This is a genomic window from Fischerella sp., assembly GCF_013388695.1.
Classification (GTDB): Bacteria; Cyanobacteriota; Cyanobacteriia; order Cyanobacteriales; family Nostocaceae; genus PCC9605.
The window spans coordinates 1-41,146 of the sequence record NZ_JACAEU010000149.1; the positions used below are offsets into that span (position 1 = coordinate 1).

A 41,146-nucleotide genomic window follows, 5' to 3' on the forward strand; every position below is an offset into this window, starting at 1 on the left:
AATTTCAAGTGAATCAGGTACAGTTAGCAAATCCCTCACCCTCTTTCCCTCTCCCAATATTGGGAGAGGGATGTCCGTCAAAAGTGAGGGTGTACTTCATTTTCATGCAAAGTGCTGTAATTAATAAAGTTAAAATATTAATCAATAAAACCAAAACTTTATTTGGCAGAAGTTTTCCACTTGTACCTTCTGCTCTGTGCCTTCTATTTAGAGGTGAAGTTCGCGTTGAATTATGCTTGGAGTTTCAATTCAAACTAAAACGCAAGGAATAGCGTTAAATTGCCGACTAAAATATACACTAGATGATCTAAAGCTACCATTGCGGACGTTGAAAAAGTTACTGCTTTCCACTTCGGCAATTTCAAGGTTTATTGACACTTTTCGTACCCGTAAGTATAAAAACTTAACAAAGCTGCCAGTGCAGACTATTTTCCACGTTTCCATCGGTATCCGCCCTTTGGTAGACTGTAAAACTGAAATCACCAGATGAAAAGTAGCAAAATCAAGCTATCGAGAGGGCAGACTCTGTGGAAAATACTCTTGGGTTAGAGATTATTGAGGTAGTTGAGCAAGCCGCGATCGCTTCTGCTCGTTGGATGGGCAAGGGCGAAAAAAACACCGCTGACCAAGTGGCTGTAGAAGCCATGCGGGAGCGGATGAATAAAATTTATATGCGCGGTCGCATTGTGATTGGGGAAGGCGAACGTGATGATGCTCCTATGCTCTACATTGGGGAAGAAGTTGGTATTTGCAGCCGTCCAGATGCTAAGGATTTCTGCAACCCCGATGAACTAATTGAAATTGACATCGCCGTTGACCCCTGCGAAGGTACTAATCTGGTGGCATATGGTCAACCTGGCTCGATGGCTGTATTGGCAATTTCCGAAAAAGGCGGTTTGTTTGCTGCTCCCGATTTCTACATGAAGAAACTGGCAGCTCCTCCAGCTGCCAAGGGCAAAGTGGACATCAACAAGTCTGCCACTGAAAACCTAAAGATTCTAGCCGAATGTCTAGAACGGTCAATTGAAGAACTCGTTGTAGTGGTGATGAAGCGCGAGCGCCACAACGACCTCATCAAAGAAATCCGGGAAGCAGGAGCTAGAGTCCAACTGATTTCTGATGGTGACGTAGGTGCAGCCCTATCCTGTGGTTTCGCTGGAACCAACATTCACTGTCTGATGGGAATCGGTGCTGCTCCAGAAGGCGTGATCTCCGCTGCGGCAATGCGTGCCTTGGGTGGTCACTTCCAAGGTCAACTAATTTACGATCCTGCAATCGTCAAGACTGGTCTAATTGGCGAAAGCAAGGAAGCCAACATCGATCGCCTGAAATCTATGGGTATTAATGACCCTGATAAGGTCTATGATGCTCATGAACTAGCATCTGGTCAAACAGTCTTGTTCGCTGCTTGCGGCATCACCTCTGGTAACTTAATGCAAGGCGTCCGCTTTTTCAGCGGAGGCGCACGGACTCAAAGCTTGGTAATCTCCAACCAGTCGAAAACTGCTCGATTTGTTGATACCATTCACATGTTTGAGGAACCCAAGGTTCTGCAACTGCACTAATTTTGAGGGATAGGGGATCGGCGAGCAGGAACTGGAAAGACAAGGAGGACAAGGGAGAAGTTGTTTCCTTATACCCAATCCCCTATTCCCAATCCCCAATCCCCAATCCCCAATCCCCCATTAGTAAATACGATTTAGCAAAATGAATATAGCAGTAGTGGGGTTAAGCCATAAAACAGCCCCAGTAGAAGTCCGGGAAAAGCTGAGCATTCCAGAACCACAGACCGAAAGTGCGATCGCACATCTGCTTAGCTATCCTCATCTTGAAGAAGTAGCCATCCTCAGCACTTGTAACCGCTTAGAAATTTACATTGTTACTGAAGAAACCGAACAAGGTGTCCGAGAAGTAACTCAGTTTCTCTCAGAACACAGCAAAATACCCGTACCTTCTCTACGCCAACACCTATTTGTGTTGCTGCATCAAGATGCAGTCATGCATTTGATGCGGGTGGCTGCTGGTTTAGATAGCTTGGTACTCGGTGAAGGTCAAATCTTAGCCCAGGTGAAAAATACTCACAAACTGGGACAGCAATACAACGGTATAAAAACAATTTTGAATCGATTATTTAAACAAGCAATTACGGCCGGTAAGCGAGTACGTACTGAAACTAGCATCGGTACTGGCGCAGTCTCCATCAGTTCTGCTGCTGTGGAATTGGCACAGATGAAGATGGCAAATTTAGCTGCTTGCCGAGTAGCAATACTCGGTGCCGGCAAAATGTCGCGGTTGTTAGTGCAACATCTGCTTTCTAAAGGTGCCGTCAAAATTTGTGTTTTAAATCGCTCAGTCGGACGGGCACAGGAATTAGCTAAGCAGTTCCCGGAACACAATATCCAAACTCATCCACTCTCGGAAATGACGACTGTAATTTCCGAATGTGACTTGGTGTTTACAAGTACATCTTCTACAGAGCCGATTCTTGACCGTGCCAAATTAGAAATTGTTTTGGAACCTACCCGCGCGCTGATGTTAATTGATATTTCTGTGCCGCGCAACGTCCATGCAGATGTTAACGAACTAGCAATGGTGCAGGCATTTAACGTGGATGATTTGAAGGCAGTAGTAGCGCAAAACCATGAAAGCCGCCGCAAGATGGCGCAGGAAGCTGAAGGACTGCTAGAAGAAGAAGTAGAAGCTTTTGATATTTGGTGGCGATCGCTAGAAACCGTCACCACGATCAGTTGTCTGCGAAACAAAATCGAAACTATTCGGGAACAAGAATTAGAAAAAGCTTTATCTCGATTGGGTTCGGAATTCGGCGATAAACATCAAGAGGTAATCGAAGCTTTAACGCGGGGTATTGTTAACAAAATTTTACATGACCCGATGGTGCAGCTACGAGCGCAGCAAGACGTAGAGGCGAGACGTCGTTGTATGCAAGCCTTGCAAATGTTGTTTAACTTAGATGCAGGTGAACAGTTTAGCTGAATTAGGCTCTAGAGGCTAGGGAATAAAAATTATGAATTATGAATTATGAATTATGAAATTTTCAGCATTCATCATTCATTATCCTCACCTATTCCCCATTCCCTAATCGCTAGTCCCCAGTCCCTATATATATGAACCGAATTTTTCGATTAATTGCGCTGCTGTTCGGTTTGTGGCTGTTGTTTGAATTAGCCTCACGCCTAGCAGCAGAAATTTTTTGGTTTGATGAAGTTGGATATTTACAAGAATTCTTGCTGCGCTTGGGAACGCAAGTGGGGTTGTGGGCGATCGCTTTTTTCACCTCCATCAGTTTTTTGTTAGGCAATTTCGTTATAGCTAATCGGCTAAAGCACCCCTCCTTGGGCAAGAGGATGGGGGGATGGGGAGATAGGGGGATAGGGAGAACAAAGAATTACGTAGTCCCTCACTCCCCCACTCCCCCACTCCCCCACTCCCCCACTCCTCCCACTCCCTCTCCCCTAAGACTGCACTTACTCATCCCAACGGTAATAGGATTGAGTGCCTTGGCTGGGATAATTTTGATTTATTACGGTCAGCAAGCCTTAAACCTTTGGTTTGCAAATATTAAACTTCCCACTTCGTCTTGGCAACTACCGCCCCAGTTACAAATTCTTTCCCAACTGTTGCAGTCTCAGGAAATAAGCATTCCCATCGTGCAGTTGGTTTTGCTGATAGTTTTGACGATCGCTGTTTTAATTAATTATCAGTTTTTGTTAAGAGCGATCGCCCTGTTAATTAGCTTGCTATTGGCTTTCTTGCTGTCAGCACGTTGGATAGTAGTTCTAGAGTATTTCCAAGCCACTAGTTTTAATAGCACGGATCCTCTTTTTCACCGGGATATTAGCTTTTATATATTCTCCCTGCCGATTTGGGAACTATTGAAATTTTGGTTATTGGGAATTTCGATATACAGTCTTGCTTCCGTAGTATTAATTTATTTACGTTCGCCTCAAAGTTTAAGTGAGGGATGGTTTCCGGGCTTTTCTATACCGCAACGACTTCATTTAAACACCTTGACAAGCCTACTCATGCTAGCTGTAGCTTTGCATTATTGGCTGCTGCGCTACAAACTTTTGTATTCCACTTATGGGGTAAATTACGGCGCTAGCTACACAGAGGTGAAGGTGCAATTACCAATTTATACTGGACTAAGTCTTTTGGCAGTGGCGATCGCAATTTATTTATTATGGCGAGTATTTATCATATCTAGACTGAAAACAACCAAATTAAGACCAATTCCTTTCCCACGCCAATTGGTTTACTTGCTGGTACTGTACATTGCAATGGCGGGGACTTCTGGCGAAATCTTACCGACAATTGTGCAAAGCTTAGTTGTCCAACCAAATGAACTAACCAGAGAAAGACCCTATATTGCCCGCACCATAGCCCTTACCCGCGAGGCATTTAATTTAAATGCTATTGACGCAGAAACTTTCGATCCGCGAGGTCAACTGACAGCAGCTGATTTAAAGGAAAATCAGCAAACAATTCGCAATATCCGCCTGTGGGATACCCGCCCCCTGTTACAAACCAACCGCCAACTGCAACAAATTCGACCTTATTACAAGTTTCCCGATGCTGATATTGACCGCTATACCCTGTTACGGGATGTTAAAACTCAAACTACAGAATATCAACAAACTATCATTGCAGCACGAGAACTAGACTATGGTGATGTTCCCCAGCAAGCACAAACCTGGGTAAATAAACGTCTTATTTATACTCATGGTTACGGATTTACACTTAGCCCAGTGAACCTTGTCGGCCCTGGTGGATTACCTTATTACTACGTCAAAGATATCGGTGTTGAGGATACAGACAGCCAAGGTTCATTACAAATCACAACAGAGGAAATTCGTGCCAGTATTCCCGTTGGTCAACCGCGAATTTATTACGGAGAAATTAGCAACACTTATGTAATGACGGGGACAAGAACCCAAGAATTGGACTATCCCAGTGGTAACGAAAATATCTATAACGTTTACGATGGACAAGGTGGAATTCCCATCGGTGCGGTGTGGCGGCGCTTGCTGTTTGCCCAATATCTCAAAGATTGGCAAATGCTGCTGACGCGCAATTTCACTCCCCAAACTAAGCTGCTGTTTCGCCGCAATATTCGCGAACGGATACAAGCGATCGCTCCTTTTTTACGTTTCGATAGTGACCCATACTTAGTTGCTGCAAGGGGCGGAGGGACAACAATCACAGGCGAACCAACTTACCTTTACTGGATTATTGACGCCTACACCACAAGCGATCGCTATCCCTATTCTGACCCAGGTAAGAATACATTTAACTACATTCGTAATTCCGTCAAAGTTGTTGTCGATGCTTATAATGGCACGGTCAATTTCTACGTTGCCGATCCAACAGATCCAATTATCACCACTCTCGGAAAAATTTTCCCCCAGATGTTCAAACTATTGGAGGCGATGCCAGCAGCTCTGCGAAGTCATATCCGCTACCCAGTAGACTTTTTCAGAATTCAATCGGAACGCCTGCTGACTTATCACATGACCGATCCGCAGGTGTTTTATAACCGTGAAGATTTATGGGAGATACCCACAGAAATTTATGGCAGGGAACAACCTCTAGTAGAACCTTACTACTTGATCATGAAGTTGCCAAAAGCACAGACAGAAGAATTCATTCTACTCCTGCCCTTTAAGCCTGTACAACGTGCCAATTTAATTGCTTGGTTAGCAGCACGTTCGGATGGAGAGAACTACGGCAAGTTGTTACTATACGAATTTCCCAAACAACTGTTAGTTTACGGAACCCAACAAATTGAAGCATTAATAAACCAAGATCCGGTGATTTCTCAACAAATTTCCCTATGGAACCGCGAAGGTTCGCGAGCAATTCAAGGAAATCTTTTAGTGATTCCCATCGAACAATCTCTTCTCTACGTCGAACCCCTATATTTGGAAGCAGAACAGAATAGCCTGCCTACTTTTGTGAGAGTAATTGTTGCTTACGAAAACCGAATTGTTATGGCAGAAACCTTAGAACAAGCACTTGGGGCTATCTTCCAGCCAGAGCAACCGACTTCTCCAGCAATTATCCGCCCGTTGGAGGGAAATTAAAACCAAGTACAGCTTTGCGTAAAACTGTGGCGAATTGAAGGTTGAATTGAAACACACTCGGAAGCAGAGTGTTGCATTCAAAAAATAGAGTTCGTAAAAAATTCTTCTTATTCAGAATCCAGAAGTCAGAATTCAGAATTTCTACTCCTGAGTTCTGAGTTCTGAATTCTGCAATATCCTTCCTTTTTGCTTAACAAAATAGAAAAAGTTTCAGATGCAGGATATGTAACGAAAATAGTTACTTGCCTAGTATCTCCGCAAACGGAAGATGAGCAAAGGTTCTAGCAATTCCCTGGAAATAAAATTTAAGAATTTAAACCCGATTGTAAAGCAAGGTTTGACTGCATTAGTAAATATCCAGCAAGTATCTGTAATGCAAAGGGTGAAGGCTACTGAAAACGCGATAGTGTCTTTCTTTAGACTCCCGTAATCTAGCTTCTCGTAGATTCGGGTCAGATCCAGCTTGTAACTATGCGAGCGGGTTACAAAAGCGAACTCGTCGAGAGATTAAATCAGCTTATGGACAAAGTTCAACAGCAATTTACTATTTTCTGCCCAATCTGAGCCTTTAGTGGCGATCGCCAACTTTTAAGCATTCTCGGTGGAGTTGCGCAGGCGCATTAACTGGCGTCGCATTTGCGGTGAAGCTTTCAGTTCTGAAATTTCCTGCGTCTTCACAGAAGCTTGCAGAGTTTCCAGAAAGTCGTCAGAACCTTCAGTCAAAGCATCTAGCAGTACTTGCAACAGTTGGTCGCGATCGCCCAATAAACTTTTTTCCTCAATCAATCGAAATTTGAGATGTATTTCACATTCATAAACACCTACTTCGATATTACTTAATTGGCGCGGTAATGCTTTGGAGTTCATAGCTGTTAGGATTCCTTTACTTTTTGGTGATAGAGGTGAGGAGCTATATCTCTAGCAAAAATTCTCTATATTTTTTCCTTCAAAATCTTTTAACCCTCTTCCTTCCTAGAACGAAATTTGTATTCCATATTGCTTCTCCTGCTATTGTTTCTAGCTAGACTTCCAATGTCAAGGTTCAGGGTATGCAGCAATTGCTGTGGTCGAACCAAGCCATAACTATTATTCAGTTTTTAAGATTGTATACAATAAAGTTTTTGTAAGAACTTGTTCTGGCTTTTTAAAGGTTTTTACATCAACTTTATCTCCACGTCAATAACAGTTTGAGTTTTTACTTATAAACTAGTGGTTATACGTAAGTAAAAACGCTGAATTTGCTTTAAATAATGAAAGCTAGACGTTCTTGCGTCATATTTACGTAAAATCACTAGATGTACTCTTTTTTCATCAAACAACACAGGAAAGATTGATAAGCAAAGTCATCATTAGGTAAAAATTTTCTTTGTTGACACAATATAGACATAGTTGAAATTTTTCCAGCCAACTATGTCGCTTTAGTTCGTTTCTGACTGGACAAGTACGAAAAACTTGACAGTTATGCATTTAAAGGTGTTCCTGATTAATAAAGATTTTTTTTCATCAAAGGAAAATTCACAGTCTCTCCAAATCATTGCGGCATGTACAGGCCTAACCTTGGGTAATATAAAGTGTCAAGGTAATGGTCTTGTAGTCCCAAATTCCAGGATTAGTTCAACTGCATGATTGATATGAGTGGACTTTTTACCTACGCTGGCAAAGCAGACGTCGGTGAGGAAATCCTATCCTTTCTGCCCGACTCTACGAGAAGCGGGAGGTGCGGGTGCGGGCGTCTACCCTCCCGCAGTGCTGGACTCACCGCGCCATCTCACCTTCTGCATGCTTCCTTATTTTTTAAGACAGTCATCACGAGAAAATCTGACAACCAAGGATAAAATACCTGTTTCCTGTTAAGCGTTCCCCGTTCCCCTTTCTCCTTTCCCCTATTTTCAAGACAGACATAGTTCCTTCTGTTTAGGAGGTTTTGGCCGCCATCTTAGCTAAAGATTCAAAGGGATTCAAGCTTGGGAATAGAGTCTGTAATGATTTCAGTGTAATGATTTCGTTTTATGCACATCCCTAATAAAGATTAATATAGAACTATCCCTACCCCAAAAAGTCAGGCCTTGATCGTGTATTAGCGCCGATTGTGGCATCTTCCATAATTTGCTTGTATTCTATTCAAACGAGAAACTGCTGTAACCTTAATCAGACGACACCGTTATGGACGACAACCCAATGCTGCTCAAGTCCACAACCCGGCATATCCGTATTTTTGCGGCTGAAATTGACCGGGATGGCGAACTAGTTCCCAGCAATCAGGTCTTAACGTTGGATGTTGACCCAGACAACGAATTCAACTGGAATGAAGATGCTCTACAAAAGATTTATCGCAAATTTGATGAACTAGTAGAAGCATCTAGTGGCGCAGACCTGACAGATTACAACTTACGCCGCATCGGGTCAGACTTGGAACATTTTTTGCGATCGCTCCTGCAAAAAGGCGAAATCAGCTATAATCTCTCTGCTCGCGTTACCAACTACAGCATGGGACTTCCCCAGGTAGCATCTGACGATCAAGAGAGTTACGGATTAATGAAATCATGAGTGAAGAGTGATGAGTTAAGAGTTATGAATTATAAATTTTTCACTCCTAACTCCTGTACAGGCGAAGCATTAGGAGATATATCTTGGCATTAAACCGATAATATAGTTACCCAAATGCTTTGTCCCTACCTTCCAAAACAACTGGCTGCTTGGCTCTTGCCGCAGCCTGTTGTCATTTTATTGTTATTTCTCCATCCCCATTGCTTTGCTGCCGAACTAGTAGGACGTGCCGTTTTGAGTGCTGATACCTTTGCCCCTGGCCCAACTACAGGTCAATTCAAAAAAACAAATCGCACTGTTCCTTTTGTTAATGCCCAACCTGTTCAAGGCTTTTCTGCTGTGATTGCAGGGCCAAAAGCAGGTACTTACCTAGTCATTTCAGATAATGGTTTTGGCAGCAAAGCCAATTCACCTGACTACGTGCTGCGTATTTATGCAGTCGAGCCTGATTTTACAACAGGTAAAGTTTTTCCAGTTAATTTCCAAACTGGAGAAAGACTTGCAAGCTTTAGTCGGCAAAGCTTCTTAGAAATCAACGATCAAAATCGTAAAGTTAACTTCTCCATCGTCGCGGAACAGTCTTTTTATCCAGGTAGCACTATCCCAGTTAGCCCAGCAATCAAAAAAAATCGCTTGTTGACAGGGGGAGATTTTGATATTGAATCATTCCGACGCGCAACTGACGGTAGCTATTGGTTAGGAGATGAGTTTGGCCCGTTTTTGCTGCATATAGGAAAAAATGGCGAACTCCTGGATTCTCTTATTCCTTTGCCCAACTTTTTGGGTATCGGGAAGTTAAATTTTGTGAAGTCCCCCGACCATCCAGAATTTACCAATTTACCCAATCAACAAGCAAGAACTACAGCTGCAAATATTGGAAGTTCCAAAGGATTTGAAGGCTTGGCACTCAACACCAGTGGTACAAAACTTTATGCACTTTTAGAAGGATCTTTAAAGGATGACTCTCTCAAGCAACGCCTGTTAATTCATGAATTTGATTTAGCTACTAAACAATATACAGGTAAAGTTTTTTCTTACAAGCTCGAAAATCAGAACCATGCAATTGGTGAAATTACAGCTATTAATGATTATGAATACATTGTAATTGAGCGCGATCATCATCAGGGAGATCCAAATAATCCTGCCTTTAAATATCCCGCTAAATTTAAACGCCTATATAAAATTAATATTAAACAGATCGATGCAAATGGTTTTGTTGATAAACAATTATTAGTAGATTTGCTCAAAATTTCTGACATCAACAAAATTGGTGGTAATAGCGCAAGCAAAGGTATATTTACATTTCCCTTTGTGACTATAGAAAGTGTATTACCTGTAGATGCTAAAACGCTGCTTATAATTAACGACAATAATTATGCCGATTCTATGGGGCGTTCTCCCAAGCAGATTGATAATACTGAATTTATTCTTATCCGCTTGGAAAAACCTCTAAATCTTAGTCAAGAGTCATTAGTCATTGGTCATTAGTCTTTCACAAATGACCAATGACTAATGAGCAAGGACAATTAACTATTACCAAACCCGATTTCCGTCTTCGTCAACTCGCGCTTGTCGAATTACATCTGAAATTTCTTCTGCATCTTTAACATGATGTAAAGCTTTTTTTTCATCATCAGGCTCATCTACAACAAAGTATGTCGGAACTTGGATGTGGTCGCCGGTAATGTCGGGAGCATCTACGGCAAGTTGTTGGGATTTCTCTTCAACGGTTTGCGATTCTTCAGAAACTACATCACCAGGGTTAGCAGTGCGATGAATTTTTTTTTCTTTGTTATCTTCCATTACACTTTCACAGAGTAAATATGTTAAATTTGCAGTTAACCTAGCAGGCGGAGCAACAAACTTATATCTTGGCTATAGCAAATTGCTAATAGCATTTGAAGACTAGCTATTAGCTGTCTTCATTGTTGACTTAATGTTTATTAACGCCTTGCTACCTTATAAACTAAAAGAAAGACTAGTATGTTCTCCTCTTTCTTATGGGGTAATTAGTCTAAGCAAGCAGTGTAGTTGTAATGGCGTTATGGTTTGATGGCAAGCTGTGAGTTGAGTCGCTCTAGTAATGGAGCAGCCCACAGAGTTAGTGTGGGATGGACTAATAAAATTATTGTTTGGGCGCACCTTCGCACCTAGATTCATCTATAAGTTAAAATCATGATCCAAAAGTTGGATATATCAAGTTAAAAAAAACATGAGCGGTTCAAAGTACTGCTGCCAATGCTTTTAAAGAAATTGCCAATCGCTGATCGGTGGGAAAATTATGGAAAATGACGCGGCTACGCTTTATTGCCCAAATGAAATTTGTCAGGCTCCCAACCCCCTTACCCACAATTTCTGCCAGCGATGCTCTACACCTTTACCCAAACGCTTCCTCTGGGCGGTGGCAGATGGTCTGAACCTGGGTAATCCGGGACAGATATTAGCCACTCGCTATTTAGTTATAGATAAGTCTATTATTTTAGATACTAAACCAGGTTTTTTACCTCAAACGCCAGATCCAGAAAAATTACAGGCAATCAGACCTTATTTAAGGCTTATTCCCTATCGCTTGCATGTACCGCAGGTATATGGAGTGCTGTCTGTATCTAATGGAGGACAGGCACGAGAAATATTATTGTTAGAAAAACCTCCGATCAAGATCTTAGATGGAACAGCCTCATTGACTGTGCAGTTGTGTAGCGAATTCACCACCGCTTGGCGTGATGCTACATCAATGCGCCAACTTAATTGGCTGTGGCAAATAGCACAACTTTGGCAACCCCTGGCTAGTGAAGGTGTGGCCTCTAGCTTACTCGATCCCCATATATTAAGAGTAGAAGGGTCGTTAGTGCGGTTGTTGGAATTGCATTTTCAGGAAGATTCTCTACCAAGCTTGTCTCAATTAGGGGAGTTTTGGCAGCAGTTGCTGAGCGGAGCAAAACCAGCAATAGCAGGATTTCTGAGCGAAACTTGCCGTTGTTTGATTGAAGGAGAGATACAAGCAGCAGAGCAATTAGTGAGAGTTTTAGATAAAGGACTGACAGAATTAGGGCGATCGCAATCTCCCACCATAACAATAGCTACTAAAAGCGACACCGGGCCCAGTCGCCAGCGCAATGAAGATGCCTGCTATCCACCCAGCGGTAGCTTGGTGAGCAAACCACCCCACCCCTCAGCTTTGGCGATTGTTTGTGATGGCATCGGCGGACACGAAGGTGGTAATGTTGCATCCAACTTGGCAATTGAAACAATTCAGCAGCAGGTACAGGAACTGACTAAAGTTCCTTACGACCATATTGAACCCAATCTACTACTGGAAGACTTGCAACGAGCAGCAGCTGTTGCCAACGATAAAATCAGCCAGCGCAATGACAGCGAAAGCCGACAAGGACGCCAGCGCATGGGAACAACCTTGGTAATGGCTTTGCCCATAGGTCACGAAATGTACATTGCCCACGTTGGTGATAGTCGTGCTTACTGGATTACGCGTCACGGCTGCTACCAAGTTACCCTTGATGATGATGTTGCCTCTCGGGAGGTGCGGCTAGGTTATGCCATCTACCGGGATGCTGTGCAACAAGGTGCTTCTGGCTCTTTGGTGCAGGCGCTGGGTATGAGTCCGAGTATTTCGTTGCATCCTTCCGCCGAACGCTTCATCCTTGACGAAGATTGTATTTTCCTACTCTGTTCTGATGGTTTGAGTGACTTTGACCGCGTAGAACAGTATTGGGAAACCGAAATCTTACCAATCCTGAGCAGGAAAGCGGATGTTGTAAATATTACAAATAGGTTAGTTGAAATTGCGAATACGCAAAATGGACACGACAATGTCACTATTGCCTTAGTCCACTACCAATACAAATACTCTGAACCAGAAACAAAGCTAGAAGCAGTCTTACCCGATCTGTCTGATATTCCAACTGCAAATTATCCGCCCACAACCTTACAACCCCTGTCAGGAAGTAGCTACAGCCAAAAAACCCAAGTAATGCCGGATACAGCGCCTAGTAAGCGATCGCCAGTACCGCTACAGTTGGTTATCCTTTTGGCGTTAGTAGTGGGTGGTGGTTTCTTGGGATTTTTGTGGGGGCGTCAGGGAGGAATCTTAGGAAAAAGAGTTCCCCTTCCCGCTCCGATATCAAGTAACCCGATTAGTGCTACCCCATCTGTATCGCCAACAACGGGCGATCGCCCTCAGGTGATTCAGACCACAAGTCAACTATTTTTAAGCACAACCACGTCGCCTCCAAAACCAGCAATTGCACCTGCTGGTAGTGTTTTGCAAATTATTAATCCGAATCAAGAACCAAAGCCAGAACAAACAAATCCTAAGTCTTGGGTGTATCTGCGGGTATGCTCTGTTGCAGGGAGTGTGGCTTCATCCATAGATCCGCCCAACCCCACATCCACTCCCGTAGTTAGCAGGACTATTGTCAAACAGAGGGAAGTATATAGGATACGCTTGTCTGAATTTCAAAAATCATTGAAGAATATTTCCACACCCCCACCAGAGGTTTCCAATCAATGTCAGCTGAGTAATGCTGCTAGCACCCCCGTAGAGGAATCGGTAGAGTCTGTTCCTTCACCTGCGCCCTTGGATCGGTCGTCACCTCCACAAGGCACTAATTCCACTGATAGCACTGAATAGTCAAAAACTCGATAAACTAGTATAAACCTGAAATAATACTGGTAAAAGCCAGAACAAAAAATTCAAGAAAGGCAAAAACTTTTGCCTATTTATAACTGCTGTTATTTAATATTTTTGATTTGACGTTATTTATGTAATGACTCCATCCTTAAACTTGGCGATTACCCGTCTCGTCAAAGCTGGTCCTGATAATTTCGCTATTTGCGTTTTTGATGCTCCCTATCCCGGTGGTCGTGTTATTCATGATTGCGTCTGGTCTGTGGGGTTGACCCAAGCTTGGAGAGAATGGCAGCAAATGTTTGCTCCTGACACTCGCATAGATATTTCCCCAGCAACAACGTTTCAAACTCCAAACCCACTCCCGAATGAGTTGCTTCCACCGGCTTCCGGTCAGATGACCAATTACACTAGTCGCCTGATGCAATACCTGGGAATTAGTTTGTGGCGCTGGCTATTTGACGGCCCAATTCTAAATAGTCTTGAAGGCAGCCGTGCATTTGCTATGGCTCGGAATACACGTCTACGCTTTCGATTAGAAATTCGCGATCCGAATTTGATCGCCCTGCCTTGGGAAATTATGCAGCGCGAACCAGGTCAGTCGGCAATATCGCTGTCCCAAAACATTCTATTTAGTCGTACGACTAGTGACGTTGAACCCCTGCCATCTTTGCGAACCGATCAAGCTTTAAATATCTTGCTAGTTTTGGGAGCAAATGAGAATCTCCAGTTGGATCAAGAAAGAACTGCGATCTTGGAACAAACCCTTGCCGATGGCTCTATTATGGGCAGCAATGCTCAAGGATATGCCCCTTGCATCGTCAATACACTTTTACAGCCAACCCCGCAGAAGTTAATTCAAGAGCTAGAAACGCGAACTTACAACATCTTCTTTTATGCCGGTCACGGATTGCGAGGACCGGACGGAGGGTATTTACTCTTACAACCTGATATGCGTCTTAATGGCATGGAACTAGCACAAGTTTTAACCCGTGTAGGTGTAAAACTGGCAGTTTTCAATGCCTGTTGGGGAGCGCAGCCCGCTGCTGTGAACGGTCAAGCCATACCTTGCAGTAGTCTAGCAGAAGTGCTGATCCGGAATGGTGTGCCTGCGGTTTTAGGAATGCGGGATGAAATCGCTCATGAGGAAAGCCTTTCCTTTATTCATACCTTTGTTCAAGGTTTGCGAAAACGACTGCCCATCGATCACGCCGTGGCAGAAGCAAGACAACACCTGTTGACAGTATATAAATTCAATCAACCAGCTTGGACACTACCGGTTCTGTACCAACATCCACAATTTGAAGGCGAATTAATTAGGAGTTACGACGAGGGAATCACAGAACTACCAGAAACCTCTATACCTGGTATTGCTTCCCTGCTTCCTACTGCCTGCTTAAAGTCGGATGGTATCACTTATACACTAGAGACTGGTGTCACCCGCATTGGTCGGACGGCAGACAATCATATTGTCATTCAAGAACCAACAGTTTCTAAGCGCCATGCTGAAATCTTGTGTCGCAATACTTTCAGCGGTCCCACTCCTGTGCGAACGTACTATCTAAGAGAAAACTCTACTTACGGTACAACTTGGATTTTGCGTCCTCAGGGTTGGCAGCAAATCCATCGCCAGGAGGTACTCCTAGAACCAGGAATGCAGTTAAAGTTTGGTAGCATGAGAAGTCACTCTTGGGAGTTTATGATTGAAGATTCCTAGTACAGGTCGGCTGCTATAGCAGTCCGATCTGCAAAGTGAAAATAGACTTTGAGTAAACTAAGCGTACCAGGCGCAGAGAGATTTTCACAACTGATTTAGGATCGCTATATCCTAAAGGTAGGAGAGGCAGTCCAGCAAGAGGCAAAAGTAAAAAAGAACATTCTAGATCTAAACTTTTCTCTCTCTCCCCTAATCCCTACTCCCAAAGGGAGCGAGGGTGTCGAGTTTCCCCTCTTCTAAGAACGGTGATTTCTGTTGCAGTTATTAGCAAAAAACCTACAGATAAACTTAGCAAAATTATATTTTGCGTGCGGAAATTAGAAACTAGCTGCTGTAGCTGTAAATACAACAAATGAATTAATCGGGAGGCGACACATGGCTAAGCACATTCAAGGTTCAGACAATTTCCAAACTTTACCTTCTCAAATGGAACTCGAATTTTTAGAAGCACTGCTGCAACCAGAGGATGGTACTTATCCTTGGAACCCAGCTGATGAATACTCAGAAGAATATTTTATTCAACTCGAACAGCAGTTCTTACTTGCAGATGCGCTGGAAGATGATTTGACCACGCGATCGCAAGCTTTTTACAACGAAATAGAGACGCTATGGGTTTCTAATTCCAAGCACTACAATTGTAATACAAACTATAATCTCGTAGCTAGACTTCAAGAAAGTTTACAAACAAGTTTGGCTGCTCGTGTACCGCAAGATTGGTTGAAGGCGATCGCCACTAAAGCTGCTGATGTTTTTGCTGCCAAACACACCAAAGCTGCTGATGTTTTTGCTGACACACAATTAACGGCAAAATGGCTAGTGGAGTGCGTTCAAGCTTTACTACCCGGTTTGGGAGAAGATGTTTGGTTGGTCTTAGCTCGTCCCTACGCCTACGCAATGCGGGGTAGCGAACCACAAAATGGAGAAGAAACCGTACTCAATCAAGTTAGCGAACAAGAATGGGCGAATTTATCTGAAATCGAACAGGCAAGAGCTAGTTTGGCGATCGCTTACTACGCTTTGCGGAAACTGGATAGCTTTGAAGGTGAAGCCTAAACTCAAATTTTTATTTTCTGGTTTGATCCAATTCCAATTCTTCTGGTGGCAAGTAGCTTTAGGTGGCAAGTGACGCTTGGATTGCAAGTCTTTTGAAGATTTTAGCTTAGGGTATAAGCCTGCCACTGTAAACAATAGGTTAAGCGATCGCAAAACGAGCGTCATCTATCTAAAGACAGAAAAATTTGATTAATTCCTAAATCTTAATTTATTTTGCTTATTTAGGATCGAGAAAGCGGGTAGCGAAATTATGCTCTCGTGTAGGTGACAATGCGCGTGCCTTCAGAATTGCAGCCATTAAGAAAGCATAAGATAATACACCTACAACCACTAGTAATAAGCCGTTAAGAGTTCCTGTGGCATTCCATAAAGCGTGGAGTCCGGCAGAAGTAAGATATCCAATCAGCAGAATCTGCCAGCTTTTTCTGGGCTTGAGAACAGCCAACCCGATAAAATAGCCCAGGTAGCCACTGTAAGCCATGTGTCCAGCTACAGAACCTAAAATACGGGGAATTAACAGTTGCAATCCTGCTAGTTGACCAGCACCATCCCCTGACTGTATTGAGACATTTTGTGTAATTTGCGGTACATACTGCCCCAATGTTTCCAATAGAGTAAAGCCTACAGCAGAAGCAGTTCCCAGAAGAATGCCATCTAGAGGTTCCCAGACACCGATACGTTCTCGCCACGGTGAGCGCAGTCCCCTAGAAACCGTGTACGATAACAGTAATGGCAATGCTTTCAGTAATTCCTCCATCAAACCAGCACCAAAAAAGTACCGGATCAGTAGCTCTGTGAAGGTGATAGTTTCTTGATCTGAGGGTAAGCTACCAGGCAAGACGTTGCGAAAGAAGAAAATAAAAAAATCTAATAGGGGACTCAGCAGGATTAACATCGTTGTCAATCCTGAAGACATTAACACCCACCAAGGCTTACGCTTTCCACACAATTGATAAATAAAGTAGTAGGCAGCGGACGCTATGTAAGTCCCCACAATAACTTGATTAGCTTGCGGATCGCCTACTGTGGCAAACATCAGGACTACAAAAACGACCGTAAGTACACCCGGTATGAGATAAGCTTTGCGAGTTAAATCTTTACCAGTCGAAATAATCGGAAACAGTTGCGTGAAGCTAACCGAAGAATCTGGTACTGTTGGTTTTTGGTAGCCTCCCGCTGGTGGGAGTGATGTAGCTTCGGCGATGGATGCAATTACAGTAGATTGGTGGTTGAATTCGTACTCAAACAGTAATTCCGGACCATCATAACCGAGAGTAATGCGATCGCCCGGCATCAATTGCTGACAACCCTGCAAGCGTTGTCCATTTAAATAAGTACCATTAGCACTATTCAAATCGCAAATTACCCAGCTAGATTCGCTATCTGGAGAAGTAGGAAGAGGACGAACCACCGCATGACGACGAGATACCATGCGATACATCATGGCATCCAAGACTATTTGACAGCTAGGGTCGCGTCCAATTACTGCTTCTTTACTGGGGAACAGTGAGTAACGAAATTCCGACCCGTAAGCTGCTTCTTTACCAGACACTAGCCGCAGAAATGCATTTCGTCTTGCGTATTTGCCTGTCATCGAGTTGCAGGGTGTTGCTAAACTGTTTCAAGAAAATAATTGGCAGTAGGACTTAGCCTTAGCCACATCAATAGCAGAATTGCTAAATCCACTATAGCTTCACTCTCCGCTTAGGAATTAGAAATTAAAAAAATCAAAATAAATTGCTCTTTAATGCTTTCCTTGCTTCTCAATCTGTACAGTTGTGTAATATTAATCAGGTTAATCACTATTTTCTATTTGTATGTCTCAGTAAGTACAAATCAACAAACATAGTAAAAAAAGATAAGGAACATATTATATCCTTATCCTCCTATCCTCCACTCACCCTAAGGGTAGGTATGATATCGTGTCCGGTGAAAGACTTATCATTAAGGCCGCAGAGGGGCAGGGTGCAGGGGGAAAGAGGATTTTGCGATTTTTGCACAGATGGAGGAATTATAACTAATTAGGCGGACATGATATGACTTTCAATTACAGCATTTCTAGGGATAGAATACAACCCTCCCCAAGGGATAGGGGAAGGTATCCGACAGAACTAATTGAGTTTTGGATTCTACGCAGTTGAAAATTGTTGTAAGTTTGAGGTTGGTGTATATCGCCTAACTGACTGTAGCCATCTCGGGATGCTCAATCTTCGTGCCGAGTACTTTTAGGAATTCCGCCAGCCAACGAGGATGGGCAGGCCAAGCTGGTGCGGTTACTAAATTGCCATCAACTATTGCCTCATCCACTGGAATATCTACGTAAGTACCGCCTGCACGGCGCACGTCTGGCCCGCAGGCAGGGTAAGCAGTACAACTCTTTCCTGTGAGTACATCTGCGGCTGCCAACAATTGCAAACCATGACAAATAGCAGCGATGGGCTTGTTTGCTTGGGCAAAGTGACGAGTCATTTCTAGCACTTTCTGATTCAGACGTATATATTCTGGTGCGCGGCCTCCAGGGATGACTAGAGCATCGTAAGTATCAGGGTTTACTTCATCGAAGGTGGCATTTACCGTGAAATTGTGACCTGGTTTTTCACTATAAGTTTGGTCTCCTTCAAAATCGTGAACGGCAGTTCGCACCTTGTCGCCTGCTTTTTTGTCAGGGCAAACTGCATGAACAGTGTGTCCTACCATTTGCAGTGCTTGAAAGGGAACCATGACCTCATAATCTTCTACATAGTCCCCAACGAGCATAAGAATTTTCTTTGCAGCCATGTTTTAATATCCTCACTTTGATGGTAAAAAATGGGCGTTGCTGAATCATGCGGATGAATTTACAATTCACGGGTATGTAGAGACGTAGCAATGCTACGTCTCTTCTTATATTATCTATGTGTCTTAGTGTCTTAGTGTTCCTGATTTTATTGCAGATTAAATTCCTTCAAAGCCGGGATAAAGTTTTTATTTTCATGCCCAGGACGACTAAGTTTAATCAGGGCAAAACGCTGCAAGGGAGTGATATTTGACCAGTGTTCAGTAGTGATGGTAACGCCTACTTCTTGAGCTTTTTCATAAACACTACTTGGTACAGTACTAGCATCCATCCATGCAGGATGAGCCTTAACAGGTAATTCAGCGGCAGGTGTACCAGTGCGTTGTAAAATCAATTCTTGGATATACTTGCGGTAAGCCTGAATTTCAGATTCTGTAGTGCAAGGTAATTCAACTAAGTTTTGACGCTCTAATTGAGTCATGTGGTTCCAATCTGATAATTTCAGCTTAATGCCACAAGTATCGAGCTTGCAACGTACCTGCATGGGAATGCAACGCAGGGAATTAACAAAATCCGCCTCAAATTGAAAGAATTCTGACATAACCTTGAGTAAATATTGAACTCATAAAACCCAATAATCAACCAATAATTAACTATTAACAAACAACAAACAACCAATAAGTATTAACTAATGTTTGGCGTTGGTGGCACGAATAATCCAATAACTTATTGAAAGAGCAAGTAGAGCTATTCCCAAACCAATAATATCAATGCCTTGTACTTTCTCTAAATCTAGAATAATAATTTTACGCGCTACAGCAATTAAGGAAGTTACAATCACTAATTCTACTTGTAAAACATGTTTTTTGAGATAACCTGTGATATTCTCCAAGATCTCTAAAGCAATCAAAATATTTAAAAATAAGCCAAAAATTTTAAATAATGTTGTATGAAATTTAGCGTAGGTAGTACTCAATAATTCTTTATATAGAAAAATACCCAAATCAAGTATCGCTACAAAAATCACCACCAACATCAAAAGAGAAAGAATTTTCGAGACTACCACCTCTATGTTTTCAACTAGGTGCATAAATTTTTCATCTTTGCTGGCTTCCCGAATTCGCTGGAATAGTTTCCTCATCGGCTACACTTTATGCTAGACAAATGGTGATAGCAACTACATAACTTTGTTGTGATTATAAATCAAAAGGGGTGTACTAAAAAATGTAGGGCAAAGTGATTAGGTAACAATAAATTGAGATAACTGGACAATACACAAATTTTGTGCATTAGCTAGGTTATACCATTGCTTTACTAACCCGCACCGCTTTTTTCAGTCAGACTCAATGCTAGTACTTTGCTACACAAAGTATGCTGGGTTTGTAGTAAGGGCTAAAGCCCTCACTACGAACCTCACATCACCCAACAAAGTTGATGTGGTTGAGTACTAGCTTCCCACATCAAACGCATCTCTACCTACCAGATAACCTAGCAAGCTTGGATGCTGCTCCACAGCAAATCAATTCTTAAATTTAAAAATTAAAACTTGTTATGGATAAATTTTTATCCATGACAAATTTGTAGTTAATAAACTCAAAAATACGTTTATTTGACAGAGTTCTATTCAGAGAGTGTTTTAACTCCCCCTTAAAACAGTATGGGAAGCTGATAAATAATCCTTAACTGTTAACTCCACAGTAACTGGTACTAACTGCACTGCACAAGCTTTTAATTCTGGTTGCAGTGAGTCGGGGCAAAATTCTGGGTGGGTAAGGGCGTTGGCTTCTGCGTTATCTGCCCATAGTGCGCCCCAATGCATGGGGACAAACACCGTACCAGGTGCGATCGCCTTTGTAATTTTCGCTGGAAACTTAGCTTTGCCTCGGCGCGATCGCACTTCCACTAACTGGTTATCGGTAATTCCCAACCCAGCAGCATCACGGGGATGAATCTCAATAAAAGGTTCGGGGTGCATCTGGCGAGTTTTTTCAATGCGACCAGTGCGCGTCTGGGTGTGCCAATGTCCGTAAAGTCGCCCAGTTGTCAGCACAAAGGGATAATTAGGATCTGGTGGTTCTGCCAGTCCTCGCGAGTGGTAGGCTGCAAACCGGGCACGTCCATCAGGGGTATAAAAGCGCAAATCGGTGTATAGCCTTTTAGATGATGGGGTGGTGGGACTTTTGTGATGGGGTGAAGTCTTCTCCCCATCCCCCCATCTCCCCATCTCTTCGCCGGGGTGCGGCCATTGAGTAGGGCCTTGTGAACGCAATTGTTCATGACTTAACCCTGTCATATCGCAAGGGCGATCGCGAGTCAGTTCGACAAACTCTGCATAAACTTCGGCGGAGTTAGCAAAGGCAAACTCTCCTACAAAACCTAACCGACGCCCAACTTCGGCAAAGATTTCCCAATCTGGTTTAGCTTCTCCTGGTGGTCGGCAAAATGCTGGACACAGCGTCACCATTCGTTCAGAATTGGTCATGACGCCAGTTTTTTCACTCCACTGGGCTGCTGGTAGCAGGACGTGAGCATAAGCAGCTGTTTCTGTCGGGTAATAAGCGTCTTGGTAGATAGTAAAGGGCGATCGCATCAATGCTGCTTTTGTTCGTTCCAAGTCCGGCATACTCACCGCCGGATTAGTAGCGGCAATCCACAGCAAGCCCACAGTGCCATCTTCTAATCCAGTAATCATATCCCAAGCCGTCAGACCGGGATTGGGCGAAATTTGCCCACGCTTGAGACCCCAAACATCTTCTACTTCAGCGCGGTGTTGAGGATTTTTCACCAAGCGATAACCAGGTAATAAGTGCGCCAAACCTCCGGCTTCTCTTCCTCCCATTGCGTTTGGCTGACCTGTGAGCGAAAAAGGCCCCGCCCCTGGCTTGCCTATTTGTCCGGTCATCAGGTGCAGGTTAATAATAGTTCTGACCTTCGCTGTACCTTCTGAGGATTGATTCACACCCATTGACCACAAGGACAGCACCCGCTGCGATTGTCCCCAGTACCTAGCTGCTGTTTCTAAATCTTTAATATCGATCCCGCATTGATGAGCCACTACTTCTGGAGAATAGTGCCGAATCACTTCAGCGTACGCAGGGAAGTTACTCGTGCATTCGTCAATAAACCCAGTTTCAATGTAGCCCCAACGCATCAACAAGTGAGCAATGCCATTCAATAAGTCGATATCTGTACCGGGACGAATCGCTAAATGCAAGTCGGCTGCTTCTGCTGTGGGTGTTCGACGGGGATCGACCACAATCATTTTCATCTTGCGGTTCTTTCTGTGATGTTTCTCCAATCGGTTGAAAACGATGGGGTGACATTCCGCCGTATTGGTGCCAATTAAAAACGCACAATCAGTTAACTCTAAGTCTTCATAGCAGCAAGGAGGGCCATCTGAGCCAAAGCTTTGGATGTACCCAGCTACAGCACTAGACATGCATAAGCGAGAGTTAGCATCAAAGTTATTGCTGCCCAGACATCCTTTCAAAAGTTTTTGGGCTATGTAGTAATCTTCAGTTTGAAATTGACCGGAACCATACATGCATATAGCTTCCGGCCCCTGAGTGAAACGCACGGTTTGAATCCGTTTGACGATAACATCAAAAGCTTCATCCCAACTAACACGCCGGAACTCCCGATCCAAGGAGTCTCGCACCATCGGATAATGCAGTCTGTTTTTATCTAAAGACTCGGCGATCGTTGCACCTTTGACGCAAACCATACCTTGACTAGATGGGTGCGCTTTGTCGCCCCGCACCCGCCAAATCGGGTTGCCTTGGCTATCTCGATGAGTTGCTTTGCCTGGTTGCGCAGGAGGCGAGACTTCTAATCCACAGCCCACACCACAGTAAGGACAGAGAGTTTTGGTAAATTCAGTCATAGTAGTTACACCGTATTCACGGATTTTCTCTATGTTGAAATTCAAGGTTTGTAGAGGGAAAATGCCAGTAAATTGCACGATTTACAAACCTTTGTATTCAACGAATCGCATCAGAAATTATTTGAATTGAAGATTGATAAAAATTGATAATGCAAGCTACTAAAAATTGCCAAAATTACTTATTTAGTTTTGAGCAAAAGCACATAAAACCATTTTTAATCATTAGATATTAAATCAGATCAATAAAATGTTCATCACGATACATTTTGGATGGTTTTTATGTTATTTTTACTGATTTCATATATAGTTTTTAGCTATGCAATCTCTACAATTATTGATTCAGTTGTTTCAGCTATTATTGCATCGATATAAACAAGTATTTTATTTATCAAAATTTGCTGACTTTTTCATTATTTAGCTTACATATAATTTTTAAAATTGATACTATGATTCATTTCACATTTTTAATCAAAACTAACTACAGCTTTGCGTAAAGGCGTAGGGATTTAAAACGCAGAGAGTCGCAGAGGTTAACGCAGAGGGGAGGCAGCGCGCCCTTGGGGGTTTCCCCCATTGTAGCGACTGCCGTCGCGCGGAGTCTTGGTGCGACAAGTTCGCCATGAACAATCAGTAGTTTTTGAGATGAAAAATAAAAATATGGCAGAAAGCCCACTGGCTAAATGAGCGGGCTTTTGATTACTAAAAATTCATCATTTTGAATTGATAATTTAACTTTTAATCCTCATCTTATTCTTCTGCTAGGATGGTTTGAGTTGTTGGAGTTGTTGTCTCTTCTGGTGATTCACTTTCATAGGCAGATGCAAAGGAGCCTTTGGGTTCTTTGAGGAAGAAGGCACACATAAAAGCACAGACCATAGCCGCTATACCCATTGTGGAAAAGAGTGTAGGTGCATCGGTTAAGCTGAAAATTGTTAGATAAACAACGCCGCCAAAATTACCGTAAGCTCCGACATTGCCTGCAATTTGACCAGTAGCTTCCTTTTTAATTAGGGGTACAATACCGTAGGTTGCACCACAGCCAGCTTGGGCAAAGTAAGCAGCAAACATAGTGACTGCAATTGCTAAGGGAAGGGGCCAGCTACGGTTCATAAAATGTGCCATCAAATAGCCGACAGCGATGCCAGCGCTGATAATTGTCATAGTCCACTTACGGGAGCCGAACTTATCAGAAATTAAGCCGCCACTAGGACGAGAAATTAAGTTTAAAAATGGATAGGAGGCGGCAATCATCCCAGCTACGACATGCTCTAGACCAAAGGTTTTTTCAAAGAACGCAGGTAGCATGGAAACGGCAGCTAGTTCAGAACCAAAGTTAGTCACGTAAGTGAATTCGAGTAAGGCTACTTGGCTAAACTGATAGCGTTCAGAAGGTGCGTAAGTTTTCTTGCCAATTAAAAGTTCTTTGTTAACTTGATAAGCTTTGTAAGTTTGGTAAGCAAATAAGGCTGCTAATATCATCCACACCAGATACATTTGGCTCTGAGTTAGGAAGTGAATATTTTTTTGTTCTAAGCGCCAAGCTAATAAACCCAAGGCGAAAATCAACCCAAAATTTGAAATGATCATTGCCCAGAAGCTTTTAACACTGGTCACTTCCAAAGCACCATTTTTCTTGGGTCGTTTGTAGGCTTTGCCAGGAGGTGTATCTTGAACACTATTGTAATAAATTACACCGTAAATTGCCGCGATAATTCCTGTGAGGGCGATCGCAAATCGCCAATTGGAAGCACCACCAGTCATAAGGCTGGCAGCAACTGCAATCATAGGTAAGGTAAACTCCGCCCCAAAAGCACCAAAGTTACCCCAACCGCCATAAATGCCTTGGGCAATGCCAATTTCTTTGGGAGGGAACCATTCCGACACCATGCGGATGCCTACGACAAACCCTGCACCAACAATTCCCATTAGCAGGCGACTAATGACTAGATGACTAAAATTCTGTGATAGGGCCGTAGCTAAACAGGGAACAGCAGCAAACATTAGCAGCATTGAGTAGGTAATTCTGGGGCCAAAACGATCCAGAAGCATACCAATGACAATTCGTGCCGGAATCGTTAGGGCAAGGTTGCAGATACCCAAAGTTTTGATTTGCTCAGGCGCTAGATTTAGCTGCTTGCCAACGGTTGTCGCAAAGGGAGCAAAGTTAAACCAGCAGACAAAGGTGAGAAAAAAAGCAAACCAAGTCAAATGTAAGATGCGGTAGCGACCGTTGAATGAAAATAATCCTTTCAGCATTCTGTTGGTTGTTGGTTGTTGGTGGTTGGTTGTTGGTGGTTGGTTGTTGGTGGTTGGTTGTTAGTGGTTATTCCACCACTCTCCCACAGCCCCCAATCCCAGAGGGGGCCCCTAGCCCCCACTCCCCCATTCCCCTACTCCTCAGAGTGAGCGCAGCGGCGATACAGGAAGTCTAGGGCGTAGTTTCGCAGGTTATAGTATTTAGGATCTTCCATAATGCGGCGACGATTGCGGGGGCGAGCGAAAGGAATATTTAGCACTTCACCGATATTGGCAGCAGGGCCGTTAGTCATCATCACCAGCCTGTCTGCAAGGAAAAGTGCCTCATCAATGTCATGAGTAATCATCAATACCGTGACTCGATGTTCACGCCAGATTTGCAGCAGTTCTTCTTGCAGTTCTTCTCTGGTAATGGCATCCAATGCACCGAAGGGTTCATCCAAAATCAAAACTTGGGGACGGATGGAGAGGGCGCGAGCGATCGCTACTCGTTGCTTCATCCCACCAGAAATCTGACTGGGTTTCTTGTCAGCCGCTTCTGTCAGTCCCACCATCGCCAAATGTTCTTTGACGATCGCTCGTTTTTCTGCCTGGGTTTTACGGGGAAAAACGGAATCAACAGCCAAGTAAACATTATCAAATACACTCATCCAAGGCAGTAGGCAGTAGTTCTGGAATACCATCATCCGGTCTGGGCCTGGTTCGGTGATGGGGTTGTTTTGTAGGAGGACTACGCCATCGGTGGGCGTGTTGAAACCAGAAACCATGTTTAGCAGTGTTGATTTGCCGCAGCCAGAGTGACCGATAATGCAAACAAATTCACCTTCACGAACCTTGAGGTTAACTCCATCCAATACGGTATGAGGGCCATCAGGAGTTGGGTAGATTTTGTTTACACCTTCAATAACCAAAAAGTCTTCTGCTTTCTGGGTTTGCAGTTGATTGATATTGGTTTTGCTGCTAGTTCCGTTTAGTGTTCGCATGATGATTGTTGGTTGTTGGTGGTTAGTGGTTAGTTGTTAGTTGTTAGTGGTGAGCTAGCGCGCTCCAAAGGGGGTTTCCTCCATCAGCGATTGGCGCTCGCCCTTGCTGCGTGCCGGAGGCATCACCCAATCCCCGATCCCCGATCGCTAAATAAATACTTCTTCAACGCGGATCTGGCGTTTGATTTCCAGGCTTTGGAGATACTCTAGCGGTTTGGAAGGGTTAAAGACTTTACCATCAAATAAGTGAATGGGGTCATCCTGTCCGATATCAAGCAAGCCGAGATCGCGTGCAGCAGCACCGAATACGTCTGTGCGACAGACTCGTTCAATCACTTCCACCCAGTTTTTGGGGAAGGGTACTAAGCCCCAACGCGCCATTTGAGTAACCATCCACAGCAATTCAATGCGGTTTGGATAGTTGGTTTTATTGACATAGAACTGGTTATATGCTGTGAGTTGCTGAGGCTGAGTGCCATCGCCGCGATCGTAGGGGTCGATAAAACCGGGACGGGCGTATGCAGGATCGATATCAAGGTACTCGGGACGGCAAATTAATTCCAGAATTTCTTCGCGGTTGCGGAGATCGTCGCAGTATTTGCAAGCTTCTAAAAGCGCTTTGACCAAGGCAAGGTAAGTTTCTGGGTACTTCTGCGCCCACTCTTCCCGCACTCCCAGCACTTTTTTTGGCTGTCCTGACCAAATTTCTAGGGCAGTAGCAGCAACAAAGCCCACGTCTTCATGAACAGCAACGTAGTTCCAGGGTTCGCCAGCACAATAACCGTCAATATTTCCAGCTTTGAGTTGGGAAACCATTTGTGTTGGTGGTACTACCGTGAGGCTGATATCCCGATCGGGATCGATGCCACCAGCAGCTAGCCAGTAACGCAAAATTAAGTTCAGCATTGACGTCGGATGCACTATTCCCAAAGTGAGAACTTGGTCGGGAGAGGCATTAATCGCGGCTTTTAAGTCAGCTAGGTTTCTGACACCTTCGCTGTACAATCTTTTGCTTAAGGTAATGGCGTTAGCGTTACGGGAGAGATTCAGGGCATTGACTACGCAAATCGGTGTTTTGCCACCAGCGCCCAAGGTGAGAGCAAGGGGCATACCGGCGACCATCTGGGCGGCGTCTAGTCTGCCAGTAGCAACACCTTTGGCGATTTCTGTCCAATTGGGTTCGCGGTTGAGAGTAACTGCTTCTAACCCGTAATCAGCAAATAAGCCCTTTTCTTTAGCCACGATTAGAGGTGCAGCATCAGTCAGGGGCAGAAAGCCAATTTCCAAATTGACTTTTTCTAAACCGTTGCGGGATACAATTACTGGTGCCTCAACCTTAGCCTTGTGTTTCTTAAGGAGTTTTTGCTGGTTGAGGAAGTAAATCATTTCATTCCGCAGATTGTAGTAGCTGGGATGATTGACTACTTCTAAACGTTGGCGGGGACGGGGAATCGGCACTTCCAAAATTTGCCCGATATGAGCTTCCGGGCCGTTGGTGAGCATGACGATGCGATCGCTCAACAATAGCGCCTCATCCACATCGTGTGTCACCATCACACAGGTAACGTTGTGTTCATTACAGATTTTCATTAGTTGTTCTTGCAAGCTACCCCGCGTCAGGGCATCCAATGCCCCAAAGGGTTCGTCTAGCAGTAACAACTTGGGACGAATTGCGAGGGCGCGGCTGATCGCCACCCGTTGTTTCATTCCACCCGATAATTCGCTAGGACGTTTTTTGGCTGCATGACGCAGACCTACCATGTCAATGTGCTGTTCAACAATGGCATTGCGATCGCCCTTGGGCTTATTTTGATAAACTTCATCAACTGCTAGGGCGATGTTTTCCCGCACTGTTAACCAGGGTAGCAGCGAGTAATTTTGGAACACCACCATCCGGTCGGGCCCTGGATCTCTGACCTCGCGTCCTTCTAAAGTCACACCCCCAACACTTGCCCTATCTAAGCCTGCGATGATATTAAGCAAGGTAGATTTACCACAACCAGAGTGCCCAATCAGGGAAATAAATTCCCCTTGTTTGATTTTCAGTTCAATATTTTTCAGCGCGATATATTTACCGCCATTGGGGAGATTAAATACGCGATCGACGTGGTCAATTTCAACAAAAGTAGTCATTTGTTCTTTGTTAGTAGTTAGTAGTTATTAGTCATCAGTTCTTAACTCTTGACTCTTGACTACTTCTGTTCTTCAGGAACAACTTTACTAGCTACAAAACCAACCAATCTATCTAGCAACAAACCCACCAAACCAACATAAATCAGCGCTAGGATAATCTCGCTCAGATTGGTTTCTGTAGTAGTGTTGTAGGCATCCCAAATAAACGAACCAATTCCTACACCACCGACCAACATCTCAGCCGCGACAATTGCTAGCCAAGATAAACCAATGCCAATTCTTAACCCTGTGAATATATAAGGAACAGTAGCAGGGAACACAATTTTTAAGAAATACTTTGGCCCTTTTAGCTTTAAAACTCTAGCAACATTTATGTAATCTTGAGGAATTTGTTGCACACCTACAGTGGTGTTAATCAGAATTGGCCAAATAGAAGTAATGAAAATTACGAAAATTGCTGAAGGATTAGCCTGTTGAAATGCTGCCAGTGAAATCGGTAGCCATGCCAAGGGCGGCACAGTTCGCAACACTTGAAAGATGGGGTCTACAGCATTGTAGAGTAATTTATTAGCACCAATGAAAATTCCCAACGCAATTCCGACAATTGCTGCTAGAGAAAACCCTAGACCAACCCGTCCCAGGCTACTGAGTATCTGCCAGCCTAAGCCTTTATCACTTTCGCCATTATCAAAAAATGGATCGATGATAAAAGGGTCCCAAGTTTCCGAAAAGGTTTCGATTGGGCCAGGCAATTTAAAGTTAGGGTTTAAACAAAGTAGTTGCCATATCACCAAAAAAATAGCTATTGCTACTATTGGTGGCAGAACTTTTTTCAAAATTATTTTATTTATATTCTTGCGGGAATTTTTTCTGATAACACGACTCCCAATAGTAGCTGTCATTTTCTACGTTCTCCCATTGCGTTCCAGTTGACTGAATTTAACTTTTTAAAGGCATAAAAAAAGGGGCTCTAAAATTGTAAATATGCCAATTTTCTAGCCTCTGAACCCACAATTAGACTTTCTTGATTTTCAAACTCTGCAAATATTGTTCGGGTTTTTCTGGATCGAATTTGACACCATCAAAGAAAGTCTCAACTCCACGAGAAGTACTAGTAGGAATTTCGGAATCGGGAACACCAAGGGCTTTAGCAGCTTTCTTCCACAAATCTTCTTTGTTAACTTCATCTACAATTTCTTTAACTTTGGTATCTTTTGGTAAATAACCCCAGCGAATCTCTTCTGTTAAAAACCAAATATCGTGGCTCTTGTAAGGATATGAAGCATTATCTGCCCAGAACTTCATCCGGTATTGGAAGTCCTTGGCTGTACGTCCATCGCCGTAATCTATATTGCCTTTAGCCCGTTCTAATATATCTGCGGCAGCAACGTTAAAGTATTTGCGGCCAGAGACGATTTTGCACATCTCTTCTTTGTTTTCTGGGCGATCGCACCACTGCTGGGCTTCCATGATTGCCATCACCACCGCCTGTGCAGCATTGGGGTTTTGATCAACCCAATCTTTCCGCATAGCAAAGGCTTTTTCTGGATGGTTGTTCCACAACTCACCTGTAACTAGGGCTGTGTAGCCCAATTTTTGGCTCACCAATTGGGCGTTCCAAGGTTCTCCCACACAAAAGGCATCGACGGTGCCAACTTTCATATTCGCCACCATTTGTGGTGGTGGTACTGGTTCCAAAGTCACATCTTGATCTGGATTGATACCGCCTGCTGCTAGCCAGTAGCGCATCCACAAATCATGAGTACCACCAGGGAAAGTCATGGCAACTTTCATAGCTTGTTTGTTGGCTTTGGCTTGATCGGCAGCTTCTTTTAGCGCCTTGCTTTGCAAGCCGACTTTCAAATCTTTTAATTTATTAGCAACAGAGATACCCTGACCGTTGGTATTTAACCGTGCCAAGATATACATCGGCACTTTATCGTTGATGGTCATGAGATAGGGCATCGGGCTGAGAATGTGTGCGCCATCAATGCCATCGCCTGCTGAACCGATTTTCAAGTTATCGCGGGTGACAGGCCATGATTTTTGCTTAATCACCTCGACATCCGTCATGCCGTACTTAGCAAACAAGCCCTTTTCCTTGGCAACAATTAAGGGAGCAGAATCAGTTAGAGCGATAAATCCTAACTTGGCTTTGGTCGTTTCTACTTTCGGAGCATTATTTGCTGTATTGACGTTGGTAGCTGGGGTAGCGCTGCCTGGTGAGGGTGTATCACCGCTTGTTGTGGCTGTATTAGTACCGGAAGAACAAGCGTGAGTCAGGACGGAAACAGCTGCCGCAGCGCCAGTGGTGAAAATAAATTGTCTTCGAGAAAAATTGGTCATTTGTCCTGTTGTTAGTAGTTAGTAGTTAGTAGTTAGTAGTTAGTAGTTGGTAGTTGGTAGTTGGTAGTTGGTAGTTGGTAGTTGGTAGTTAACCACTATCCACTATCCACTAACCACTAACTAATGAATTACTAAAGCTTCTTGCCTGGGTTTTGCTCCAAAATGCTTAATCAACAGATCTTGCAACACTGGCTGCAAGTCTTCACAAGGAACGCCTTTTTGCACACAAGTTCCTAAATGTGCGTCTTTGCCTACTTTACCGCCCATGTAGATATCAACCCCTTCTACAGCTTTGCCATTTTTACGGGCTTTGGTTCCCATCAAGCCAATATCTGCAACTTGGGGCTGTCCGCAAGAGTTGGGGCAACCTGTCCAATGAATTCGTACTGGACGGGTGAGTTCTACTTGCTCTTCCAAGGTTTTAATCGTTGTCAGGGCGCGGTTTTTGGTTTCAATCAAGGCAAAGTTGCAAAATTGTGAGCCAGTGCAAGAAACGAGCGATCGCGCTAATGGTTTGGGGTCAACGCTAAACTTTTCTAGCAGTGACTCTGCTAAAAACAGTGCCAAGCGTGAATCAGGAACATTAGGTACGATCGCGTTCTGCTCAACTGTAAGACGGATTTCACCGCTGCCGTACACATCTGCCAGACGTGCTATTTCAAACATATCTTCAGCAGTTAACCGACCAACAGGAACGTGTAACCCTACATAGTTCAATCCTGGTTGTTTTTGTTTGTATACCCCAACATGGTCGCGTTTTTCCCAATCAATTTCGTCTTTTGGCGCAGCGCTGATTAATGGTTTACCCAAGCGCTGTTCGACTTCTGAACGAAACTTTTCTAAACCCCATTCGTCAATCAACCACATTAGGCGGGATTTCAGACGATTGGCACGCAAGCCGCGATCGCGAAAAACTTCCAAAACTGCTCTACATACGGCAACCACATCTTCTGGCGGTACCCAAGCATTTAAAGGAATAGCCGCTTCGCAACGTTTGGCAGAAAAGAATCCACCCACCAAGATGTTGAAACCAAAGACTTTACTGGTGGGGTGGTGGGGTGATGGGGTGGTGGGGAGAGAACTTACCCCAATCTCCCCATCTCCCCATCTCCCAATCTCCCCCTCCTCCCGGAAAGCAGGTACAAAAGCTAAATCATTAATCTCCGCGTGAACAGAATTGTCCCGTCCGCCTGTGATGGCAATATTAAACTTCCGTGGTAGATTGGTGAACTCTGGATTACCTTCGCCTTTGTTGGTGAGCATGTCTTGAATTTGTTGCACCAACTCGCGCGTGTCGAATAACTCATCCGCATCTAAACCTGCCACGGGGTCGCCTGTAATGTTGCGGACGTTATCCATCCCTGACTGCACGCTGGTTAAGCCAACCGTATGAAATTTCTGAAAAATTTCTGGTAAGTCTTCAATCCGGATGCCTCGCAATTGGATATTCTGCCTTGTAGTAATGTCAGCGCTGCCGTCATCGCCGTAACGTTGCACTACTTCCCCAAGCACTCGCATCTGATGACTCGTGAGAATACCGTTCGGCATCCGCATCCGCATCATAAATTTACCCGGAGTAACTGGGCGAAAAAACACACCCACCCACTTTAGGCGATGATCGCGGTCAGTTTCGTCCATTGCCTCCCATCCTTGAGAGGCAAATTTCTCTATCTCTGCCTTGACGGCGAGTCCATCTTTTTCGGCCTTAAATTTCTCGAATCGATTGAGGCTGGCTGTGATGGTAGTTGCTGCGTCTGTCATGATTACTCATAGGTCATAGGTCATTAGTCATCAGTCATCAGTCTTTGACAAATGACTAATGACAAGGGCATTTTGTCAACTATTCAATTCAATTTGGATACTGATTTTTTTTATTTACATCCACTTAGGTTAAAGTTGTGAAAACATAAAATTCGTATAGCTTGTTACGAAATGTATGCGAAAGTGTATAAAACGTATTATAAATATGCATTTTTTGCATGAATTTTAACCCAGAGTGGGCGTAATGCGCTTAATTAAAGGCGATCGCAGATATTTGTAGTTAGTGGATAGTAGATAGTGGTTAGTGGGCAGAACAACCAACTGAAAAAGGGGTGTAGGGGAGTGGGGGAGTGGGAGATGGGGAGAGGGGGAGAGTGGGAGAATAACAAGCACTAACCACTAACCACTAACTACTAACTACTAACTACTAACTACTAACCACCAACCATCAACCACCAACTATTAGTAGTGAATAACATCAACCAGCTTTTAATACAGGCGCAAGCAGCACATAATGCAGCCAACTGGCAACTTTTAATTCAATGCTTGCAACAGTTGACTCAACAAGAGAATTCAAAAAACCTAGAAAGTTTGGAAAACCAAGAAAAGCTGCTGGAATTAGCACTTTCTGTTTTAATAATGGGAGATTTTCAGCAACGTTGGGAGATCGCCAAAGTGTTTGTATGTCTGGGAGCGATCGCGATTTCCCCACTGATTGAAATATTGACAGACGAGGAGGCAGAGGAAGAATTACGCTGGTATGCGGCGCGACTGCTGGGAGAGTTTCAGCAGCCAGAGGCAATTGCTGCATTAGTAGAATTACTGAAAATAGAGGATGATGAAGAACTAAGGACAATGGCAGCAGCAGCACTGGGGCAAATGGGTACGTATGCTATTGCTGCCTTGACAGAACTCCTGGCAGATGAACAGACACGTCTTTTGGCAGTGCGATCGCTGTGTATCATCCGGCATAAAGAAACTATCGCACCGCTGTTGAGTGTAGTAGACGATCCCCAAATCAGCGTCCGTGCTGCTGCAATAGAAGCTCTTAGCAGCTTTCACGATGAACGCATACCACCAGTACTTTTGCGTGCGTTGGATGATATTGCTGCCTCAGTTAGACGGGAAGCAGTACTGGGTTTGAGTTTTCGTCCTGACTTGCGCGAACCATTAGATTTGGTAACAAGATTGCAATCTAAGCTTTATGACTTTAACCTTGAGGTTTGTTGTGCGGCAGCAGTTGCCCTGTCACGCATGGGTGGTGAAGACGCAGCCAAGCACTTATTTCAGGTGCTGATGTCGCCTCATACGCCAGTGAAACTGCAACTAGAAACTATCCGCGCTCTCTGTTGGATGGAGATGCCATCTAGTTTGGAATATCTCCGCACAGCGCTTAACCAACTAGAATCAGTGACGCTATGGCAGGAAATTGTGACAGTTCTGGGGAGAGTCAGCAATCCCCAATTAGCCTCGCTAGCAGCAGAAATATTATTGGCCATGCTGGAACAAAAACATCCAGCAGTTGAGATTGCCGCAATCAAAAGAGCGATCGCGCTGTCTTTAGGACAATTAGGCAGGATGGAAGCAATCGAACCATTGACTAAACTTTTGACAGATCCTGACGAATTAGTAAGACTACACGCGATCGCGGCGCTGAAGAATCTTGCTCCTCAAGGGGAGTAATCAAATTAAAAATTAAAAATGTAAAATTTAAAATTTAAAATTTTTAATTCCCCGAACGAGAGAATATATTTCCTCTACCTCTTGCATGTTTACCTAATCTTATTTAAAGATAAGAATCAAAAATTGTTCAGGTTACATTGGATTAAAAATTTCATTGAAAGACTGGTATCGGCGTAAATAGGCAATAACTAGCATAGAAACTCGAATTTCTAATAAAGAACTAGATGTAACAAACTCTACTAAATTGTTGTTAAAAATACGTTAAGTTAATGAAATCCATAATGTAATTCAGGCTACGACAACATGCGATTAGAGCAGTTGCAAGCCTTTCTAGCGATCGCGGAAACCGGTAGCTTTCAAGGGGCAGCAAGAAAATGTAGTGTTACCCAATCAACTATCAGTCGCCAAATCCAGGGGCTGGAAGCGGATTTGGGCTTGGAACTGTTTCATAGAACGGGTCAGGCGAAGCTGACGGTTGCAGGTGAACGCTTGTTACCCCGTGCGCGTAAAATTTGCCAAGAGTGGCAAACAGCCACGCAGGAAATAGCAGATTTAGTAGCAGGAAAACAGCCCGAATTGTGCATTGCAGTGATTCACTCGCTGTGTGCTTATTACTTACCGCCGGTTTTGCAACAGTTTTGTCACGATTATCCACAAGTACAATTGCGGGTGACATCCTTGGGTAGCGATCGCGCCTTAAAAGTCCTCAAAGATGGACTAGTAGATGTGGCCATTGTCATGAATAATCGCTTTTTAACTGCTGGAAAAGAAATAGTGGTAGAAGTTTTATATGATGAACCTATAGAAGTTCTGACAGCAGCCAATCACCCCCTAGCACAATATGAACGCATTCCTTGGTCAGAGTTAATTCGTTATCCGCAGGTAGTTTTCAAAGATGGTTATGGTATGCAACGCCTTGTCCAAGATCGGTTTGAGCGCCTGCAAGCTACACTCCAAGCAGTCTTGGAAGTCAACACCTTAGATGCCTTCCGGGGAGTAGTACGTCAAGGAGAATTGGTGGCTTTGCTACCTAATTCGGCATTAGTAGAAGCACGTAAAGACCCTACCTTAGCGGTTCGTCCCCTAGCCAGCAATTGTGCTTTAGCTGATAATTCAAGTTTTACTCGCCGAGTCGTAATGGTTACTACTCAAGACCGCCTGCAAATTCCTCCTATTCAGCATTTTTGGCAATTAGTGCGAGATAATGTACCGCCAAAAGTTACTCTAGAGCTTTCGGTTTGTTAGTAAAGAGTTAGTAGTTAGTGGTTAGTAGATAGTAGTGATAAAGTCAACTACTAACTACTAACCACTATCCACTATCCACTAACTATTGCGCTATGAGCAATGTATTTCGGGAATTACTGAAAAAGGTCGGCAGCGGTAATCATACGGGGGAAAATTTGACTCGTGAAGAAGCTGCTGCGGCCACAAAGATGATATTGCTGGGTGAAGCGACACCAGTTCAGATCGGGGCGTTTTTGATTGCTCACCGGATCAAACGTCCTACGGGGGAAGAGTTGGCTGGGATGTTGGATGCCTATGATGAACTAGGACCCAAACTAAAACCGATCGCTTCGCCACGATCTATCATGGTTTTAGGTATACCTTATGATGGCAGAACTCGCACCGCACCGATTAGCCCCATTACAGCATTATTATTAGCCACAGCTGGGCAACCAGTACTGATGCATGGGGGCGATCGCTTGCCGACAAAGTATGGTTTGCCCCTAGTGGAAGTTTGGCAGGGTTTAGGAGTTGATTGGACTGGTTTGCCGCTGGAAAAAACCCAGCAGGTATTTGAGCAAACTGGAATTGGCTTTGTTTATACCCCTCAGCATTTTCCCTTAACGCAAAGTATTTGGGAATACCGCGACCAACTGGGCAAGCGTCCACCTTTTGCCACAATGGAGCTAATTTGGTGTCCTTATGCTGGCGATGCTCATATTGTCGCGGGGTATGTCCATCCTCCTACAGAAGCTATGTTTCAGGAAGCCTTAGCGCGGCGAGGAGTAACAAATTTTACCACTATCAAAGGATTGGAAGGCAGTTGCGACCTACCGCGCGATCGCACTGCTATTATTGGTTTATTAAAACCTGCGACTACACATGAAATAGAACGATTGCATTTGGTTCCCCGCGAATATGGATTTACCACCAAAAACGTACCCCTGGATACTACTGAAGAACTTGTAGTCCAAATGCAAGGAGTATTACAAGCCATACCTTCGGAACTGATGCAAACAGCCTTGTGGAACGGTGGGTTTTACCTGTGGCGTTCTGGTATTTGTTCAGATATGCGATCGGGTATAGCTCAAGCAGAAGAATTATTAACAAGTGGTGCAGTTGCAGCTAAACTCCAGGAAATTTCTTCGCTAGTCCAGAGTCAAGCGTCAATGGTCAATAGATGTACAGATGTGCCGTGGCGCGTCTCTACTTTTTAACCAAAAACTCTTAATTTTTCCGCTCAATGGCATCTCTTGTAATTTTATACGCTTCCACAAAAGTTCGATAGGATTCTTGAGAGATATTTTCTGCGATCAAATCAGTTGCCACCCGTTCGAGAATTGCATCTAACTCTTGTTGAAGTAAATTTTGATTTATTGTTTTATCTTGCAGTAATGCAACTGCGGCTTTGATATATTCCGCAGAAATTTCTCTTTGCTTTTGTTCAATTTCTTGATAAGTAATTTGTCCTTCTCTTTCTATGGCTTCTCTAGTAGTTTTATAGGCTTCATTAAAAGTTCGGAATGACTCTTGAGAAATCCTTTCGGCGATTAAAGCTTCAGCAGCTTTTTTGAAAGTTTCATCAAGTTTTTTTTGCCTATCTTCCAGATTGCCTAGACTTTTATCCATGAGATTTATAGCTGAATGAATATAATCATCAGCTTCATCTTTTTTCCCACGCTCAATCCATAACTTCAGTTGCTTGAACCAGGAGGCTACTAGGAGAAAAATTGTTAAAATTAGAGCTAAAAAGTCTGCATTTTCTTGGACAAAAGAAGGTTTATCGCGCTCGTAAAAGGCAACTGCGCCTGGATGGATAGGAATGCCTGTTCCGTCGTTCTCTCGGGGACGGCTAATACTAGCGACTAAGGGTTTTACTTCCGCATGTTTTTCAGCGATCGCATTTGCGATCGCTTGACGATTTTCAAAGATAATTCGGGTGATTTGTTGAATCACATTGTTATCTACTTGCTCACCAGCCACCAGTAGTCTATCCACTGCCACTGTATCCAGTTCAATCCCAGGCATAGGAGGATTGCCTCTGTATGCCCCTTGAGGAATTTTGGCAGATTCAAAGGCAGGATATTTTATTTTCATTGCTTGTGCCTGGGTAATAGGCAGCAAACGTCCATCCTGATCTTGCACAAGCTGAGCGATACCAAGATTACCTAAAGCGCGAACGCGAAACAATGCATCTGCCCTTTTAGCTTTAAAATCTTCTTCTGCTTGCTTATCATCGTAATATTTGCTTTTTAAGCCTGAGATGACAAAATCAGGCTTGTCTGCTTTCATCAGACCGTAATGTTCTGCGACTTTCACAAAAGATTGATATTGCCCACCTCTAGCAGGTAAAGCGATTGTTTTACCCCGAAGGTGATTAAATTGTTTAATGCTGGGATCTCTGACTACCAACTGAAACAAATCCTGATACAAAACGGCAACAGCTGTTGGAGATACTTTATCCTGAGATTGTTGTGGTTGAGATTGGCGGCTTTCTACCAAATCCATTTCTTGACCGACAACATCCGCTTGAGCCGTTGCTAACTCAGCTTTTCCGTCTTGTAACAATTGCAGGTTTTGTGATGTGCCGCCAGTTGGTAGTAATTTAATATTAATGTGAGATTTTTGTTTAACCACTTTTTGAATGGCTTCGCTGATAATATAACTTTCTCCTTCTGGGTCTCCAGCAGCAAGGGTAAGTTGAGGTGCCGTCAGACGGAGAAAAATATTCCAGATGATGATGATAACTAAGCCTATACTGGCAATTCCAAGACTAATAAATACTAACTTTGATTGGGGATCGAGCTTTTCAAAAAAACTGATCGGATTCGCCTTAGCAGGAGTTTTTGATGCCATATATGCAAAATGGTTGTTTCAGAAAGGAAATGTATAACGAGATGCTCATAATTTGTTTTTCCTGATATAAATCAACCCTTAGTTAGATTTTTAGGCAATCCACCATTAGATAGATAGATATTATTCAGCTTCACTCTCAAGAAAGAGAAATTCCAACAGTATTGTTGGGTAAATTTTGGTCAGTAAATTTAATTCTGTAAAAGTCCTAGTGAAGATGAATAACATCAAAGATAACAAACTTGTAGAAAATATTATTCCATCACAACCACCCATTGAGCCACAATCCGATGCCCATGTACTGAAGGCTCGTTTAGAGTGGGGCGAACCAGCTTTGACAATTCTGGATGTGCGCGATCGCAATACCTTCAACAACGGTCACATCATGGGCGCAATGCCAATGCCATTAGATCAATTGGTAGATCGGGCAGTTGCATCCATAGCGAAAGTTCGTGATATATATGTTTATGGTGCCAATGATGAAGAAACTGCCCAAGCTGCACAAATGCTGAGGCAAGCTGGATTTGAACATGTATCCGAACTCAGAGGTGGTTTGGCAGCATGGAAGGCAATTGGCGGCCCAACAGATGGTGTTATTGAAGCACATGAAATTCCTGGCCCTGGTGCATACAATGTTGTTGACCGACTAAAAGAACACACAGAAACTCAGGAAAAAGAAGTATAAATTTAGTCAAGAGTCAAGAGTCAAGAGTCAAGAGTTAAAATAATTCTGGACTTTGGACTTTTTGACTCTGGACTCCGCATAGCGGATTCAGTGTTCAAACACATCCTTGAAGTGCAACAAATCCAAGGAAACTATAGTTGGTAAACACTGAAAGCATTGTTGAGCAATTTCCCAACGTTCCTCTCGTTGCAGCATTGCTATCAATTTCTCTCGCACACTCAGTAGATAGCGCACATCATTTGCAGCGTAACTCAGTTGCGCTTCTGTTAAGCTGGCAGCGTTTCCCCAGTCAGAACTTTGAGAACTTTTATCGAGTTCCACTTGTTCCAACTCTATCACCAAGTCTTTGAGACCGTGGCGTTGGGTGTAGGTTCGTACTAACTTACTGGCTATTTTGGTACAAAAAACAGGATTGACTTTAATATCGAGATGGTAACGCAAGGCGGCAATATCGAAACGAGCAAAGTGAAATACTTTCAGGATATTTGCCGCTTCCAGTAGTTTTTTTAAGTTAGGGGCTTGTGTTTGCCCTTTGGCAATACGGATCGCAGTTACTTTGCCTTCTGGGTTACACAACTGTACCAAACACAAGCGATCGCGTTGTGGTATTAATCCCATTGTCTCTGTATCAACAGCGATCGCATCAGCTTTTAAATAATGGGATAGACTCATATCGCTAAGATCGCGATCGCAAATCTGAAAATTTTGTAATTCCATGAACCACCACAAAATAAATGCAATGTCTACTAGAGCAAAGTCCTGCGAGACACTACATTATTCTAGTAGTTGGTGGTTGGTGTTTGGTTGGTAGATAGTAGATAGTAGTTAGTTGATTACCACTAACCACTAACCACTAACTACTAACAGTCAACACGAGAAATACATTTATTTATGCTGAATACATTCATTTATTACGAAGAAAAATTTGCGTTAAGTAAACTTCACCTTTACTATTAGTTGCGACACCAATTCCAGTTAAATTGTAATTGCCTTTAATATTGATAAGATGATCGGGACTGTTGAGCCAGCCAGTAAAAGCTTCGGCGGCAGGGTCGCTATATCCTTGATTAACAGCAACATTCTCAGCAGCACTTTTGTAACGAAGAGCAATTGCATTGACTCGCTGTTTAAATCCATCGTGGCTAAACGGAACCTTACCGTTAGCCATATTTTTACTGTGAATTCTTGCCTGTTTAGTGATACTTGGGTTGAGAACCAATTTTGGTAGACCTTGAGAAATTCGATATCGATTAATTCGAGCAAATACTGATTTTTCTAAATCAGTTGTTTTGAAATTAATAGAAGTCGCAATCGGAGGTGATGAAATCGACAACACCTGATTTACGAACAGTTTATTTTTGGAAGTGTTACCTGAGGTAGTGGTTTTGAATCCACTAGCAAGGACAAGCATACTTAAAGCAATGCCAAAAGCAGATTGTCTAATCATGTACAATTACGTAGTGTATTTAAGTTATTAGGACAAGCACTCTGGTTTTTGGTTTCTTAAGATACCTGTATAATTTGCAGTATCAAGGCTTTTCCAGATGTTTACCTATCCCGATTTTGGCGTTAATTACGGGTAATTACAATCCTATAAATGTGAAGTAATTTCAAATCAAAAATGAAAAAATCAAGAAGTTAAATAGATACAGGATTTTTGTTTAGTATTAACACTTAATCAGACATACTGATAGTTGTGCAAAATTTCATCTATCTTATGGCTGAATAGAAGCTAAGCTTGTTTACTTTCCTTCTATATTCTTGATGGGTGTCAGCAAAATTAGATTATGCACTTTTCATAATTAGCGAATAGGGAATTGGGGATTGGGGATTGGGGATTGGGAATAGATGAAAATTATGAATGCTGAAAATTTCATAATTCATAATTCATAATTCATAATTCATAATTTTTATGCCCATCGCTCTCTGCCTGGCAATAAAATTAAATAAGTCTTAAATGGTCTCAACGCTTACTCTTACAGGCTTCTAGAGTTGATATCTTCCTGCCAGCATAGAAGCTTTAGACAGCCGAATTCAAATTACCGAGTGAAATTGATGAGTCAAATTAATGGATTTGTTGGGCGTCGTCATTTCTTGAAGCTGGCAGGTACAGGAAGCGTTGGCATTTTGGCTAGTGCAGCTGGTTGTAGCTTGACCAAGGATATACAACAAGCGATCGCTCCCCAAGCAACCTTGGCTGATGCAGTAGCAGCTAATCGTAATCCAGTCAATGCCGATCGAGCTTTAAAACGATTGCTGGATGGAAATCAACGATTTGTACAGCAAAAGCGTAAATATCCAGATCAATCTTTGGAACGCATACGATTGGTTGCTAAAACCCAATATCCTTTTGCTGCTATATTTGGCTGTGCAGATTCTAGCCCTCTTCTGTCACTTTCCGGAGTTAGCTAGTAGAAAATAAGTTAAATTATCCAGAAGCATAACAAGGTTTAAATTGATTCATTGCAGCAATTAAATGATTGAATCCCAGCAATAAATG

General features: G+C 43.3%; 29 protein-coding genes and 1 pseudogene. 14 read left to right on the forward strand and 16 right to left on the reverse strand.

The genetic code is table 11. The features are described 5' to 3' along the window. Window positions 1-527: 527 nt before the first annotated feature. From glpX to HXY43_RS19885, 3 genes are all read left to right on the forward strand, one after another. Window positions 528-1,565: a class II fructose-bisphosphatase gene (gene glpX / locus HXY43_RS19875; protein WP_290886590.1), complete on the forward strand. Its 1,038-nt coding sequence runs from the start codon at window positions 528-530 to the stop codon at window positions 1,563-1,565. A gap of 142 nt (window positions 1,566-1,707) precedes the next feature. Beyond that, the gene (locus tag HXY43_RS19880; protein ID WP_026732003.1) at window positions 1,708-2,994 is read left to right on the forward strand and encodes a glutamyl-tRNA reductase; all 1,287 of its coding nucleotides are present in this window, start codon (window positions 1,708-1,710) and stop codon (window positions 2,992-2,994) included. A gap of 131 nt (window positions 2,995-3,125) precedes the next feature. Further along, window positions 3,126-6,101, forward strand: a complete 2,976-nt coding sequence (locus tag HXY43_RS19885; RefSeq protein WP_290886594.1) for a UPF0182 family protein — start codon at window positions 3,126-3,128, stop codon at window positions 6,099-6,101. 588 nt (window positions 6,102-6,689) lie between these two features. On the opposite strand, the gene HXY43_RS19890 is transcribed toward HXY43_RS19885, so the two are convergent. Further along, window positions 6,690-6,968 carry an Npun_R1517 family heterocyst differentiation transcriptional regulator gene (locus HXY43_RS19890; protein ID WP_026732005.1) on the reverse strand — a complete coding sequence of 93 codons (279 nt, stop codon included), beginning with the start codon at window positions 6,966-6,968 and terminating at the stop codon, window positions 6,690-6,692. 804 nt (window positions 6,969-7,772) lie between these two features. Between HXY43_RS19890 and HXY43_RS19895 the strand changes: the two genes are divergently transcribed. The 3 genes from HXY43_RS19895 to HXY43_RS19905 all read left to right on the forward strand — a co-directional run bounded on the left by HXY43_RS19895 (window position 7,773) and on the right by HXY43_RS19905 (window position 10,136). After that, the gene (locus tag HXY43_RS19895; RefSeq protein ID WP_290886598.1) at window positions 7,773-7,955 is read left to right on the forward strand and encodes a hypothetical protein; all 183 of its coding nucleotides are present in this window, start codon (window positions 7,773-7,775) and stop codon (window positions 7,953-7,955) included. 309 nt (window positions 7,956-8,264) lie between these two features. Then, window positions 8,265-8,648 (forward strand): NAD(P)H-quinone oxidoreductase subunit M, encoded by a 384-nt coding sequence (locus HXY43_RS19900; protein ID WP_026732006.1) that lies wholly within the window; start codon window positions 8,265-8,267, stop codon window positions 8,646-8,648. Window positions 8,649-8,762: 114 nt separating this feature from the next. Continuing rightward, window positions 8,763-10,136, forward strand: coding sequence for an esterase-like activity of phytase family protein (locus HXY43_RS19905; protein WP_290886601.1), 1,374 nt, complete (start codon window positions 8,763-8,765; stop codon window positions 10,134-10,136). Between the two features lie 45 nt (window positions 10,137-10,181). On the opposite strand, the gene HXY43_RS19910 is transcribed toward HXY43_RS19905, so the two are convergent. Then, window positions 10,182-10,451 carry a hypothetical protein gene (locus tag HXY43_RS19910; protein ID WP_026732008.1) on the reverse strand — a complete coding sequence of 90 codons (270 nt, stop codon included), beginning with the start codon at window positions 10,449-10,451 and terminating at the stop codon, window positions 10,182-10,184. Between the two features lie 478 nt (window positions 10,452-10,929). On the opposite strand from HXY43_RS19910, the gene HXY43_RS19915 reads away from it, so the two are divergent. The 3 genes from HXY43_RS19915 (at window position 10,930) to HXY43_RS19925 (ending at window position 16,063) form a co-directional block, all read left to right on the forward strand. Then, window positions 10,930-13,296, forward strand: coding sequence for a protein phosphatase 2C domain-containing protein (locus HXY43_RS19915; RefSeq protein ID WP_290886603.1), 2,367 nt, complete (start codon window positions 10,930-10,932; stop codon window positions 13,294-13,296). Window positions 13,297-13,432: 136 nt separating this feature from the next. Next, complete coding sequence (locus HXY43_RS19920) at window positions 13,433-15,010, forward strand: CHAT domain-containing protein (protein WP_290886606.1); 1,578 nt, start codon at window positions 13,433-13,435, stop codon at window positions 15,008-15,010. A gap of 375 nt (window positions 15,011-15,385) precedes the next feature. Continuing rightward, the gene (locus tag HXY43_RS19925) at window positions 15,386-16,063 is read left to right on the forward strand and encodes a hypothetical protein (protein ID WP_290886609.1); all 678 of its coding nucleotides are present in this window, start codon (window positions 15,386-15,388) and stop codon (window positions 16,061-16,063) included. A gap of 217 nt (window positions 16,064-16,280) precedes the next feature. Here HXY43_RS19925 and HXY43_RS19930 read toward each other — a convergent pair whose 3' ends face one another. The 11 genes from HXY43_RS19930 to HXY43_RS19980 all read right to left on the reverse strand — a co-directional run bounded on the left by HXY43_RS19930 (window position 16,281) and on the right by HXY43_RS19980 (window position 32,201). Further along, window positions 16,281-17,657 (reverse strand): PrsW family glutamic-type intramembrane protease, encoded by a 1,377-nt coding sequence (locus tag HXY43_RS19930; protein ID WP_290886612.1) that lies wholly within the window; start codon window positions 17,655-17,657, stop codon window positions 16,281-16,283. A 581-nt stretch (window positions 17,658-18,238) separates the two neighbouring features. Continuing rightward, entirely contained in the window at window positions 18,239-18,841 is a 603-nt protein-coding gene (locus HXY43_RS19935) for a DJ-1/PfpI family protein (protein WP_290886615.1), read from the reverse strand. 146 nt (window positions 18,842-18,987) lie between these two features. Continuing rightward, on the reverse strand, window positions 18,988-19,440 hold the full coding sequence (locus HXY43_RS19940; protein ID WP_290886618.1) for a nitrate reductase associated protein: 453 nt from the start codon (window positions 19,438-19,440) through the stop codon (window positions 18,988-18,990). Window positions 19,441-19,527: 87 nt separating this feature from the next. Next, entirely contained in the window at window positions 19,528-19,980 is a 453-nt protein-coding gene (locus HXY43_RS19945) for a phosphate-starvation-inducible PsiE family protein (protein ID WP_290886622.1), read from the reverse strand. Window positions 19,981-20,475: 495 nt separating this feature from the next. Further along, the gene (locus tag HXY43_RS19950; RefSeq protein WP_290886662.1) at window positions 20,476-22,722 is read right to left on the reverse strand and encodes a molybdopterin oxidoreductase family protein; all 2,247 of its coding nucleotides are present in this window, start codon (window positions 22,720-22,722) and stop codon (window positions 20,476-20,478) included. Between the two features lie 747 nt (window positions 22,723-23,469). Then, complete coding sequence (locus tag HXY43_RS19955) at window positions 23,470-24,978, reverse strand: NarK family nitrate/nitrite MFS transporter (protein WP_290886625.1); 1,509 nt, start codon at window positions 24,976-24,978, stop codon at window positions 23,470-23,472. 134 nt (window positions 24,979-25,112) lie between these two features. Next, window positions 25,113-25,961: a nitrate ABC transporter ATP-binding protein gene (locus HXY43_RS19960; RefSeq protein WP_290886628.1), complete on the reverse strand. Its 849-nt coding sequence runs from the start codon at window positions 25,959-25,961 to the stop codon at window positions 25,113-25,115. 147 nt (window positions 25,962-26,108) lie between these two features. Then, entirely contained in the window at window positions 26,109-28,094 is a 1,986-nt protein-coding gene (locus HXY43_RS19965; protein WP_290886631.1) for a nitrate ABC transporter ATP-binding protein, read from the reverse strand. 59 nt (window positions 28,095-28,153) lie between these two features. After that, complete coding sequence (gene ntrB, locus HXY43_RS19970; protein ID WP_290886634.1) at window positions 28,154-28,996, reverse strand: nitrate ABC transporter permease; 843 nt, start codon at window positions 28,994-28,996, stop codon at window positions 28,154-28,156. A gap of 112 nt (window positions 28,997-29,108) precedes the next feature. Continuing rightward, the gene (locus tag HXY43_RS19975; RefSeq protein ID WP_290886637.1) at window positions 29,109-30,440 is read right to left on the reverse strand and encodes a CmpA/NrtA family ABC transporter substrate-binding protein; all 1,332 of its coding nucleotides are present in this window, start codon (window positions 30,438-30,440) and stop codon (window positions 29,109-29,111) included. 120 nt (window positions 30,441-30,560) lie between these two features. After that, the gene (locus HXY43_RS19980) at window positions 30,561-32,201 is read right to left on the reverse strand and encodes a ferredoxin--nitrite reductase (RefSeq protein WP_290886640.1); all 1,641 of its coding nucleotides are present in this window, start codon (window positions 32,199-32,201) and stop codon (window positions 30,561-30,563) included. 468 nt (window positions 32,202-32,669) lie between these two features. Here HXY43_RS19980 and HXY43_RS19985 point away from each other — a divergent pair, with 468 nt between their 5' ends. The 3 genes from HXY43_RS19985 to HXY43_RS19995 all read left to right on the forward strand — a co-directional run bounded on the left by HXY43_RS19985 (window position 32,670) and on the right by HXY43_RS19995 (window position 36,325). Beyond that, the gene (locus tag HXY43_RS19985) at window positions 32,670-33,884 is read left to right on the forward strand and encodes a HEAT repeat domain-containing protein (protein WP_290886643.1); all 1,215 of its coding nucleotides are present in this window, start codon (window positions 32,670-32,672) and stop codon (window positions 33,882-33,884) included. Between the two features lie 303 nt (window positions 33,885-34,187). After that, window positions 34,188-35,129: a LysR family transcriptional regulator gene (locus HXY43_RS19990; protein WP_290886646.1), complete on the forward strand. Its 942-nt coding sequence runs from the start codon at window positions 34,188-34,190 to the stop codon at window positions 35,127-35,129. Window positions 35,130-35,221: 92 nt separating this feature from the next. Continuing rightward, entirely contained in the window at window positions 35,222-36,325 is a 1,104-nt protein-coding gene (locus HXY43_RS19995; RefSeq protein WP_290886649.1) for an anthranilate phosphoribosyltransferase family protein, read from the forward strand. Window positions 36,326-36,335: 10 nt separating this feature from the next. Here the strand turns inward: HXY43_RS19995 and HXY43_RS20000 are convergent, their stop codons facing one another. Continuing rightward, a complete protein-coding gene (locus tag HXY43_RS20000) occupies window positions 36,336-37,964 on the reverse strand; it encodes a TAXI family TRAP transporter solute-binding subunit (protein WP_290886652.1) in 1,629 nt (542 codons plus the stop codon). 214 nt (window positions 37,965-38,178) lie between these two features. Between HXY43_RS20000 and HXY43_RS20005 the strand changes: the two genes are divergently transcribed. Beyond that, window positions 38,179-38,646: a rhodanese-like domain-containing protein gene (locus HXY43_RS20005; protein WP_026732023.1), complete on the forward strand. Its 468-nt coding sequence runs from the start codon at window positions 38,179-38,181 to the stop codon at window positions 38,644-38,646. Between the two features lie 87 nt (window positions 38,647-38,733). On the opposite strand, the gene HXY43_RS20010 is transcribed toward HXY43_RS20005, so the two are convergent. Together HXY43_RS20010 and HXY43_RS20015 are read right to left on the reverse strand one after the other, a co-directional pair. Continuing rightward, the gene (locus tag HXY43_RS20010; RefSeq protein WP_290886656.1) at window positions 38,734-39,363 is read right to left on the reverse strand and encodes a ribonuclease H-like domain-containing protein; all 630 of its coding nucleotides are present in this window, start codon (window positions 39,361-39,363) and stop codon (window positions 38,734-38,736) included. Window positions 39,364-39,550: 187 nt separating this feature from the next. Further along, on the reverse strand, window positions 39,551-40,093 hold the full coding sequence (locus tag HXY43_RS20015) for a CAP domain-containing protein (protein ID WP_290886659.1): 543 nt from the start codon (window positions 40,091-40,093) through the stop codon (window positions 39,551-39,553). A 608-nt stretch (window positions 40,094-40,701) separates the two neighbouring features. Between HXY43_RS20015 and HXY43_RS20020 the strand changes: the two are divergent. Then, window positions 40,702-41,025 (forward strand): annotated as a pseudogene (locus HXY43_RS20020) (carbonic anhydrase); the annotation flags it as partial. Window positions 41,026-41,146 lie beyond the last annotated feature (121 nt).

Coding starts and splice junctions, on each gene's coding strand:
- HXY43_RS19880 (WP_026732003.1), top strand. CDS start 1,708: ATGAATATAGCAGTAGTGGGGTTAAGCCATAAAACAGCCCCAGTAGAA.
- HXY43_RS19885 (WP_290886594.1), top strand. CDS start 3,126: ATGAACCGAATTTTTCGATTAATTGCGCTGCTGTTCGGTTTGTGGCTG.
- HXY43_RS19890 (WP_026732005.1), bottom strand. CDS start 6,968: ATGAACTCCAAAGCATTACCGCGCCAATTAAGTAATATCGAAGTAGGT.
- HXY43_RS19900 (WP_026732006.1), top strand. CDS start 8,265: ATGGACGACAACCCAATGCTGCTCAAGTCCACAACCCGGCATATCCGT.
- HXY43_RS19905 (WP_290886601.1), top strand. CDS start 8,763: ATGCTTTGTCCCTACCTTCCAAAACAACTGGCTGCTTGGCTCTTGCCG.
- HXY43_RS19910 (WP_026732008.1), bottom strand. CDS start 10,451: ATGGAAGATAACAAAGAAAAAAAAATTCATCGCACTGCTAACCCTGGT.
- HXY43_RS19915 (WP_290886603.1), top strand. CDS start 10,930: ATGGAAAATGACGCGGCTACGCTTTATTGCCCAAATGAAATTTGTCAG.
- HXY43_RS19920 (WP_290886606.1), top strand. CDS start 13,433: ATGACTCCATCCTTAAACTTGGCGATTACCCGTCTCGTCAAAGCTGGT.
- HXY43_RS19925 (WP_290886609.1), top strand. CDS start 15,386: ATGGCTAAGCACATTCAAGGTTCAGACAATTTCCAAACTTTACCTTCT.
- HXY43_RS19930 (WP_290886612.1), bottom strand. CDS start 17,657: ATGACAGGCAAATACGCAAGACGAAATGCATTTCTGCGGCTAGTGTCT.
- HXY43_RS19935 (WP_290886615.1), bottom strand. CDS start 18,841: ATGGCTGCAAAGAAAATTCTTATGCTCGTTGGGGACTATGTAGAAGAT.
- HXY43_RS19940 (WP_290886618.1), bottom strand. CDS start 19,440: ATGTCAGAATTCTTTCAATTTGAGGCGGATTTTGTTAATTCCCTGCGT.
- HXY43_RS19945 (WP_290886622.1), bottom strand. CDS start 19,980: ATGAGGAAACTATTCCAGCGAATTCGGGAAGCCAGCAAAGATGAAAAA.
- HXY43_RS19950 (WP_290886662.1), bottom strand. CDS start 22,722: ATGACTGAATTTACCAAAACTCTCTGTCCTTACTGTGGTGTGGGCTGT.
- HXY43_RS19955 (WP_290886625.1), bottom strand. CDS start 24,978: ATGCTGAAAGGATTATTTTCATTCAACGGTCGCTACCGCATCTTACAT.
- HXY43_RS19960 (WP_290886628.1), bottom strand. CDS start 25,961: ATGCGAACACTAAACGGAACTAGCAGCAAAACCAATATCAATCAACTG.
- HXY43_RS19965 (WP_290886631.1), bottom strand. CDS start 28,094: ATGACTACTTTTGTTGAAATTGACCACGTCGATCGCGTATTTAATCTC.
- ntrB (WP_290886634.1), bottom strand. CDS start 28,996: ATGACAGCTACTATTGGGAGTCGTGTTATCAGAAAAAATTCCCGCAAG.
- HXY43_RS19975 (WP_290886637.1), bottom strand. CDS start 30,440: ATGACCAATTTTTCTCGAAGACAATTTATTTTCACCACTGGCGCTGCG.
- HXY43_RS19980 (WP_290886640.1), bottom strand. CDS start 32,201: ATGACAGACGCAGCAACTACCATCACAGCCAGCCTCAATCGATTCGAG.
- HXY43_RS19990 (WP_290886646.1), top strand. CDS start 34,188: ATGCGATTAGAGCAGTTGCAAGCCTTTCTAGCGATCGCGGAAACCGGT.
- HXY43_RS19995 (WP_290886649.1), top strand. CDS start 35,222: ATGAGCAATGTATTTCGGGAATTACTGAAAAAGGTCGGCAGCGGTAAT.
- HXY43_RS20000 (WP_290886652.1), bottom strand. CDS start 37,964: ATGGCATCAAAAACTCCTGCTAAGGCGAATCCGATCAGTTTTTTTGAA.
- HXY43_RS20005 (WP_026732023.1), top strand. CDS start 38,179: ATGAATAACATCAAAGATAACAAACTTGTAGAAAATATTATTCCATCA.
- HXY43_RS20010 (WP_290886656.1), bottom strand. CDS start 39,363: ATGGAATTACAAAATTTTCAGATTTGCGATCGCGATCTTAGCGATATG.
- HXY43_RS20015 (WP_290886659.1), bottom strand. CDS start 40,093: ATGATTAGACAATCTGCTTTTGGCATTGCTTTAAGTATGCTTGTCCTT.